Consider the following 57,114-nt stretch of genomic DNA (forward strand, 5'->3'; position numbering starts at 1 on the left):
GCGGCGAGGTCGAGTGGATTCCACCGGAGCTTCTCGACACCGGACAGGCTCGCGTGAACACCTACCACCGCCCCGAACGACTCCTGCGCCCACCCGAGGAGCCCGAAAACGACAGCGCCGCGGCTGAACCCGACACCCCCGGCGGACCCGGCGGACCCGCACCACCCGAAGACCACGCGGCCTGACGGCCGGCCGGCGGCTACCCGTACGCGGGGTAACGGTCCTCCCAGAGGGCGATTTGCTCGACGCGGTGACCGCGGACGGTTGCGCTCTCTGTGCCGAGCAGCATCGTCGTACCACCGACACCGTCGTAGCGGTCCCAGGGCTCTCCCCCACGGATGAACTCCAGCCAGCGCGCCTGCACGGCATTCGACATCCGGCGAGCCGCCTCGTCGGCACCGGCCAACGCGGGCGCGGCATCCAGGTTCCCGAACACCAGGGCCAGACACGAATCGTGGCAGGCCCCGAATCCCGGCCGCGGAGAACACCATTGCAGCTCGTAACGAAACACCGGATTACCACGCGAGGCGTGCGCGCGGACGAACTGCTCGGTGGGCGCCGCGAAGTGGTAGTCGGTGACCATCGCACTGGCGACATCGCGCAGCGTCTGCTGACCCGCGCGGTACGCAGTCACCACCGCGTCGGTGTCGCACGCGTCCCCGGCCAGTGCCCGCGCCCTGTCCCGCACGTACTGCTCGGTGAACACGCTCGCGTCCAGTGCCGCGTCAAAGATCCGCCACTCGTCACGTGTCGTCCCGGCGAGAACCGGGATTGCCGGCATCGCGTGCATCCGCGCAGCCACCAGCGGATGCTCGACGATGACGTTACCGTCGATACACGGGTGAAACGGTCCCTGCGGCGGCACATAGCCGGTGTCGATACGCCGTTGCGCGGCAAGGATTTCGTCAACCTCGGGTTCACCGCCACACCGCAGCGCCCCGAGTTGCGCGGCCACCGCGGACGCCGCCTCTCGCGACCGCACCCGCTCCAGGCCGCCGCTCTGCAGGATCGCCCGGTCAAAGAGGTCGCACCCGCCGGCGAGCAACGCCGCGATCGCGATCGCCCCCGACGACTGCCCCGCCACCGTGACCGCAGCGGGGTCACCACCGAACGCGGCGATCTCGTCACGCACCCACTGCAGGGCGTACTTCTGGTCGCGCAGTGCCAGATTCGTGGAGTCCGGTCCGTGCCAGTCGGGCGCATAGAGCGAACCCAGCACACCGAGCCGGAAGTTGACCGTCACCACCACGATGTCGTCGCGGCAGGCCAGCCGCGCACCGTCGAGCAGCGGCGCCGACCCGTGACCCTGCGCCTGCCCACCGCCGTGCAGGAACACCAGCACCGGCCGACGCGCATCGTCGGCCGCGGGCGTCCAGATGTTCAGCGTGAGGCAGTCCTCGCCCATCGTGAGACCCCGCTTGGCGAGCCGCTCGGCAGAGATGTCCTGCGGAGCGATCGGCCCGAACGCGATCGCCTCCCGCACACCGCTCCAGCTCGACACGGGTTGTGCTGGGCGCCAACGTCGGTCACCGGTCGGCGGCGCCGCGTACGGCACCCCCCGGAAGACGACGACGCCTTCACCGGCGTCGCCGCGCAGGACTCCGTACGACGTGTGCGCGAGCGCGGTCATGGCCGCTCGGTCAACGGGTACTGCCGCCCCATCTCACCGCTGAGCACCTGCGCCAGGAAATCGCGGCCCTTGAAGCTCACCACCTCGACGCGGAGCCCGCTGCGGGGATCGCGCAGGAAGGCGACGCCGGCGCCCGTGCGCTCCAGCTCCCAGCCCTCGCTCTGCAGTCGCGCGGTGTCGTCGCGCCAGCGCTGCGCGTAGTAGCCGACATGATGCATGCCCGGTTCGTCGAAGATCGAGTCGGGCGCGGCGACGACCTCGATCAGTTCCAGGTACGGCGGGCCGGACATCGAGAATGCGATACGGACCGGCTGATCGTCGACCGAGCCGTCCGGGCTGGTGAATCCGCTGCGCATCTCGAACGGAGACGCCCAGGTGATCTGCATGGAGCCCGCCAGAGCCGCCATGGCGGACAGCAAGTCCGGGACGATGTGGCCGACGTGGTAGGCGTTGTCGAACGCTGACGCGGAGAGCGTCTCGAGTTTCGGGTCCATATCAGATCCTGTATCTGCGGCGGATGGCGTCGAAGCGTTCGTGCAGTTGAGCGGCGCGCTCGTCGGACGTGACGCGCCGGGTTCCGGCCGGCAGCGCGGAGTCCAACTCGCTCGACCGAACGACCCGAGTGTTGACCTCGGGCACCTGTCGGCTCCCGATCACGCGCAACGTCAGGTAGCCCTCGCTGAATTGCTGCGTGTCGATCCAGTTGTGCACGCCCGGATCGTGATGCGCCAACACCATCCGCACCCGGCCGTCGGACTCGACCGCCGACCTGCTCGGCGTGTAGCTCACCGGGCGGTACAGGTAGTCCATGCTGTTCCAGAACGCGCCCATGTTGGTCAGCATCCAGAACTGCCCGCCGTCGGGGAAGTCGAAGATCAGCGCCTCGTCCGGTCCGAGTCGCCACGGCATCGTGACGATCAGCCTGCCGCGGCGGGCGTCACGCTGTTCGGCTGTACCGGCGAACCGCGCACCGGGGAACACATTCGGCTCGGGTTCGCCGAACAGTGAACCGATCTTCAGTTCGCGGTCCGGCCAGTCGGTCATCGCCCCGGTCAGGAAGTCACCGGCCCACCGCATCGACGTGACCAGATCCTGTGGTGTCGGCACCGGACGCGGATCGTCCATGTCGAGGCGTTCGATGCTGAACTGCGCCGACCGTTCCGTCCACGAATCGAAGCCCTGGCGCATGAACAACTTTCGTGAATCCGCCGTGGTTGGCAACCAGTTGGGGCCGCGCTCAGGACCCCCGATGTAGAGCACGAAGCTGCCGTCCGGTTCGGTGACCAGTTCGTCACTGGTGAGGTTCGCCTCCGGGGTGTCGCCGAACGGCTCGTGCAGGTTCGGATGATCGGCGCCGTAGTACACGTCCTCGGCGGGACGCGCGCCCTGGACGGTGAAGTTGATGAAACGCGCGGTGCCACGGTCACCGGTGATCCGGTAGGTGGACGCGCCGTCGATCCACGCCTGCAGATACACGAAATCGGCGTTGTCGCCGCCGAGTTTGCGGGCGGGGCCGCAGAACGGGTGAATCATCGGATAGCGGGTGTTCTTGGTCTCCAGCGCGAGATCGTAGGCCTGTCCGAGGTTCTGGGTGAGATAGCGGAACGCGTCGGCGCGCTGCAACGCGTTCGCCGGAGACGTGTCCTTGAACGCAAGGTCCCCGGCGGCCTTGAGCCGGTCGCAGAACTCGTGCCACGCTTCGCGCAGCGTCTGGTCGTCCGCGCAATCGCCGAAGGCCATCAGCGCCTCGTCTCGATGTCGACGCCGAACCGCTCTCGATAAGCAGAGAATTCGTCGTGGAGATCCTCCACGGGCACCGGTAGCACATCGGCGGTGTAGCTGAACTTGCCGTAGCGATCGCCCCGGTTCGTGGCGAGATAGTCCCGCATCGCGTTCTCCGCGGCGGCGGTGAAGGCAACGCCCGCGAAGTCGTAGAAACCACCGATCGTCGCGACCGGGTCGGCGACGAAGTCCCGGTAGCGGACGTGGTGGATGCGCGGGTCGTCGACGAGCAGGTCGGTCAGGTAGGCATGGAAATTGGCCCGCGACCCCTCGATGGTGTTCTTGGCGTATTGCGTCCAGTCCAGCGTCCCGGCGAGGCTTTCGTTGATCTGCCCGAATGCGACGATCTGCGATGCGAGCACCTGCACCGGGTCGCGATGCACCCACACGACGTGGGCGTCGGGGTAGGTGTCGAACAACGCCTGCAAACGCCGGCCGTGAAATCCTTTGAGCACCCACCGCTTCGGTGGACGGGCGTACTGGATGTGCTGCAGCATCATGCGGTGCAGGGCGTACTGCGCGGGAGGATCCTGCGGAAAGTTCTGGATAGTCATGGAAACTCGCCACCACGCGCTCGGGTTCATCGCGCGGAAGTCGAACGCCCAGGTGCGTTCACACTCGGGCAATCCGGCGCCGAGCAGATCGTTGTACGGGTGGCTGACGATCCACGGCGGGATGCGGTCGAGGATCTCGCGCCAGTCCGCGTCGGCCTGCGCCCGGCGCGGGTCGTCGGCGGCGGCCGGACCGGGTGGCGGTGACGGGTACATCACCTCCCAGAACCGCAGCGCACGGGAGTCGTGGTCCTCGGCGAGCAGCGCGTGCAACAGCGTCGTTCCCGACCGCGGCTCACCGGTGGCGAAAAGCGGTGCTGTGATCCGTTCTTCGGCGAGCGGGAGACTGGTGCGGTCGGCGAAGAAGTGCAGCCGGCTGGTCAACAGCGCGCGCACCGTGTCCGCGGCGGCCCGGACTCCGATGTCGTCGAGCCCGGCGCCGTTGATCCGGTCGACGACCAGCCGGACCCGGTCCGCGAGGGTGTCGTCGCCGAAATCGTTGAGCCCGGCCGATTCCCGCGCATCGGCGATCAGCACGTCGGCATCGAGAATTGTCATGCGGCACTTCCTGTCAGGTGCGACTCGACTTCGCGGACCTTGCGTGCCGAGTCAGCGGCGTAGGCCTGTCCCGCCATCCCGCTGTAGTCGAGCACCGAGACGACGCGGGCCCCGGCCTCGCCGAAGGCGTCGATCTGCGAGGCCACCTGCGCGGGCGTTCCGTGCGGGACGACGGACAGGATCGCGGCCGGGTCGACCTGGTCGAAGAGCCGCAGCAATCGGTCGCGGGTCAGCACGCGCGGGTCGATGTCCTGGATGCCGCGCCAGTGTTCACCCATCGGATGGCCGTGACCGGTGGCGGCCAAAGCGTCGGCGGTCAATTGCAGCACCAGCGATTTCACCAGCGGGCGTTGCAGGATCTCGCGCAGTTCGTCGGGTTCGCCGATCAGGCAGACCACCATCTTGGCCGGGGTGATCGCGTCCGGGTCGCGGCCGGCCCGCTCGGCCGACTCCCGGATGCAGCCCAGTTGATTCGCGTAGCTCTCCGGTCCTGCGCTACCCGTCGGCCACCACCCGTCGCCGAACTCGCCGACCAACCGCAGCATGCGGGGTCCGTTTGCGCCGATCCAGATCGGCGGCGCGCCGCTGCGGTGCAGATCGGTGTCCAACCGGGCGCGCTCCAGGGTGAAGAACTGTCCGGCGAAGTCGATCGGCCCGTCGGCGCTCCAGAGCAGCCGGATGAGCCGCAGCGCCTCGGCGAAGCGGCTCACCGTCCGCTGATCGTCGAAGCCGTACGGGGCCAGGTTCTCGCGTTCGCCGGCGCCCAGACCCAGGATGAAGCGACCGTCGGAGAGATGGCTCAGCGTCAGCGCCGACTGGGCCAGCATCACCGGGTGGCGGCGAACCGTGTCGAGGACGCTGGTGGCGAGCCGGACGCGAGTGGTGCGGGCCGCGACGGCACCGGCGAGCGCGACGGTGTCCAGGTAGCGATGCGGCGACGGTGAGGCCGCGGCGAGGTCGGTGAACTCGGGTGTCCAGATCGAGTCCGGCCAGAAGCTCACCAGATGGTCGGGCAGCCAAAGGGAGTGGTAGCGACCATCATCGACCGCAGCGAGCCCGGTGAGATCGAGGGGCAGGGTCGTCCGGAAGAACGAGGCCAGCGCCAAAGGCATGCAGCGGAAGCTACACCGGGGAGGCGGCTCCCGTCCTCAGATTGCTGAGCATCCGCTCAGCACTCCCGCGGCTACTCAGCCGAGCGGAAATACGGTTCCACCGTGCCGCTGAGCTTCATGACCATCGGGTTGCCGCGACGATCCTTCGCCGTGGGCACCTCGACCCGCACCCAGCCCTCGGCCACGTCGTACTCGACGACATTGGTCTTCTCAGAGCCGTTGAAGCGGATACCGACGTCGCGGACCAACACCTCTTCGTCATAGAACGGGCTGCGCGGATCGATGGAGAGGTGATTCGGGGGAACGTCGGCGACCTGGTCTTCAGACATGATGGCTTTCGCTAAATCCTTCGTCGTTCTCGGCGTGAATCGCTGTGAACCTACCCGGCGCGGCCCCGAGTTCCTGAACTGCTCGTTTCGTGGTGGAGCTAAGGGGATTCGAACCCCTGACCCCCACACTGCCAGTGTGGTGCGCTACCAACTGCGCCATAGCCCCTTGTCGTGCTCATCGAAATTACACCACGAGGGGTGGCCGCTCAAAATCGCTGGTCACGGGACTTCCCCGCCCGCCTCGGGGCCGAGAGGACGGGCCGGGGTGTGCTCGGCCGACGGCGTCGGGCGCGTCTCGGGCGCGAAGACCCACCACAGCGCCGCGATACCCAGGATCACGCCGCTGGTCAGGAACGCCCACCCGAACGACGTGTACTGCGCGATCAGCCCGACCAGCAGCGATCCGCCGATCGAGCCGAAGTCGGCCATCATCTGGAACGTCGCTACCGCGGTCCCGCCCCGCGACTTGTTGCCCACCACGTCGGCGACCGCGGCCTGCTGCGGCGACACGAAGATGCCCGTCGCCGCACCCGCCACCACCGCCGCGACCAGGAACACCGGCAGCGACGTGGTGAAGCCCACCAGCGCGGTCGACACCGCCGCCAGCGTCAGCCCGACGATCAGCAACAGCCGTCGGCCCAACCGGTCCGACAGGTACCCGCTCGGGATGACGACGGCGATGTTGCCCACCGCGAACGCCGTCAGCGCCAGCCCGGCCGCGCCCGGCCCCTGGCCCAGTACCTCCACGACGAACAGCGGGACCAGCGCGATCCGCAGCCCGAACGACGCCCAGCCCGTCGCGAAATTCGAGAACAGGGCCGCCTTGTAGGCGCGGTGCCGGAACACCGTGCGGAACGGCACCGGCGTCTGCACCTCGTCGTCGGGCTGGCCCACCACCGGCGAGTGCCGCAGGCTGACGAACACCACCGTCGCGGCGACCAGCAGCGCCGCCCCGTAGATCAGGAACGGCGCCGACAGCCCGAACCCGGCCGTCAGGCTGCCCAGGATCGGACCGCCCACCGAGCCGACCATGAACCCCGACGAGAACAACCCGGCCACCCGGCCGCGGGCGTCCGCCGGCGAGATCCGGATCATCAGACCAAGCGCCGACACCGTGAACATCGCCGACCCGACACCACCCAACGACCGGAAAAGCAGCAGCTGCCAATAGGTTTCGGCGAACGCGCACGCCCCCGTCGACACCGCGACGATGATCAGGCCGCTGGTGTAGACGCGCCGCTCCCCCATCCGCTGCACCAGAAATCCCGCGGGCGGCGCGCCGACCAGTCGCATCACCGCGAACGCGGTGATCACGAACGTCGCCGCCGCGATGCTCACCCCGAAGTGGCGGGCGTACTGCGGCAGCACCGGGGCCACCACGCCGTAGCCGAGCGCGACGACGAAGTTCGCGACCACCAGGACCCAGACTTCGCGCGGCAGCCGACCCTTCTCGCGTGACGGACAGTCGCCCTCTTTCGTGGAACTCAAGAAATGACCGCCGCCACCACTTCGCGGGCCGCGTCCTGGACCTCGGCGAGATGCTCGGGGCCACGGAAGGATTCGGCGTAGATCTTGTAGACGTCTTCGGTGCCCGACGGCCGCGCGGCGAACCACGCGTTCTCGGTCGTCACCTTCAGACCGCCCAATGGGGCCCCGTTGCCGGGCGCGGCTGTCAGCTTCGCGGTGATCGGCTCACCGGCCAGCTCGGTCGCGGTCACCTGTTCGGGCGAGAGCTTCGACAGCCGCGCCTTCTGCTCCCGGTTCGCCGGCGCATCGATGCGCGCATACGTCGGCGCGCCGTACTTCTCGGCCAGCTCCGCGTAGCGCTGCGACGGCGTCGACCCCGTCACCGCCAGGATCTCCGACGCGAGCAGCGCCAGGATGATGCCGTCCTTGTCGGTCGTCCACACCGAGCCGTCACGACGCAGGAACGACGCACCGGCGCTCTCCTCGCCACCGAACCCGATCGTGCCGCCGATCAGCCCGTCGACGAACCACTTGAAGCCCACCGGCACTTCGACCAGCTTGCGGTCCAGCCCGGCCACCACGCGGTCGATGATCGACGAACTCACCGCGGTCTTGCCGACCGCGGTCGAGCCCGCCCAGTCGGGCCGATGCGCGAACAGGTAGTCGATCGCGACCGCGAGGTAGTGGTTCGGGTTCATCAGGCCGCCGTCGGGGGTGACGATGCCGTGCCGGTCGGAGTCGGCGTCGTTGCCGGTGGCGATCTGATACTCGTCTCGGTTGCCGATGAGCGCAGCCATCGCGTTCGGCGAGCTGCAGTCCATCCGGATCTTGCCGTCGGTGTCGAGCGTCATGAACCGCCATGTGGCGTCCACCAGTGGGTTCACCACGGTCAGCTGCAGGTTGTGCCGCTCGGCGATCGCACCCCAGTAGTCGACGCTGGCGCCACCGAGCGGGTCGGCGCCGATCCGGATGCCCTCGGCGCTGATCGCGTGCAGGTCGACGACGTTGGGCAGATCGGCGACGTACGCGTCGAGATAGTCGTGGCGCTGCGCGATGCCCAGTGCCCGGGCCAGCGGCACCCGCCGGACGTCCTTGAGCCCGCCGCGCAGGATCTCGTTGGCCCGCTTGGCGATGACTCCGGTCGCGTCGGTGTCGGCCGGGCCGCCGTTGGGCGGGTTGTACTTGAACCCGCCGTCGCGGGGCGGATTGTGCGACGGGGTCACGACGATCCCGTCGGCCAGGTCGCTGTCGCGACCCTGGTTGAACGTCAGGATCGCATGGCTGACGGCCGGGGTCGGGGTGTAGCGGTCGGCCGAATCGATCATCGCGACAACGTCGTTGCCCGCCAGCACCTCCAGCGCCGACACCCACGCCGGCTCCGACAGCGCGTGCGTGTCGCGGCCGATGAACAGCGGACCCGTGTAGCCCTGAGCGGCCCGGTACTCGACGATGGCCTGCGTGGTGGCCAGGATGTGCGCCTCGTTGAACGCGGCGTCCAGGCTCGACCCGCGGTGCCCCGACGTGCCGAACGCCACCTGCTGATCGACGTTCTCGGGATCGGGTTGCACGGCGTAGTACGCCGTCACCACCGACGCGATGTCGATGAGGTCTTCGGGCTGTGCCGGCTGACCGGCTCGGGGATTCGCCGCCATGGCCTCGATTGTGCTCGCCCACATCCCCCACGGCACGCCCTGGGGTCGGCATACTTTCACAGCATGGCGCTCGACCGGCGGGAACTGGCCGCAGTCTTTGCCGGCGGCGCGATCGGCACCCTGGCGCGGGCCGGCTTCGAGGAAATCTCGGCCGCCGACCCGGGCCGCTGGCCGTGGCCGACGTTCACCGTCAACATCGTCGGCGCGTTCCTGCTCGGCGTGTTCGTCACCCGGCTGCTGGAGCGACTGCCGGTGTCGAGTTACCGGCGGCCGTTCCTGGGCACCGGCGTGTGCGGCGGGCTGACGACGTTCTCGACCATGCAGGTCGAGACCCTCAAGATGGTGGAGCACGGGCACTACGGTCTGGCCGCCGGCTACGTGGTGACCAGCATCCTGGTCGGGTTCAGCGCGGTCTATCTGGGCACGGTGCTGGTCCGGCGGGTCCGGGTGGGCCGGTCATGACCGACGTCCTGGTCTGGGCCGGGGTGTTCCTGGTCGGCGGGTTGGGTGCGGTGACCCGGTTGACGGTCGACAAGGCGGTGTCGCGGCGGAGCACAGGGGCGTTCCCGGTCGGGACGCTTGCGGTCAACATCAGCGGCGCGCTGCTGCTCGGCTTCCTGGCTGGGCTGGCGTTGCCCACGCATGTCGCGCTGCTCGCGGGAACCGCGTTCGTCGGGTCGTATACGACGTTTTCGACGTGGATGCTGGAGACCCACCGGCTCGCCGAGGAGCGCCAGTTCTGGCTAGCGGCGGCCAACATCGTCGTCAGCGTGGTGCTCGGTCTCGGCGCCGCGCTGCTCGGCCAGACGCTGGGGGCCCTGCTGTGAGCACGGTCCTGACGCTGACGACGTACTTCGCCGAGCGGCAGCGCAGCGGCGACCGGTTCCTGGCCGACGCGGTCCTCGACCTGATCGAACGGCGCCGGGTCGGCTCCAGCGTGATGCTGCGCGGCATCGCGAGTTTCGGGCCCACCCAGGTGATCCGCAGCGACCGGTCGCTGAGCCTGTCCGAGGATCCCCCGGTCACGATCACCGCCGTGGACACCGCCGACCGGATCACGGCGCTGGCCGACGAGGTCGCCACGTTGATCGGCCGCGGCGTCATCACGCTGCAGCGCGGATTCGCAGCACCGGCGGGTCTCGGCGGGGACGGCGCGGTCCGGGTGTCGCTGCAGCTGGCCCGGCGGCACCGCATCGCGGGCGTGCCCGGATACGTCGTGGTCTGCGAGATGATGCACCGGCACGGGTTCGCCGGAGCCGATGCCAATCTCGGGGTCGACGGCACGGTGGGCGACGAGCGCCGCCGCGCCCGCTTCTTCAGCCGCAACGCCGAGGTGCCGTTGTCGATCGTCGGGATCGGCACCGGCACGCAGGCCGCCGCCGTGATCGACGAGCTGGCGGCACTGCTGCCCGACGCGTCGTGGACGGCCGAACCTGTGGTCGTGTGCAAGGCCGGCGGTCGTACCGTCACCGACCCCGTCCTCGACGGCCCGTTCCACGCCCTGACCGTGCACACCTCGGAGTCGTCGCGCCACGACGGGCGCCCGATCCACCGCGCACTGATCCAGCGGCTCAAGGAGTCCGATCACGCCAGCGGGGCCACCGCGCTGCGCGGGATCTGGGGGTTCCGCGGCCCCGAGCGTCCGCACGGCGACCGGCTGGGACAGCTGGTGCGGCACGTCCCGGTCACCACGGTGATCGTCGGCACCGCGGCCAGCATCGCCGCGACCTATCCGATCGTCGACGAGCTGACCGCCGAGGAAGGATTGGTCACAGTCGGTGCGCTGGCGGGCATGCTCGAACGGCACTCCGGACAGGCGCACGGCAGCCTTGACCTCGGCGATGACCCATACCCCTGACAGGTGGGTGAGACTACCCCTGACAGGTGGGTGAGACTACCCCTGACAGGTGGGTGAGACAGGTGGGTGAGGGTAGCCTACCTTTAGCTGATCGAGTAACCTCTGCCGCCATGACCACATCCCCGGCACCGTCGGCGCCGACCCCCGACAGCATCAGCGCGGCGCTGGCCGACATCCTGCGCGAGGACCTCAACGTCGACATCAGCCGGGTGACCCGGGATTCGCGCCTGATCGACGACGTCGGCCTCGATTCGGTGGCGTTCGCGGTCGGCATGGTCGCGATCGAGGACAAGCTCGGAGTGGCCCTGTCCGAGGAGGATCTGCTCACCTGCGACACCGTCGGCGACCTGGAGGCGGCGATCCTGGCGAAGGTGCCCGCAGGACAGTGAGCGTGCTCGCGACCGCGTTGTCGGAGGCGATGACCGCGTCGACGTCCGACCTGGTGCTGCTCGACCGCTCCAGCGGAGAGTGGATCCGGCATCCGTGGCAGGAACTGCACACCCGCGCCGAGAACATCGCCGACCGGGTACTGAACACCGGCGACGGCGCCGTCGGCCTGGTCGGGGAACCGACCGCGGAGTTCGTCGCCGCGATCCACGGCACGTGGCTGGCCGGGCGCTCGCTGTCGATCCTGCCGAGCCCGGTCCGCGGTGCCGACGAGCGCCAGTGGGCGCATGCGACGGCCGAGCGGTTCGCGAACATCGGTGTGACGCAGGTCTTCTCCCACGGCGGCCCGCTGGAGCTGCTGCGCGACAACATGTTCGACGTCGCCGTCCACGACGTGGCGGCGGTTGGCCACGCGCACCGTTCCACCACGCTGCCGTTGGTTCCGACACCCGCGGGCACCCCGGCGGTACTGCAGGGTACGGCCGGATCGACCGGGACACCGCGCACCGCGCTGTTGTCCCCGGAGGCGGTGCGCAACAACGTCACCGCGCTGCTGCAGCACACCGGCACCGACCCCGCCGCCGACCGCGGCCTGACCTGGCTGCCGCTCTACCACGACATGGGTCTGACCTTCCTGCTGACCGGGTTCATCACCGGCGGTGAGATGTGGCTGGCGCCGACGGCGGCGTTCGCCGCATCGCCGTTCCGGTGGCTGACATGGTTGTCCCAGAGCCGCGCAAGTCTCACGGCCGCACCCAATTTCGCGTACTCGGTGATCGGGAAATATGCCCGCCGGGTACCCGAGGTCGATCTGAGCCACCTGCGGTTCGCGCTCAACGGTGGGGAGCCGATCGACTGCGACGGATTCGAGACGTTCCTGCGCGAGCTCGCCCGCTTCGGCCTGGATCCCGGTGTTGCCGCCCCGTCGTACGGACTGGCCGAATCGACCTGCGCGGTGACCTCGCCACGTCCCGGCACCGGCCTGCTCATCGACGAGATGGCCGATCCCACCACCGCTACCGTCCGACGCCACGCCGTGCTCGGCGATCCCATCCCGGGGATGGAGCTGCGCATCGTGGCCTCCGAGCACGCCGAGCAGTCCGGTGACCGCGAGATCGGCGAGATCCAGATCCGCGGGACCTCGATGATGTCGGGCTACCTCGGTGAGGCTCCGCTGGAGCCCGGACAGTGGTTCCCGACCGGCGATCTCGGATACCAGAGCGAGCGCGGCCTGGTGGTGTGCGGACGGATCAAGGAGTTGATCACCATCGCCGGACGCAACATCTTCCCCACCGAGGTCGAACGCGTCGCCGCACAGGTCCGCGGTGTCCGGGAGGGCGCCGTCGTCGCGGTCAGCAGCGAAAACGGTTCGGCGCGGCAAGGTCTCGTCATCGCCGCCGAGTTCCGCGGCCCCGACGAGGCGGGCGCGCGCAGCGAGGTCGTGCAACGGGTCGCGTCGCAGTGCGGTGTCGTTCCGGCCGACGTGGTGTTCCTGTCCCCCGGATCACTGCCGCGCACCAGTTCGGGCAAACTGCGGCGCCTGGACGTCAAACGAGATCTGGAGGCCACGCGGGTATGACCGCACCCACCGACGCACATACCGAGGACATCGCCGGCTACCGAGCTCTCCTGGACGACGTGTTCGACCAGACCGTGGTCGATTGGACCGCCGAAGCCGAAGCGTCCGAACGGTTTCCGCGCAAGCTGATCGAACACCTCGGGTCCCGCGGCGTCTTCCGCAGCAAGTGGGGACCCGCTGGCGGTCAGCATCCCGACGTCGCCAAACTCAACGAACTCGCGTTCCGTCTCGGCCACCTCGGATCGGCGGGCATCGGCGTCGGTGTCAGCCTGCACGACTCGGCGATCGCGGTCCTGCGCCGGTTCGGCAAATCCGAGCATCTCAAGACGATCTGCGAACAGGCGGTCGACGGTCAGGCGGTGCTGTGCATCGCCGCGTCCGAGGAGTCCGGCGGATCCGACCTGCAGATCGTCGAGACCGAAGTCCGTTCGGCGCGGGACGGTTTCGAGGTCCGCGGAGTGAAGAAGTTCGTATCGCTGTCCCCGATCGCCGACCACATCATGGTGGTGGCCCGCAGCGTCGACCACGACCCGTCCAGCAGGCACGGCAACGTGCTGGTGATCGCGGTGCCTACGTCACAGGTGCAGGTGCAGACCCCGTGGCGCAAGGTCGGCGCCGCGCCGCTGGACACCGCCGCCGTCCACATCGACACCTGGGTGCCCGCCGACCACCTGGTCGCGCGGGCGGGCACCGGGCTGGCCGCGATCTCGTGGGGACTCGCGCACGAACGCATGTCGGTGGCCGGTCAGGTCGCGTCGTCGTGCCAGCGCGCGCTCGGCATCACGCACGCGAGGATGGTGCAGCGCAAGCAGTTCGGCGCCACGTTGTTCGAGCATCAGGCGCTGCGGCTGCGGATGGCCGATCTGCAGGCCCGGGTGGATCTGCTCCGCCACGGCCTCAACGGCATCGCCGCACAGGGACGTCTGGATCTGCGTGCGGCGGCCGCGGTGAAGGTCACGGCCGCCCGGCTCGGCGAGGAGGTGCTGTCGGAGTGCATGCACATCTTCGGCGGCTCGGGGTATCTGGTCGACGAGACGCCGCTGGGCCGCTGGTGGCGTGACATGAAGCTGGCACGCGTCGGCGGCGGCACCGACGAGGTGCTGTGGGAGCTCGTCGCCGCGGCCATGAAGCCGGACTTCGACGGCTACGCAGAGATGGTCGGCGGCGCGGGGTCCTGACCCACAGTCACGCGGGTCGGTGCAGCGCGTACAGCGCCATCCGGCGGTTCGACATCTGGTGTTCGCCGAGGAACTCGCACCTGGCGTATTCACACAGGCGTCGGGCACCGGTGTTGCGGTGGTCCGGGTCGAACATGATGCGCAGGCACCGCGGTTCGATCTCGAACAGGCTGGCTGCCAACCGGGGCAACAGCAGCGGCCCGAACCCACGGTTGACGATGTCGAGATCGGCGATCGCGGCGTGTAACCCGAGATCCCACGGGTCGGCGTCGTAGCGCGGCGCGATCGAATCCTTCGCCGCGCGGTAGACCTCGACATAGCCGTGCGGCTCGCCCTTGAAAGTGCCGATCAACGGCCGGGAGTAGTTGCCCGCCAACTGCGCCCGCAGATAGCCGTGCCACCATTCGACCGGCCGGTCGTACTCCCACGCCTCGGCCAGGTGCGGGCGGTTCATCCATTCCGAGATCATCGCGGCGTCGACGTCGGGATCGACGAGCCGGATCGAGTACGGGTCGGCCAGCCGCGGGATCGGCGGCGCAGGCACCGCACGCACCTCGTCGCTGATCTCGGTGAGTTCCCTGGGCAGGATCGGCAGCACATCAGTCATCGTGAGCGCAGAGCCTACCGGAGTGTAGGTGAGCCTAACCTGCCAGCAGCAGCACGCCGGCCGTGACCAATGCGACCACCTTGACCAGCTCAAGCGCGACGTAGACGTAGTGCGCGCGCGACCTGGGCCCGTCCGCACCCGCGAGCACCTGATCTGAGCGGCGGGTCAACGCGGGACGGACGAACACGACCTGGCCGATCAGCATCGCCGCGGCCACGACAGCCGCGACCCACGTGCCCGGCGACGCGCCGCCGACGGCCAGCCCCGCGGCCACGACCACGGCCAGCACGGCCTCGCACGTGTTCAACGCGCGGAACACCAGCCGGCCGATCCCCAAACCGAGCTGCAACGTCACCCCGGGTGCGCGGAACTTCAGCGGCGCCTCCAGGAACGAGATCGCCAGCACCATCCCCAACCAGACCCACGTCGCCGCGACGGCGACCGCCAGAGCTGCCTGCATCAGCCGGAGCTTAGGTGACATCGTGGGTCCATGGACATGGACCGGGTGGCCGAACTGCGGCGCTGGGAGGACTCCGGTGCGGTGTGGCGGGTGGTCGGGCGCACCGCGACGACGCTGACCGTGGCGCTGGTGACCTGCGACGGCGGCGAGGAGGTCGGCCGGTTCACCAGCAACGACCCGACACTGCTCGCGTTCGTCGGGGAACGTGCCTCCAACCTGGACTGACTCCGCCGAAACGGCGTGCGCGCGACGGCGGCGGGGCTACCGTACGGGTCGGGAGGGACGCACGGAAGGACAGGCCCTTGGCAACCAGGCCCGCACCACCGGCCGGCCCGGTGTCCACACACGCCCGCTTCATCGGACGCGTCGGCGCACTCGCCGTCGGACTGGGCATCGGGGCGGCGATCGCGCAGAACTGCGCCGTCGCCGCGGCGGAGGACAGCCCCGGTGCCGCTGCGTCGACCTCCTCGGCGCCGTCTTCCTCGTCGTCCTCGTCGGCCTCCTCGGCGGAGATCGGTCCGCGCAAACCGCAGCGCGCGGCCGTCGACGCGGCGCGGACAGCGCGCTCCGGGCGAGCCGGCGACACCGCCGAGTCCGCGGCCCGTCCGGCCACCCGCGGGTCCGGTTCGACCCGGGGTCGGGTCGACAGGGAGATCGACGCCGAGGCGCCCGACGGTGACGAGGCGATCCCCGAGAAGGACCTGCCCGCCGAGCAACCCGAGGTTCCCGTGACCGCGGCGGCCGAGTCCACGACCCCGGCCACACCGGCGAAACCGCCGCCGACCCAGGACACACCGGCCCCGTCGACCAGCCCGCTGGCCACCCCTGAACAGCTCGAGGCCGAGCGGATCGCGGCCGCGACGGTCCAGACCTGGCCGGTGCGGCTGATGAAACTGGTGCTGCGCGCCGGCTGGCTGGCCACCGCGCAGCGCGAGTACAGCGAGATCGGCGGGGTGGACGCCGAGAACCGGGCGCAGCTGAAGCGCGCGGTCGACGAGTACGCCCTCGGTGCCGCGTTCCAGCAGCAGCTGCTCAACCCGATGCAGCCGACGGTCGTCACACAGGTCGCCCCGCCGCACACCTGGGGCGGACAGCACGTCGCGGGGTCACGGATCCTCTACGACAACCCCGACACCGTCTACCGGTTCATGGGCGTGAACATGACCTCCACCTACGTGATCCGCGGCCGGTTCACCGCCGAGATGCCCGCCGACACCAACTTCAGCGTGCTGACCGGGCTGTCCGGGATCACCGCCGACAACCTCAGCGGTCGCGACCTCGTCGTCGACGAGGACGGCTCGTTCACCATCACCGTCAGCGGCCAGCCGCCCGCCCCGGGGCAGCGCAACCATCTGCAGCTGACCGCGGACACCACGCTGATCGCGGTGCGCAACACGCTGTCGGACTGGACCACCCAGCCCCCGATGACGTTGTCCATCGAACGGCTGTCGGGCCCGCGCAACAGCTTGTTCAGCCAGCTCGGCGGCTTCGCGATCCCCGGCCTGGGGCCCGCGGTCACCAAGAGCCCGCTATTGACGGCGCTGGTGTCGGCGCTGCCACCGATGACGCGCACCCCGATCCTGCTGCGCGGCGCGTTCACCGCCGTGGTGATGGCGCTCGGTCTCGGCATGGAATCCAAGTACATCAAGGTCGCGACCACCGACCCGGACACCGGCGAGCGGACCGCGCCGAACACGTTGCGCCCGCCGACCCGGAACGCCGAGTTCCTCGCAACCCAACTGCAGAGCGCCGGGTATTTCGACCTCGCCGACGACGAAGCGCTCGTCGTCACCGTCACACCGGGCAACGCGCGGTACTTCGTCGTGCCGGTGACGAACCTGTGGACCATCACCGACAACTACTGGGACGCCCAGACCAGCCTCAACAATGCCCAGGCCGTGGCCAATCCGGACGGCAGCTTCACGTTCGTGCTGTCGCCGACCGATCCGGGCGTGCGCAACTGGGTGTCGACGGGCGGCCTGAACCGGGGCACCGTGTCGATCCGGTTCCAGGATCTGGATCTGAGCTCGCCGGTGACACCGACCGTGACGGCGCAACGGGTGACGCTCGACGAGCTGGCCGCGGTGCTGCCGCCGACGACGCCGTACGTCACCGAGGAGCAGCGTCAGGAACTCCTCGCGATCCGGAAAGCGGGCTTCGGGCAGCGCTTCCCGGTTTGATCAGTGCTTCTTGCCGAACGGCAGGATGTGCACGATGCCGGCCACGATCGAGCCGACCACCAAGCCGATCACCGCTGAGGCGGCGGTGTTGACCAGCCAGGCCAGGATCGCCCCGGCCCCGGCCACGTGGTGGACCAGCTCCTCGGCGTGGTGCACCAGCGAATACGGTCCGTGCCAGCCCAGTTCGTCGGTGCCGACCAGCAGGATGTGCCCGCCGACCCACAGCATCGCGACGGTGCCGATCACCGACAGCGCGGAGAGCAGCTTCGGCATACCGGCCACCAGGCCGCGGCCGATCTTGGCGACGAAAGCCGACGACCGCTGGGCCAGCCTCAGCCCGATGTCGTCCATCTTGACGATCGCCGCGACGACGCCGTAGACCGCGGCGGTGATCACGAGCGCGACGATCAACAGGATGATCAGCCGCGGTATGAACGGCTGGTTGGCCACCTCGTTGAGGGCGATGACCATGATCTCGGCGGACAGGATGAAGTCGGTGCGGATCGCGCCGGTCACCATGAACTTCTCGGCGTCCTGACCCGCGGCGGCCGGTGCCGCGTGGGCGTCGTGGCCGCCCTTGGAGAACATCCCGAACACCTTCTCGGCGCCCTCGAAGCACAGATAGGTCGCGCCCAGCATCAGGATCGGGGTCAGCAACACCGGCAGGAACTGGCTCAGCAGCAGCGCCGCGGGCAGGATGAAGATGATCTTGTTGCGCAGCGAGCCGATCGCGATCCGCTTGATGATCGGCAGTTCCCGCTCGGCCGCCAGCCCGTGCACGTACTGCGGGGTCACCGCAGTGTCGTCGATGACCACCCCGGCTGCCTTCGCGGTGGCCCTGCCGGTCGCCGCGCCGATATCGTCGATCGACGCGGCAGCCAGGCGCGCCAGCATGGCGACGTCGTCGAGAAGCGCGAAGAGGCCCCCACTCATCGGGGACTCGCGTCGGCGGTCATGCCCGAAGGGTACAACGACATACCGGGGCGATACCGCGTCCCAGCCGGGTTGCGGCCGCGACGTTTGGGCATCCGGGCCGCGGGTAAAAGCCGAGGGTTCCTCGACAGTCAGGTTGATCAATGAACTCTCCTATGAGAAGAACCCTCATCGCCTCGAGCGGGGCGGCCCTGCTGGTGCTCGCGGTCGGCTGCGGCGGCAGTGGCGGCGACGAATCCACTACGACATCCACCACGACGACATCCACCACGACGTCGGAAACGAGCGAGACCACCACCAGCGTCGTCACCACGACGATGACGCCGACGGGCGAACCCATGCCGACGGGCGAGCCCGCTCCCGGTGAGGCCCCCGGTGGCGGCGGGATGATCCCCGGCGGTCCCACCGGCAGCGGCGGACCCGAAGGCGGCGGCGGCATGATCCCCGGCGGACCCACCGGCAGCGGCGGACCCGAAGGCGGCGGCGGCATGATCCCCGGCGGACCCACCGGCAGCGGCGGACCCGAAGGCGGCAGCGGCATGATCCCGGGTGGGCCGACCATCAACATTCCGGCGCCCTGACCGGCGTGAGCGAAAACGTCGCTCCGGCCGTCCTTTTCGACATCGACGGCACCCTGGTCGACTCCAATTACCTGCACGTGTACGCGTGGCTGCGCGCATTCGACGAGGAGAAGCTGCCCGTCGAAAGCTGGCGGGTGCACCGGTGCATCGGGATGGACGGCAGCACGCTGGTGCGCAGCCTCGCCGAAGACGCCGGTGAGGACGTGCTGGACCGCCTCAAGGATGCCCACAGCCGGTTCTACAAGGAGACGACGTCGCTGCTGGCCCCGTTGCCCGGCGCCCGCGACCTGCTGCGGCGGGTCGCGGGGGCGGGGCTTCAGGTGGTGCTGGCGACGTCGGCCCCCGAGGACGAATTGGCCATCCTGCGTGAGGTTCTCGACTGCGATGACGTCGTGGCGGCGATGACGTCGTCGTCCGACGTGGACACCGCGAAGCCCCGACCGGACATCGTCCACGTCGCGCTGGAACGTGCCGGGGTGAGCGCCGCGGACGCGGTGTTCGTCGGCGACGCGGTGTGGGATTGCGAGGCCTCGGCGCGGGCCTCGCTGCCGTCGATCGGGCTGCTCAGCGGCGGTGTGTCGCGGGGCGAACTGCGGGAGGCCGGTGCGTCGGACGTCTTCGAGAACGCCGCTGACCTGTTGGCGAACCTGGATTCGACGCTGATCGGCGATCTGGCCGCGCGGCTCACGAACCGGACGTAGCCACCGGCCGGATGCGGGCCAACCTGCGCTGCGACGCCGCGCTGCGCACCCGCTGCGGCCACCAGAACCAGCGGCCGAGCAGCGCCGCCACCGCCGGGGTCATGAACGAGCGCACGATCAGCGTGTCGAACAGCAGACCCATCGCCAGCGTCGTGCCGACCTGCGCCATCACCTTCAGGTCACTGAACGCGAAAGACGCCATGGTGAACGCGAATACGAGTCCGGCCGACGTCACCACCGAGCCGGTGCCCGCCATCGCGCGGATGATGCCGGTCTTCAGCCCGCCGTCCAGTTCCTCCTTGAACCGCGACACGAGCAGCAGGTTGTAGTCCGAGCCGACAGCCAGCAGCAGGATCACCGCCATCGGCAGCACCATCCAGTGCAGCGGCAGACCGATGATGTGCTGCCACACCAACACCGACAATCCGAACGACGCGCCCAGCGACAGCACGACGGTGCCGACGATCACCGCGGCCGCCACCACACTGCGGGTGATGATCAGCATGATGATGAAAATCAGTGTGGCCGCGGCGATCGCGGCGATCAGCAGGTCGTAGAACGCGCCGTCGCTCATGTCCTTGTAGGTCGCGGCGGTGCCGGCCAGATACACGCGCGACCCCTCCAGCGGAGTGCCCTTGATGGCCTCCTTGGCGGCGGTCTTGATCGGCTTGACCCGCGAAATCCCCTCCACGGTCGCCGGATCGCCCTCGTGGGCGATGATGAAGCGCACCGACTTGCCGTCCGGGGAGATGAAGTTCTCGATGCCGCGCTTGAAGTCCTCGTTGTCGAAGGCCTCCGGCGGAAGGTAGAACGAGTCGTCGTTCATCGAGTCGTCGAACGCCTCGCCCATCGCGTCGGAGTCCTCGGACTGCGACGCCATCTGGTCCTGCATCCCCCGCTGGCTCTGGTACATCGTCAGCATCATCGACTGCATGTTGCGCATGGTCTCGATCTGACTGGGCAGCAGTTCGATCAGCTGCGGCATCAACGCGTCGAGACGTTCCAGATCCGGGATGAGTTCGGTGATGTCCTCGGTCAGCGGGTTGATGCCGTCGAGCGTGTCGAAGACCGACCGGACCGTCGCACACACCGGAATGTTGTAACAGTGCGGCTCCCAATAGAAGTAGTTGCGCACCGGGCGGATGAAGTCGTCCAGGTTGGCGAGGTAGTCGCGCACCTCGGTGATGTCGACGGCGGTCTTCTTGGTCTTGAGGACCATGTCGTGGGTGGTGGCCGACATCTGGGTCATCACGCTCTGCATCTTCGTCATCGTCTCGACGTTGGTCTGCATCGCGTCGGCCTGGATCAGCATGTCGGCCATCCGGTCCTGCATGTACTTCTCGTTGAGCCGTTGCGTGGTCCCCCGCATGCTCATCTGGAACGGGATCGTCGTGTGCTTGATCGGTTTACCGTCGGGCCGGGTGATCGTCTGCACCCGCGCGACCCCCGGCACCCGGAAGATCGCCTTCGCGATCTTGTCGATGACCAGGAAGTCGGCGGGGTTGCGCAGGTCGTGGTCGCTTTCGACCATCAGCAGCTCGGGATTCATCCGGGCACTGCCGAAATGCTCGTCGGCGACGGCGTAGCCGATGTTGGCCGGGGTGTCCGTGGGCAGGTAGTCGCGGGCGTCGTAGTTGGTCTTGTACCCCGGCAGCGTGACCAGGCCGACCAGTGCGAGCGCCAGCGTCGCGACCAGCACCGGGCCCGGCCAGCGCACCACCGACACGCCGATCCTGCGCCAGCCGCGCGAACTGATGCTGCGCTTGGGGTCGAAAAGCCCGAAGCGGCTGCCGATCACGATCACCGCGGGGGCCAGGGTCAGCGCCGCGAGCACCGCGACGAGCACGCCGACTGCGCACGGCACGCCCATCGTCTGGAAGTACGGCAACCGGGTGAAACTCAGGCACAGCATCGCACCGGCGATGGTCAGCCCGGAGCCGAGCACGACATGGGCGGTGCCCCGGAACATGGTGTAATACGCGGTCTCCCGGTCCTCGCCGGCTCCGCGCGCCTCCTGGTAGCGACCGATCGCGAAGATCGCGTAGTCGGTGCCCGCGGCGATCACCACCAGCGTCAGCAGGCTGGTCGCGAACGTCGACAGCCCGATGATCTCGGCGTTGGCCAGGAACGCGACGATGCCGCGCGAGGCGCCGAGCTCGGCGAACACCATGAACAGGATCAGCACCATGGTGACCACCGACCGGAACACGATCAGCAGCATCAGCGCGATCACCCCGATCGTGATCAGCGTGACCCGCAGGACGCTCTTGTCGCCGGCGTTGTGCTGATCGGCGATCAGCGGCGCACCCCCGGTGACGAACGCCTTGATCCCGGGCGGCGCCGGGGTCGCGTCGACGATCTCGCGCACCGCGGCCACGGCGTCGTTGGCACGCGGCTCGCCCTGGTTGCCCTGCAGGTACACCTGGACGTAGGCGGCCTTGCCGTCGGTGCTCTGGGCGCCGGACGCGGTCAGCGGGTCACCCCAGAAATCCGCGACATGCTGCACGTGGGCGGTGTCGGCTTCGAGCTTGTCGATCAGCTCGTCGTAGTAGCGGTGCGCGGCGTCACCGAGCGGCTGGTCGCCTTCGAGCACCACCATCGCGCTGCTGTCGGAGTCGAACTCCTCGAAATTCGCCCCTACGCGCGCCATCGACATCATCGACGGGGCGTCCTTGGGACTCATCCCGACGGTGCGGTCTTCGCCGACCTTCTCCAGCGACGGCACCGCGACATTGGTGACGACGGTCAGCAACACCCAGGCCAGCACGATGGGCACCGCCAGGATGCGGATCATCCTGGCGATACCGGACCGCCCCGCTGCTGTCATTCCCCGCCCCCGACATCGGCCCGTCAGAAGCCGCGGGCGTGACACTTCACGCGACACTTGTAGTGTCGCGTGTCATACATCTAGTCCGTCAAACCTTTCGCTGTCAATGCGGGTCTGACAGCTTTTTCACAGGCTGTGGTGCGCGATGAGGTTGCGTTTGTCGAGCTTGCCGACGGCGGTGCGGGGTAGCTCGGCTGCGAACGCCAGCGACCGCGGACATTTGTAGTGTGCAAGCCGGCCCCGCAGCCAATCCATCAGTTCGTCGGCGAACGCATCGGTGGCCTCGGCCGGGTCGAGCGCCTGCACCACGGCCTTCACGGCCTGCCCCATCGTGGCATCGGGGATGCCGAACACCGCGGCGTCGAGGACCCGAGGGTGGCTGATCAGGAGGTCCTCGGCTTCCTGCGGGTAGATGTTCACCCCGCCGCTGATGATCACGTGGTGGCGGCGGTCGGTCAGGTACAGATAGCCGTCGTCGTCGAGGTAGCCGACGTCGCCGACGCCGACCCAGCCGCGGTCGTTGTGCGCGGCGGCGGTCTTGACGGGGTCGTTGAGATAGGAGAACGATCCCGCGCCCTCGAAGTAGATGTCGCCGGGAGTCCCCGGCGGAAGTTCGCGGCCGTCGTCTCCGACGACGTGCGCGATGCCGGCCAGCGGACGGCCGACCGACCCGGGATGGGCCAGCCATTCGTCGGCGCGGATGAACGTGACCCCGACCCCTTCGGACGAACCGTAGAACTCATCGACGATCGGACCCCACCAGTCGATCATCCGTCGCTTGATCTCCGGTGGGCACGGCGCGGCGGCGTGCACCACGCGCCGCAGGCTGGACACGTCGTAGCTTTCGCGCACCGCGGCGGGCATCTTGAGCATCCGCACGAACATGGTGGGGACGAACTGGCCGTGGGTGACCCGGTGGTTCTGGATCGCCTCGAGTGCGACCACCGGATCGAACTTGTCCAGCATCACCACGGTCGCGCCGAGCGCCTGCGCCGACATCGACCAGAACGATGGCGCCGTGTGGTACAGCGGCGCCGGGCTCAGATACACCGCGCGGTCATCGACTCCGATCGCACCGAGCAGCGGTGCCAGCATCACGGCGGCCTCGCGCGGGGAACAGGCCGGCAGCGGCCTGCGGATTCCCTTCGGTTTACCCGTTGTTCCCGACGAGTACTGCAGCAGGTCGCCTTCGCGCTCGTCGGGCAGCGGCGTGTCCGGGCGGCCCGCCACGCAGTCCGGGTAGCGCTGCCACCCGTCGGCGTCAGTGTCGGCGATCAGCCGCAGTGCCGGCAGGCCGCGACGCAGGTGCGGTTCGAGCGCGACGCAGACGTCGCGCAGCGTCCGCGACGCGACGATGGCCTTGGCGCCGCAGTCGTCGACGATGTGGGCCGCCTCGGCCGGGGTCAGGTGGGTGTTGATGGTCGCGTAGTAGAGCCCGGCCCGGCGCGCTGCCCACAGCACGGCGTGGGTGTGCTCGGAGTTGTCCATCAGCACCGCCACCACGTCGCCTTCGCGCAGTCCGGCGGCCCGGAAGTGGTGCGCCAGCCGGTTGGCCGCAGATTCCAGCTCCGCGAACGTGATCCGGGTCCCGGACGGGTACATGATCAGCGCCGGCCGCTCCGCGTCGGCCCACTGTCGGATCTCCACGGTTACGCCGGCGGCGGGCAGGGTGGATTCGGATCGATGCCGCACATGCCGTGGTGGACGTAGCTGGGCACCGTCTCGGCGGGCTGGACGTCGGCGTGCATGTTGACGAAGTTGAAGCCCAGCATGAACACCATCATGATCAGGTTGAACACCGCCGTCAGCGCCAGGATGCGGATCATCGGAAGCCATCTGGTCGGCCGCAGCGTCTCGATGCCCTTGTCGGTGATCATCAGACCGTCGTTGTCCCGGAAGCAATAGATGCCGATCGACAACACGGTCACCACACCGCCGAAGAAAATCCCTTCGTAGAGCGGGAACTGATGCAGGGTGCCGGGGAAGATCGACCAGTCTTCGTTGACCCGCAGGTAGTGCCACGCGCCGATCCGGTGGAAGAACTGTTCGAGCGTGATGCACAGGAATGTGAACAGCCCGATCATGAACACGATGACGCCGGCCCTGTTGATCCGCGGAAATCGTTTGCGCACCGTCTCGATGAGCTTGTCGATGCCCATGATCGCCAGCGGGGTGAGCACGATGTAGCTGGCCAGGAAGTAGATGATCGGCTGCGGGTTCTCCGGACCCTTCTCCACCCAGCCGGGGATGAACTCACCCCACGTACCCATGTTGAAAAAGCCGCCGTTGTAACCGAACACCGGTCGTACCGCGTTGACCCCGACGTCTTGCCAGGCCGCAAGTAGCCACGCGAACACGAACACCCCGAGCGTCGGGAATTGCCGCTCGCGGCGCATCGTGCGGATGATGAACCAGAACAGGCCCGCCCCCAGCACCAGGCAACCGATCTCCCAGAACCGGATCCAGGCCATGGTGGAGCCTGGGATCTCGTCGGGGCCGTTCGGCGGCGGCGCGAAGCTGTCGGAGAATATCCAGCGTAGGTACACGTAGGCCTGGAAGACCACGAACACCGCGCCGAGTCGGGCGAGCCAGACGATCGGCGGGGAATCCTTGGCGCCCGTCCAGAGCCGGTCGAAGTCCTCCGACTCGGCTCTGGTGCTCTGGTCTGCGGTCACAACAGGGCTCCCATCTGTCCGAAGAGTTCGGCGATCTGCGTGCCGTAGTGGTGGCGGCGGCGCGGGCTCACCAGAAAACCTGGTGGAGACGCGAATCCGAGGCCGGGCAGGCGGCGGCGCGCAGCCAGCATGTCCCGCGCCTGATCGAGGTCACCGCAGACGGCCATCGCGTGCAGCATCTCGTCGGTGACGTGGTCGCCGAGGTTGCGTGGGTTGCCGCCGCGAAACTCAGCGCGGATCGCGGCGACCTCGTCGTGCCAGCCGTGAAGATCGACGAGCGCGTCGTAGGTTTTGACGGTCAGATAGAAACCGATCTGGCGCTTGGCCTCCTCGACCGCGCGCCGCGGGTTCTCGTTGTCGATCGCGGTGATCACCCAGCCCCAGCGCAGCAGGCCGGCCGGGTCGCGCCCTGCCCGCTCGGCGCCGATCCGCAGCTGCGGGTCGACGACCTCGTCCCACCATCGGTCGGTGAACAGGCCGTGGCCCAGGATGCCGTCGGCCACGGCGCCGACGGTGCGGATCATGTGGACGTTGAACGCGCCCAACAGGATCGGTACGTCGATGGGGCCCATCACCGGGGCACGGATGTCGGCGTCGATCGAGTAGAAGTCGCCGGAGAAGCTGATCTTCTGGTAGTCCTGTGCGTCGAGGAAGGCCCTGATGCAGATGACCAACTCAGCCATCCGTCGTGCCGGATGGGAAGAGTCCACGCCGAACCAGTCGCGGTTCATCCTCGCGGTGCCCGCGCCGAGGCCGAGGAAGATCCGCCCGGGCGCGATTTTGTTCAGGTGGCGCACCGCCGCGGCATGCACGAACGGGGACCGGGCGAACGCGTAGGCGATTCCCGGCCCGGACCGGGCTCTGGTGGTGGCGTGCGCCATCTCGGAGGCCGTCACGTACGCACCGGCGTCGGCGAACTCGCCGGCACAGAACGCCACGGCGCCGGCATCCTCGCAGCGATGCGCGAGTTCGGCTCCGGGCCAGGGCATTCCCCAACGCATTGCGGTCAGAACTTCAGCGTGGCGCCGGCGTCGACTTTGAGCTGGACCCCGGTGACATAGCGGGATTCGTCGGACGCCAGGTAGGTGACGGCGTGCGAGATGTCGTCGGGCTCGACGTACGGAATCGGCATCCCCTGCATCATCGGGAAGACCAGAAGCGCGTCGTCGAGTGCGGGATGCTCCAGGTCCGGGCGGAACATCTTGTACATCGCCTCGTTGTGCAGCATGTCGGTGTTGACGTTGGTGGGGTGGATGACGTTCGCGCGGATCGACTGTGGAGCCAGTTGCCCGGCCAGTGCCATCGTGTAGCGGTCGATGAAATGTTTGGCGAGGTTGTATCCGGCGCCGCCTGCGCCCTGCGGACCCATGGCGCCTCCCGGGCCGGCCTTCTCGGCCAGCAGACCGGCCACCGAACCCACGGTGATGATCGACGCGCCAGCCGAAAGGTATTGCAGTGCAGCGTGGACGGTGTTGATCACGCCGACGAAGTCCACGTCGAACGCGTTGACGAACGCACCGATCGGCAGATCGTTGCCGAGCGGGCAGATGCCGGCGTTGGCGACCACCACATCGAGCCCGCCCAACTCGTCGACCGCGGACGCAAGCGCTGCCTCGACGGCGGCACGGTCACGGACGTCGACCGCGGCCGACGCCACGCGGTGCCCGGACTTCTCGACCTCGCGGCAGGCCTCGCCCAGATCGTGCCTGCGCGCCAGCGGATAACCGTTGTGTTCGATGTCGCCGCAGACGTCGAACAGGATGATGTCGGCGCCCTCCTCGGCGAGCCGCACCGCGTGCCTGCGGCCCTGGCCGCGGGCTCCCCCGGTGACCAGAACCACTTTGCCCTCTACCCGGCCCATGCCTGTTCCTTTCGTCGCCTGCCTCGTCAGTGGTGTGCGCCGAGCCGTTCCCGCAGAACATGTTTCTGCACCTTGCCGCTGGCAGTGCGCGGCAGCTCGGGAACGATCACGATCCGTTCGGGGGTCTTCTGCCGGGCCAGCCCGGCAGACGCGAAATGCTCTGCGGCGTCGGCGAGCTCGAAGTGCTGACCGCCGTTGAGGACGACGAACGCGCAGACCCGTTCACCGTAGGTCTCGTCGGAGGCGCCGACCGCCGCCGCCTCCGCGATCGCCGGGTGGGTGCTGAGCACGTCCTCGACTTCTTTGGACGAGATGTTCTCGCCGCCACGCACGATGATGTCCTTCTTGCGGTCGGTGATGGTCAGGTAGCCGGCGGTGTCGAGGCACCCGACGTCCCCGGTCCGGAACCAGCCGTCGGCCAGCGCAGCACGGGTGTGCCCGGGGTCGGTGTAGCCGTCGAACAGCTCCGGCCCTCGGGTCCAGATCTCGCCCGGGACGCCGGGTTCGACGTCACGGCCGTCGTCGTCGACGATGCGGACCTCGGTTCCCGGGGTGATGCGGCCGTCGGTGTCGGCACGCTTGTCCAGCGGATCCTCGGGCCGACCCGAGCTGATCGTGGGATGTTCGGAGGACCCGTAGCAGCGGAAGGCCCCGATGCCGAACCTCTCGGCTCTGCGGATCAGCGCGCCGGCCACACCGGCTGCCCCGGTCGTGTACTCGGTCAGACACGACAGGTCCAGCCCGTCCCGTTCGGCGACGTCGAGAATCCCGCCGAGGTGGATCGGCGCACCCGCCGAGGCCCCGACCCCGTGGCTGGCGATGAGCCGGGCAGCCTGTTCGGGGTTCCACGCGTCCATCGTGACCGTGGTGCCGGCACGGCAGAACATCCGCAGGATTCCGAGGGTGCCCGCGATATGGCCGGACGGGAACACCGACAGCATCGGCATCTCGGACCGGTGCCCGCGCATCTCGTCCATCGACGCCATCTCGCCGAGCAGCCCGGCGTGGCTGTGCTGCACCCCTTTCGGCTGCGCGGTGGTGCCCGACGTGTACACCAGCAGGCAGCGGTCCCGCGCAGTTGTCGCGGCGGGTGCGAATCCGGGTGCGGTGGAGTCGGCGAGCTCGCCGTAGGACACCGTGCCCGGCAGTGAGACACCGGTCAGGACCACGGTGTCCAGGCCGGGCACGTCGGCCAGTGCGGCCAGGGTTGGGCCGACATCGCGGTTCCGGATACTGCGCGCCAGGATGATCGCCTTCGCCCCGGACTGGCCGGCGATGAACGTGACCTCGGCGGGCCCGTAGATCGGCACGATCGGCAATACCACCGCACCGCACAACCAGATCGCCGCGTGCGCGGTGAAACACTCCCTCCGGTTCGGCAGCTGCACCGCGACCACGTCGCCGGCGCCTACGCCCAGGGCCCGCAGACCCGCTGCGACACGACAGCTTTCGTCGAACAACTCACCGATCGTCGTCGACTCCGGCGCGGTGTCGCTGTTGATCACCACCCGGGTACCCGGGGCGGTGCGGACCGCCTCGGTGATCTCGTCGCAGACGGTGCCGGTCAGCATGTCAGCAGCACACATCCGGCGATCGGACCGCCACCCGCCGACACCACCGCGACCTCGGGACGGGTGGGCAGCGCGGTCGGACCCGCGAGTCCGCGCAGCTGCCGGCATGCCTCGTGCAGCACCCAGTAGCCGTGCATGCGGCCCGCGGACAGCTGGCCTCCGTAGGTGTTCAGCGGCAGCTCGCCGTCGAGCGCGATGCGGTGTCCGCCCTCGACGAACGGACCGGACTCGCCCTCACCGCAGAAGCCCAGCGCCTCCAGCCAGGACAGCGTCAGGAAGCTGAAACCGTCGTACAGTTCGGCCACATCGACATCGGCGGGGGTCAGTGTGGTCTTCGACCACATGTCGGCCGCCGCGTCGGCGGCGGCCATGGTCGGATAGTCGGGGCGCCGGGTCCAGCCGCCCGCACCGGAGGCACCGCCGTACGCCTCGACGGTGACGGCGCCGTGCGGGGCATCGGCACGGTGCCCCGCGGCCGACACCACGATCGCGATGGATCCGTCGACCGGGACGTCGCAGTCGAGCAGCCCGAACGGCGACGAGACCGGCCTGGCCCCGAGATAGTCGTCCATGGTGATCGGATCCCGGTACACCGCAAGAGGATTGCGGCCGGCATTGCGGCGGGCGGTGAGCGCCAGCCACCCGAGCTGCTCCTTGGTGGTGCCGTAGCGGTCCATGTGCCTGCGGCAGTGCATCGCCAGCCAGTTCGCCGCGGAGTACGCGTGCGCGGCGAGCAGGTGCCCGATCTCGGGATCGGACATCACGCTCGGGCCGCCCTTCGATGCCGGCGACGGGCTGTCGGGCTTGGAGTCGATGGTTCCGCCGATCATCTGCACGGTGCGGTAGACCAGCACATGACGAGCGCGGCCATCGAGCACCGCCTCGCAGGCCAGGGCGACCGGTTCCAGAAGCCCACGAGGTCCGAAGGGTGCTGCGCGGTCGGTGACCGCGGCGATACCGAGGTGCGCGGCAGCGTCGGACGGCGGCACGTCGCCGAGCGAGATCACATCATCGATGTCCGCCGGCGTGAGGCCGGCGTCGGCGATCGCGGCGGCCGCGGCCTGCTCGGTCAACTCGATGGCCGGAACACCGGTGCGCCGGCCGATCCGGGAGATACCGGTGCCCGAGATCACCGCCCTGGCGTCGCCTGCCACTACGTTCGCCTTCCGCTCATCAAATCGCTTAATGAGTGTACTATTACACGGTGACGCAGACACCGATTTCCGGCATTCCGCCCAGGATCCTTCCCGAGATCGACGACACGGCACGGCAGTACTGGACGGCAGGCGCCGACGGCCAGTTGCGGATCGCGTTCTGCGCGGCCTGCGCTCGTCATGTTCATCCGCCCCGGCCCCGATGTCCGGACTGCGCAGGCATCCTCGAGTTCCGCGTGGTGTCCGGCGACGCGACGTTGTTCACCTACACCGTCGCGTATCAGCAGTTCAATCCCTCTGTACCAACGCCTTTCGTGATCGCGCTGGTTGAGCTGGCCGAGCAGCCGGGGCTGCGGCTGGTCACCAACATCGTCGATTGCGACCCCGAGGCGCTGGTCTGCGGCATGGCGCTGCGGGTGCGCTTCGAGGAGCAGCGGCGCGGCGACACAACGGTGTTCGTGCCGGTGTTCGCGCCGCCACTCACCTGAGCAACGGGTCACGCGGCAGGCCGAGGATGCGTTCGGCGATCTGATTGCGGGTCACCTCCGAGGTACCGCCGGCGATCGTCATCCCGCGGGAACCGAGCACCAGCAGGCCCGCCACCTTCGCCGGCGGGGCGAGCAGCGCGACGTCGGCGCCGAGAAGTTCGGCCGACAGCGCGGCCCGATTCACCACGTGCTCGGCGATCAGGAGTTTCGTGACGTTGCCCTCCGGACCGGGTTCCCCGCCCGCCACGCTGCGCGCGGCGCGCCGCAGGTTCAGCAGCCGCAGCGCGTGCTCGTCGGCGAGGAACCTGCCCGCCCGCTCGGGCGCGCCGGCGATCCGGTCCCCGAAGCGCTGGGTCAGGTCGACGATCGCGCTCACGGCGCCCCGGCCGGCCGACACCCCGCCGCCGCCGATGCTGACGCGCTCGTTGCCGAGCGTGGCGCGGGCGACTTTCCAGCCGTTGTTCGGCGTGCCGACCACATCCTGATCGGGGACGAACACGTCGGTCAGGAACACCTCGTTGAACTCCGAGGCCCCGGTGATCTGCCGCAGCGGCCGGACCTCGACTCCCGGTGCGGACATGTCGATGATGACCGTGGTGATGCCCGCGTGCTTGGACGCGCCCGGATCGGTTCGTACGGTGGCCAGTCCGAGCTGGCAGTGCGCCGCGCCGCTGGTCCACACCTTCTGCCCGGTGATCGTCCAGCCGCCGTCGACGCGGATCGCCTTGGTCGCCACCGCCGCGGCGTCCGAGCCCGCGCCGGGTTCGGAGAACAGCTGGCACCACACCTGGTCGCCGCGCAGTGCGGGCTCGACGAACCGCTCGATCTGGTCCGCGGTGCCGTGCTGGATCAGGGTCAGCACCACCCAGCTGGTGATCCCCAGGTCCACCCGCTTGACCCCGGCGGCGGCCATCTCCTGTTCGATCACCAGCTGTTCGACCGCATCGGCGGCCCTTCCCCACGGCTTCAGCCAGTGCGGCATCAGATATCCGGTGCCGATCATCCTGTCTCGCAACGCCTTCGGATCGAGGTCCGCCCAAGTCGCGATCTCGGCGCGGATATCCGCGCGAAGCGCCTCGGCCTCCGGGGGCAGGTCGATCGAGTTCCGTCGCACCACCCCGTCGGCGGTGAGCCCGAAGACGTCGGCCGGCGCCTGCCTGCCGCCGAACAGGCCGCGCAGCGTCAGTGCCCGGCGTAGATGCAGGTGTGCGTCGTGTTCCCAGGTGAACCCGATGCCGCCGTGCACCTGGATGTTCAGTTCCGCGTTGTGCACGTACGCGTCGAAGGCGAGGCTCGCCGCACACGACGCCATCAGCCGGAACTGGTCCTCGTCGTCGGCGGCCGCCCGTGCGGCGTCCCACACCGTCGCGGTGGCCGACTCCACAGCGACCAGCATGTTGGCCAAATGGTGTTTGATCGCCTGGAACGTGCCGATGGTGCGGCCGAACTGCTCCCGCACCTTCGCGTAGCCGACGGCGGCCTCCAGGCAGTCCTGCGCTCCGCCAACGGCTTCCGCGGCGGCGATCGCACGGGCGTAGGCCAGTGCCAGTGCCGCCGCGCCGGGTAGCAGGTCGTCGTCGGCGATCGCGACACCGTCGAGGGTGATCCGTCCCGACGGGCGGCTCGGGTCCAGGTTGGGCGGTACGTCGATGGTGACCCCGGGGGTCGACGGCGTGACGACGACGACGTCCTCACCGACGGTCAGCACCAGCAGGTCGGCCGATCCGGCGCCGAGCACCACCCCGGCCGCGCCGGTGAAGCGCTGCCCCTCAGCGGCGATGTCGCCCGCGGTCCCGACGGCGGCCGTCACGGATCCGTCGGCGAGCGACGGAAGCCAGCGCTGCCGCTGTGCATCGTTGCCCGTGGCGGTGATCACCGCCGAGGCGATGACCGTCGGCAGGAACGGACCGGGCGCGACCGTGCGCCCGAGTTCCTCGACCACCACCAGTAATTCGGGTAGCCCGCACCCCGATCCGCCGAACTCTTCGGGCACGTGCAGACCCAGCCAGCCCAGTTCGGCGGTCTCGGCCCAGAACGGCGGCCGTGCGTCACCGTCACCGTCGAGCAGGCCGCGGGTGGCCGCGCGCGCGGCACGGGCGGCGAGGAAGGAACGGACGACTCCGGCTAGTTCGCGGTGGTCGTCACTGATGGCGATTCCCAACGGTCTCGGCCTCCTTCTTCGGCGGGATGGGTCAGGGGTGGCCAGGTGCGCCGGGCCAGTGCACCCGATGCGGTCCGGGTCAGGTAGTCGTCGCGTTTGATGCCGCGCCACACGACCGCGACGTAGTCCGCCTCGGAGATGGCGCCGCGACCGGCCGCCTCGGCGAGCGCGGCCCTGCCCTGAGGCACCGACGCCGGTGTCGCGCCGAGCAGCGCCGCGATCTCGGCGATCTCGTCCGCGTCGACGATCGCGCCGGCACGGTCCACCTCGGCGAGGTATTTCACCAGCCGCGCAGCACCTTTGACGTAGCGCTGGGCCAGCGCATCGGAGGTTCGGTCGACCGACGCCGACAGCGCCGCGGCCGTCGCGTCGTAGACATGGGAGTACTGCGAGGCGGTGTCGTCGACGGGCAGGTCGACGTGCACCTGCGGGATGCCCACGACGTGCGCGAGCGCCTCCACCAGCAACCGGCGGTGCAGCATGCCGTAGATCAGGCTGTTGCCCGCGTCCGGGGAGCGCGGCGGCACCGAAGCCCTGGTATCGATGCTGCCCGGGCTCATCGACGCGAGCCTGGTCTCGGCGAACAGCCGGTAGTACCAGACCCGGTCCTCGTCGATCGGGTGACCGGACAGCTGTGCGTACTCGGCCAACCGCGCCGGAAAGTCGGTGAAGGTGTCCTGCACCGTGCGTAGCGACAGCCATGCGATGTCGTCCATCGGATCGCCGAAATGCGCGAGCTCCCAGTCGACGATCGCGGTGACCTCGCCGTCGGCGTACATGAAGTTGCCCGGCCCGGTATCCCCCTGCACCATCACCGCGGGCCCACCGTAGTCGGGTATGTTGCGCTCCAGCCAGTCGATGCAGAACGTCAGCAGCGGAGCGGGTTTCGGGTGGGCGGCGACACGGCCGCGCATCGCGGCGATCTCGTCACGGACGTGCCCGGCGACCGGACCAGCGGCCCCCAGGCTCGGGATCGTCAGGTCCGCGGCGTCGATGCGGTGCAGCGCAGCAAGTTTCGCGATGAAGTCTCGGGCGGTGCGGACCTGCTCGTCGGGGTCCTTGATGAGCCGGAACCAGGTCTCGCCGCCGACACGTTCGAGTAGCACAGCCTGCCGCTTCGGATGGGCGGCGATCACCTTCGGCACGGTCACCCCGTGCCGATGCAGTTCGGCCATGATCTCGGCTTCGACCTGCAAGGGGTGAAACGCACTGTGCGGGTCCGGCTCTCGCGGGTCATAGCGCAGGAACAGCTCACGGCTTCCAGCGCCGGTGTGCGCGTCGACGAACCAGGCCTGCCTGCTGGCCCCGCCGGAGACCTGGATCAGGGTGAGATCATCGGCGCCGGTGACGTCCGCGATCCACTGCCGGACCTCGCCGGTGACCTCGGGACGCTCGCTCATGTCAGTTCGCCTTCTTCGCGGCTCACGTCTCTTCGCGTCTTCGACGCGGTTGCCATCCACGCCCTGACCGCACGCCGGTGTTCCTCGGTCAGGCTGCAGCGCACCATCCGCTCGCTCTCCGGCACAAGCGCCTCCGCCAACGGAAGTCGTTGCGCATCCACGACATTGGCTTTGGTCCCGGCGAACGCATAGGTCGGACCCGCCGCGATCACGCGTGCCCAGTCCATCGCCGCGGCGGCGAGGTCGGCGTCGTCGACGACCCGGTTGACGACCCCGAGGCCCAGCGCGGTGTCGGCGTCGACAGGTTTGTCGGCGATCAGCAGCTCAAGGGCCTTCGCCGGTCCGACCAGCCTGGTCAGCAACCACGCACCGCCGAAGTCGCCGGAGAACGCCAGCGCGGCCCAGCCCGGGATCAACCGCGCGGAACGCGCCGCGATACGCAGGTCGGCAGCCAGCGCGATGCTCATGCCTGCGCCGACGGCCGCCCCCGGCAGCGCGGCCACCGTGATCTTCGGCATGGTGTGCAGCAGCGTCACGATGCGTGCGTTCTCCGCCAGAAGTCCGGCACGGTGCCGGATCTGGGCTTCGCGGTCGCCGTCAGGCAGTCCCCGCGCGGATCCGCCGTCGCGCACGTCACCACCGGCACAGAACGCGGTGCCGGCGCCGGTGAGCATCACACACCCGACGTCGTCGTCGGTCGCGAACCGCTCCAGTAGCCGCGGCAGTACCTCGTACATCTCCGGATGCAGCGCGTTGCGCCGCTGCGGCCTGTTCAGGGTCAGCACCGCGACACCGTCGGTGACCGCTGCCAGCACGGTGTCGGTGCCGGTGTCCAATTGCACGGACTCGGCCCGCATCACCGATTCGTACCGCGGGCCAGTTCGTTGTGCCGGGCCATCATCGCGACGGATTTGCGGCGCAGTTCCTCGTCGGGTTGGGGTAGCACGACCATGCCGAGCTCACGGCTGGGCAGCGCGACGGTCGCGGTGGCCGGCGCGGTGACCTCACCGCGTTGGCTGGTGGCGCGGAACTCGACGTCGACGACGCCGTTGCCCTTCTCGACGCGCTTGCCGACGACCTCGCCGGTGATGAACTGTGTGTCGCCGATGTAGTTGAACTTGCGCATCTCGTCGTGCTGGCGCACCAGCCAGCCGTCGTCACCCATCCAGTCGGTGAGGTAGTGCGTCAGCCAGCATTCCCGCATGATGCCGTAGTCGTAGGCCATCGGATTGCCGATCGACTGGGACCATTCGTTCTCCCAGTGCAGCCGCTGCGCGACGTCCGGGATGCCCGCGGCGTTCTTGATGTAGAACTTGGGCACCCGCTGCCGGTTCTTGTAACCGACCCGGGCACCGCCGATCCCGTACGGCCCGAAGCCGTAACCGCCGGCGTGGAAGCTGATCATGTCGGTCAGCGTCAGCGGGCCCTTGACCATCTTCGGCAGCGCGTCCCCGACCGCGACGTCCTCCCACCACCGCGGTTCGGCGCCGCGCGGCCCTTCGGCGGCGTAGATCTCGTCGATTTCGGCGATCTGCTCGTCGGTGTAGCTGGCCGGTGTGAGATCCATGTACTTGCCGCGTTCCCGCGACTTCTTGCGTTCGGTGGAGATCAGGATCGTTCGCTCGATCGCGACGATCTCGGCACGCTGGTTCACCCGCACCGCGCGCCGCACCCGGATCACCGAGCGCCCGGCGTACTCGCTGGTCTTGACCTCCGTGGACTCCATGCCGCCGAATCCGTACAGCACGTCGCCGGGGCGCACCGGCTGGTACCACTCGGTGTCCTGGCCCGACACGAACAGATGGATGCCGGAGAACAGGCCCCTGGTGGCCTTGCGGATGTCCTCGGGGATCGGGTCGCCGAGCATCTTGCGCGACAGTGAGCTGTGGATCATCGGCGGCGCGATCGGGCCGCCCCACCGGGTGCCTGCCGCGTAATCGGGGTCCACGTAGAGCGGATTGTCGTCGCCGTAGCCGATCGCGAACTGGCGGATGGTGTCGACGCTGCACTCACGGTGGTGCTCGTCGATGCTGATCGGCGCATCGATGCCCAGCAGCAGCTTGGACCGCTCGATGTCCTCGTCTTTGATCGCGTGGTCGAAGTCGTGGGTCTGGTCGGTCTGTGTCATCGTCGCAACTTCCCTGTCGTCAGTACATCCGGGTCGGCAGTCTGGTAAGCCCGCGCAGCGAGATGGTGGGCTTGTAGCGCAGGGACTCCCTGGGTGCGGCCAGCTCCCAGTTCGGGAACCGCTCCAGCAGCGTCTGCAGGGCGATCCGGCCCTCCAGGCGGGCCAGCTGGTGGCCCAGGCAATAGTGGATGCCGAATGCGAACGCCAAGTGCCGGTTCGGTTTCCGGGTCAGATCCAGTGCGTCGGGATCGTCGAAGACGGCCTCGTCGCGGTTGGCCGAGGTGATCGAGCCGAGCAGCTGCGAGCCGCGCGGGATCGGGACGCCGCGGATCTCCAGGTCTTCGAGGGCGAAGCGGGCCGCCCCGTCGGCGACCGGGGAGGTGAACCGCAGCAGCTCCTCGATCGCGGTGGATTCCAGCAGCTCCGGTCGCGCCCGCAGCAGATCGAGCTGGTCGGGGTGCTCGATCAGCGTGAGCACGCTGCTACCGATCAGGTTCGCGGTGGTGTCGTGACCGGCAAGCAGCAGCAGGAACACCATCGACACCAGCTCGCGGTGGCTGAGCCGGTCACCGCCGTCGTTGGCGCGAACCAACTCGGAGATCAGGCCTTCGTCGGGATGCAGCCGGCTGTCCTCGATCAGTTCCTCGAACAGCTTGCCGAGTTTGCGCGCGGTCAGGTACTGGCGGGCCATGTTGTTCTGCTGGTTGCCCATCCGCTCGACCAGCACGTGGAACGTGTCCCGGTCGGAGTCGGCGACCCCGAGCATGGTCGCGATCACGGTCAGCGGGAGCTTCACGGCGTAGGCGTGCACCAGGTCGGCCTCGCCGGTGGCGGCGAGTTCGTCGGCGAGTTGCTCGGCGATCTTGGTGATGTCGGCGGCCATCGTCGAGACGAGCTTCGGGGTGAACGCCTTGTGCACCAGCGTGCGCAGCCGTTTGTGGTCCGGATCGTCCTTGAACACCATGGTCTGGGCGAGCATCCGCAGGCTCGGCGGCAGGAGCAGGATGAACTTGCCCGCCGGCGAATGCTTCACGACATCGGTGGAGAACCTGTCGTCGCTGTGAATGAACATCACGTCGTCGTGGCGGGTGAGCAGATAGCCACCATTGCCCTGGAGCAGGCCTTTGGCCGTCGCCCACGACACCGGTTGGTCGGCCCGCAACTCGGCGAATCGCGCGTACGGATCGTCGAGCATCTGCCTGGTGCCGAGGTTCGTCCGCTGCAGCGCCTCAATGGCTTTGGACATCGCGGCTCCCATCGATCCTCACGCCCGGTTCACGCCCCGGAGCGTGTCGGTCGAGACGGCACATGTCGACTTCCTCTTTAGTCCATTCCAAGTCCGCTTTATTAGTACACTGATTTCTATGATTCTCGCTAGCACTTCGGGAAACCTCGCCGGAAATCTCGACACGGACGACGGCGGGGCAGTCCGCCTGCAGGACATCGCGTTCGGAGTCGACGACCGGCACGTCGCGACCATCACGCTGAACCGCCCGGACGCATTGAACGCGATCTCGGGCCGGATGGCGGCCGAACTGGCGTGGGCGTGGCAGACCGTCCGGGACACCGACGAGATCCACGTCGCGGTGCTGCGCGCTGCCGGGGACCGCGCGTTCTGCACCGGGGTCGACGTCAAGGGCGACGGAAGCTGGTTCTTCCGGCCGAACGTGTGGAACACCTTCGATCCGGGCATGGTCGTCTCCCCCAAGGTGCACCACCGCTGCTGGAAGCCCGTGGTCACCGCGGTGCACGGGTTGGCCGCCGGCGGCGCCCAGTACCTGCTCAACGAGTCCGACATCATCATCTGCTCCGACGACGCGGCGTTCTTCGATCCGCACGCGAACGCATCGATCGTGTCGGCGCTGGAGCCGATCGGGATGCTGCACCGCGGCGTACCCCTGGGCGAGGTGCTGCGGTGGGCGCTGATGGGTACCGAAGAGCGCATCTCGGCGCAGACCGCGCTGCGCATCGGGCTGGTGTCCGAGGTCGTCGAGCGCGAACAGTTGTGGGACCGTGCACAGGCGATCGCCGAATCGATCGCCGAACGCAACACCGTGGCCATCCAGGGCACGATCCGCGCGATATGGGAGTCTTTGGACATGACCCGGTCCACTGCGCTGCAGAACGGGATGGCCTACACCCACATCGGCAATCCGCCGCTGGCGGAGCGACGCAGCACACCGCGCCGCAACGGCCCGCCGGTCTACCGGTGACGCGGTGAACCCAGAGGCCATCGCGCCACGCGTCGATTCGCGCCGAGCCAAACTCGCAGGCCGCGCCGCCGAGCAGATCATCGCCGACGTGATCGAACTGGGCTGGCCGGTCGGGCAGGTGCTCGGTTCCGAGAGCGAGCTGCTGGCCCGCTACGGCGTCAGCCGCGCGGTGCTGCGCGAAGCGATCCGCCTCGTCGAGCATCAGCGGGTGGCCCGGATGCGCCGCGGCACCGGCGGGGGGCTGGTCATCGACGAACCCGACGTCGATGCGGTGATCGGCCCGGCCGTGATCTACCTGCTGAGGGTCGGGGCCACACTCGACGAGATCTTCGACACCAGGATCGTGCTCGAGGAACTGGTCGCCGAGGTCGCCTCGCAGCGGGTCGGCGAGACCGGGATCGCCGCCATCCGCGAGACCCTGGCGCGCGAATCGGCGGGCACCATCTCCAACTTCCGGCTACTGCACATCCAGCTCGCCGAACTGACCGCCAATCCGATCCTGGAGCTGTTCGTCGAAACCTTCACCCGTGTCGCGAATTTCCACTTCAACGACGCGGCCGCGCTGCCGAAGGAGTTCGACCGGGAGGTCGGCCGCGCCCATGACAGCATCGCCAAGGCGATCATGACCAACAACGCCGGTCTGGCGCGCGAACGCATGCGACGGCACCTGCGCGCCGAAGCGGAGTTCATCTCCCGCCAGCCCGCGACGGTCCAGCATCTCGATCCCGCGGTCGCCCTGGCGGGAACATTGGACGACAAACGCGGGGAAGCCCTTGCCCGCCAGATCTTCACCGAGATCGTGCGGTCCGGCGCCGAACCCGGCAGCTTCGTCGGCTCGGAGGCGACGTTGATGTCGAAGTACCGGGCCAGCCGCGCCGTCGTCCGGGAGGCCACCAGAATCCTGGAGTACCACCAGATCGCGGTCACCCGCCGCGGACCGGGCGGCGGACTGTTCGTCACCGAACCCGACATCTCGGCGCTCGTCGACATCATCGTGATCTACCTGCGTCGTCGCGGCGTTACCCCCGCCCACCTCGGTGAGCTGCGGACCGGACTGGAGCTCGCGGTCGTCGAGCGCGCCGCTGCCCGGTTGCGCGCGGGCGAGCACGACGCCGCCGCCGTCGAACAGGCGCTGCGGGCCGAGACCGAAGAGGGCATGGCGCTGGCGTTCGGGCACGGCACCGACTTCCACTCCGTGCTCGCCGGGCTCACCGACAACCGGGCACTGCAGCTCGTGCACAGTGTCACGATGCGGGTGGGCTGGCAGTTCTTCACCGAGGTCGCCGCCGACGACCCGCAGGTCGCGGCGTTCTCGGAGGGGCTGACGGCCACGGTCGGCCCCGCGCACGAAGGAATCGCCGACGCGCTGCTGGCCGGGGACACCGAGCTCGCGGTGATGCGGATGCGGGCGCACATGGCCGCGACCGGCCCCTGACCGTCTGCGCCGGACGGCACTGGGCTTTTCCGCGCCGACAATTGAGGATACTGTTCTATCTCATTCGACGACGCGCAGGAGAGCAGATGCAGCATCCGTGGGACCGCCGCCTCGGGGTGTGGTGGATCGCCGAAGACCATCCCGACGCCCCGGCGATCGTGGCGTCGCCCGACGGACGCACCCTGACGTTCGGCGAGCTGGCCGCGGCCGCGCACCGGGTCGCGAATGCGTTGCGCAGTCGCGGCTTACAGGACGGGGACGTGGTGGCCTACGCGCTGCCCAACGGCGTCGACACGGTGATCTGGCAGCTGGCCACCACCGAGATCGGGCTGCGCCATCTGACACTGAACACCGCGCTGTCGACCGACGAGTTCGCCGCGATCCTCGACCACTCCGGCGCTGTCACGCTGGTCAGCCACGCCGACTACCTGGACCGGTTTCCGTCGCCGCCGGCGGGTGCCGCACTGCGGATCGCCGTGGGACCGTGCACATCCCTGCCACCGGGCTTCGTCACCGAAGACGAGTTCCTCGCGGGGTCTGCGTCGACACCGCCGCCGCACCGCAGCCAGGGCGACGCGATACGGTACTCGTCGGGCACCACCGGCAAACCGAAGGGCATCGTCCGTCCGCTCGACGGCCGCGACCCGTCGGTGGCCGCCAACGCACTCGCGATCTTCGGGCGCGCCTTCGACTTTCGCCCGTTCGACGGTGCCCACCTGGTCTCGACCGGGATGCATCACGCCGGCTGTCAGACCTTCTATCTCGGGGCACTGCACGTCGGGCAGCCGCTGGCGATCCTCGGCAAGTTCGACGCCGAGCAGACACTGGCCGCGATCGAACGCCACCGCGTGACGACGGCCTACATGGTGCCGACGCAGTTCGTGCGCATGCTGAAACTGCCCGCGGCCGTGCGGGAGCGCTACGACGTGTCCACCCTGCATTCGGTGGTGCACTCGGCAGCGCCGTGCCCGATGCAGGTCAAGAAGGAGATGCTGGCGTGGTGGGGCCCGGTGATCTGGGAGACCTACGGCGGCACCGAGGGTGCGGCCACCATCGCCAAACCGCATCGCTGGCTGGAGAAACCGGGCACCGTGGGCCGCCCGGTGCGCGGGGTGCGGGTGAAGATCCTCGATGACGACGGCGTGGAGGTGCCCGCGGGCACGGTCGGCAACGTCTACATCGAGCGCACCGACGGCCAGCGGTTCGAGTACCGCGACGACGCCGAACTCACCGCGTCGGTACACCGCGGCGCCGCGTTCACCATCGGCGACGTCGGCTATCTCGACGACGACGGTTATCTGTTCATCTGCGACCGCGCCAAGGACATGATCATCAGCGGTGGGGTCAACATCTACCCCGCCGAGGTCGAGGGCGTGCTCTCCAGCCACCCGGCGATCGCCGACGCGGCCGTCATCGGCATCCCCGACCCCGAGTGGGGTGAGCAGGTCAAGGCGGTGGTCGAACTCGTCGACGGCGCGACCCCGTCGGACGAGCTGGCCGACGAGATCGTCGCGTACTGCCGCGAGCGGCTGGCCGGGTTCAAGTGCCCCCGCTCGGTGGACTTCGACGCCGCCCTCCCCCGCACCGAGACCGGTAAGCTGCTCAAACGCGATATCCGCCAGTCCTATTGGACGGAGGCCGGCCGCAACGTGTGAGGGGTGTTGCCTCGGCCCCGCGAGCGCGCGTGTCTGAACGGCAACACGCCGCTACCCGTGTGCACCCAACGCACGCTCGCGGTCCGCGACCGTCAGCGCGGCGCCATCCGCAACGCGCCGTCGAGGCGGATCGTCTCACCGTTGACGTACCGGTTCTCGATCAGGCTGACCGCCATATGGGCGTAGTCGGCGGCATCCCCGAGGCGGCTCGGGTGCGGGATGGAAGCCGCCAGACCCTCACGGATGTCGTCGCGCAGCCGGGCCAGCATCGCGGTGTCGAACGTACCGGGCGCGATGGTGTTGACCCGGATCTGGTACGACGCGAGATCGCGGGCGGCCACCAGGGTGATCCCGTGCACGCCGGCCTTGGACGCGGTGTAGGCGGTCTGCCCGATCTGGCCGTCGAACGCCGCAACCGAGGCTGTCATCACGACCGCGCCTCGGTCGCCGTCGCGCAGTTCGTTTTCGGCCATCCGCGCCGCGGCCAACCGCAGCACGTTGTATGTACCGATCAGGTTGACCCGCAACACTTCCGCGAAGCTGTCCGGATCGGCCGGACGCCGGTCCTTGTCCAGGATGCGCAGCCGGTCTCCCCCGCGGCCGGCACAGTGCACCACCGCGCGCAGCGGTCCGCGTTCGACGGCGGCGTCGAGCGCGGCTTCGAACGATTCGGTGTCGGTCACGTCCGCGCCGACGAACGTTGCGGCCGAGCCGAGTTCGTCGGCCACCCGGGCGCCGTCGGAGCTCGGCAGGTCGACGAGCACCACCGACGCACCCTTGTCCACCAGCAGTTCCGCGGTGGCCCGTCCCAACCCCGACGACGCGCCCGTCACCAGTGTGGAGATTCCGTCGATGTTCATGGCCGCCTTTCCGTTGGTTGTCCCGGATCCGTACCTTACGGCGGCCCTCGGCGGCGGCGAGCGCGCGGTCTTGCCCGGCCCGACACGGAGTGTCGCCGGGCAGACGCGCGCGCTCGGCAGGCAGGTCCCGGGACGATCGGCGCAACTATCAGCTAAATAAGTAGCCTTTACGTTAGGATCGCGTCATGGCAGGCCCGGTCACCGCGGACACCCCGTTCACGCCGCGGGACGACTGCTTCCACCCCGGCCCACCCGACGACCAGTACTGGACCGAGACCACCTGGTGGTCGTTCAACATCCCCGAACGCGGAATCGGCTGCTGGCTGCACGCTGCTTTCCACACCAACCGCGGCACCGCGACATGGCGGGTGTACGTCTGGGATCCCCGCGGCGCACGGCCCGGCGAACTGCGCTACCACCGGATGGAAACCGAGGTGCCCTTCGACGCGAGCACCGCCGACCTGCGTGACATCACCGCACCGGGGGGCGGGTTCAGCGTCCGAATGCTCAGGCCGCTACGTGACTACCGGATCGAATACGCCGACCCCGATGCCGATTTCGCGATCGAACTGGACTTCCGAGGTGTGCACGACCCGCGCCGCTACACCCCCGGCGAACCACCGTTCATGGAACACACCCACCTCGACCAGTTGGGCCATGTGACCGGAACCCTCACGCTGGCCGGGGAACGCCTCGCGATCGACTGCTACTCGATCCGCGACCGGTCATGGGCGCCGCGCGGCGCGCCTCGTCCGGCAGGCACCCGCCCCGCGAACACCACGGACGCATCCCGGGTGCGCCATCCCGGCGGCCCGAAGTGGCGCCAGATCGAGCGTGAACGCGGCCGCGGGCGCATTCAGTACATCTTCGGCCACGCCGACGCCGACACCGGATTCCTGGCCTTCGCCCGGGTGGCCGACGGCGACGCCGACGGCTGGTCACCGCTGAACCACGGCTGGCTTCTGCGCGACGGGCGATTCGAGCGCCTGAACAAATCAGCCAGCGTGATGAAGAACTTCCGCGACCCCGCCACCGGCTGGAGCGCGCAGATGGAAGTGCATCTGACCGACCTGACCGGACGGACGATGACCGCCGAGGGCTATTCGGTCAGCCACATCAGCGAACACGACGGCGGCAGCACGGCTTTGATGCGGTGGGAGTTCGCCGACCGCATCGGTTGGGGTGAGGACCAGGACATCTGGCACCCCGGACATTTCGCCCGGATGCGGGACGCCCTGCAGGCGCTGCGGTGAGTACCACAGATCAGGAGGCACTGTGACCGGACCATTCGACGGAGTTCGGGTCATCGAGGTCGCCTCGTGGACGTTCGTCCCGGGCGCCGGCGCGATCATGGCCGACCTGGGTGCCGACGTCATCAAGGTCGAACCTCCCACCGGCGACCCGCAGCGGGCGCTGCGCAACGCGCTCAACGCCGACGACAACGCACCCAATCCGTTCCTGCACGTACCGAATCGCGGTAAGCGCAGCATCACCCTGGACCTGCAATCCCCGGACGGGGTCGCGACCCTGATGCAGCTCGTCACGTCCGCCGACGTGTTCCTGACCAGTTACCTGCCGAAGGTGCGGGCCAAACTCGGCATCGACGTCGAGGATGTGCGCGCCCACAACCCGTCGGTGATCTACGTCCGCGGCAGCGGTTGGGGCAGTGCGGGTGCGATGACCGACGTGGGCGGCTTCGACTCCGCGGCCGCGTGGTCGGCAGCGGGCATCCTGCACAAGCTGACCCCGCCCGGCGCCGTCGCCCCGGCCGCGCAGCCGGCCGCGTTCTTCGATCTGCAGGGCTCCAGCGCGATCGCCGGCGCGGTCGGGATGGCGTTGTTCCGGCGTGAACGCACCGGCGAGGGCAGCGTCGTCGACGTCTCCCTGCTCAACACCGGCATGTGGGTGATGGGCCCCGATCTGGCCGCGACCGCGGCGGGCAGCGGTGAGCTGCCGCGGATGGACCGCTCAGACGCACCGAACCCGATCGTCAACACCTACCGCACCTCCGACGACCGGTGGCTGAATCTGGTGTGCCTGCAGGCGGATCGGTTCTGGGCCGAGCTGTGTGAGCTGATCGGGCGCCCCGAGCTCGCCGAGGACGCCCGCTTCGCGGATTCGCTGTCCCGCTACGTCAACCGGGAGACCTGCATCGCCGAGCTCGACGCGGCGTTCGGTTCCCGCCCGCTCGACTACTGGCGCCGGGTGCTGTCCGGCTTCTCCGGGGTGTGGTCGGCTGCCGCGACGTTCGACGAGGTGCTCGCCAGCGAGCAAGCCGCCGACAACGGCTATCTGCCGACCGTCACCGGCGCGGACGGCCGCGACTTCCGGCTGGTGGCACCGCCGTACCAGTTCGACGGAGCGCCGGGGGTGCCTGCCGGACCGGCACCGGAGCTCGGTCAGCACACCGAGGAGGTGCTGCTCGAGAGCGGCCTGAGTTGGGACAGGATCAGCGAATTGCGCGACGGCGGCGCCCTGGGATGACCCCCGCCTCAGACGAACAGGTCGATCACCGACTCGGTGCCGAGCCGGCCCCACAGCATGCTGCGGCCGGCCCAGTCCATGTGCGCCTCCCACAGTTCGCGCGCCTCGACGGCTTTACCGTCCTCGACCAGTGCGGTGAATTTGGTGAAGGCCCGCAGGGTGCGCCTGAACTGTTTGACGATGCCGTCGGGGTCGGTGGACGACGCCACCGCGCGGGCCATGTGCCGCGTCACCACGTCGCGCAGCACGGCGCCCACGAGCGCAACGGTGTTGTTTCCGCCGCGCTCCAGGATCAGGTCGTGGAACCGGAACACGGCGGTCGACCATTCGTCGAAGTCGGCGTTCGCGGCGCCGGAGTTCACCAACTCGGCCAGTTCGGCCAGCGCGGCCTTGAGGGCCGCGATGTCGTCGGCGGTCGCGCGGCGGGTCAGCATTTCGGCCGCCGCGGGCTCGAACACCTTGCGCGCCTCGTACACGTCGGCGAGGGTGGTGCCCGACATCTGCAACAGCAAACCGAAACTGCGTGCGGCAACCGATGTTTCGGGAGCCGCCACCAGCACACCGCCGCGCGATCCGCGGCGCACCACGATCAGCGACTCGCTCTCCAGGATGCGGAACGCCTCACGCAGTGTGGGTCGCGACACCCCGAACTGCTTGACGAGCTCCTGCTCGGTGGGCAGCGCATCGCCCTTCTTGAGCACCCCGCGAACGATCTTCGCGCGCAGTTGGTCGGCGATCAGCTCGGCGGTCTTGGGTGCCCGCACCAGCTTGCCGGCACTCCCGCGGCGATTGATCGCGTCCATCTGACCACCCGTCGTCGTCCCGCAGGCCGCGCCCGACGGCGCGAAAGACCTAACTCATCTTACTCATTGAGAGCACACAGGAGGATTCGATGACGTCGACACCGCTGGCAACGCGAGGCCTCTACATCGACGGCGCCTGGACCGAAGGGCAGGGCACGACCACCGTCCCGGTGCTCAACCCGGCGACCGAGGACGTCATCGCCGAGGTACCCGAGGCCACCCCGGCCGACATCGACGCGGCGGTGGGGGCGGCCCGGCGGGCGTTCGACGACGGACCGTGGCCGACGATGAAACCCGCTGAGCGGGCGAAGATCCTCGGCGCGATGGCCGACGAATTGACCCGCAGGCGGGCCGAACTGGTCGAGCTGAACATCGCCGAAGCGGGCTCGACCCGGATGCTCGCCGATTTCCTGCAGGTGGGCACCCCGATCGACCATTTCGTCGACATGGTGGAGCGGGTGCTGCCGCAGTTCCCGTTCCAGGCGCCGGTGCCACCGATCATCGGCCAGGGCATCGGGCAGGGCATCGTGTCCCGCGAGCCGTACGGAGTCGCCGCGCTGATCACCGCATTCAACTTCCCATTCCTGCTGAACCTCGCAAAGCTCGCACCGGCACTGGCCGCGGGCTGCACCGCGGTGCTGAAGTCCTCGCCGTACACCCCGCTGGAGGCGCTGGTGCTCGGCGAGATCGCCGAGGCGGCAGGGCTGCCGCCGGGCACCTTGAACATCGTCACCGGAGACGTCGCGGCCGGCGAGCGGCTCACCCGCCACCCCGGGGTGGACCTGATCAGTTTCACCGGCTCGGATGCGGTCGGGTGCAAGGTGTACGCACAGGGTGCGGAGTCGATGAAGAAGGTGGTCCTCGAGCTCGGCGGCAAATCGGCCAACATCATCCTCGACGACGCGAACCTCGACGCAGTGCTGGAAGGCGTTCTGGCGGGCATCATCACACATGCCGGACAAGGTTGCGCATTGCTCACGCGCATTCTGGTGCACGAGTCCCTGCACGACGATCTCGTCGCCCGCATCGTCGGCACGCTCGGCTTCATCAGTGTCGGCGATCCGTCGGATCCCGCCACGATGATGGGCCCGCTGATCCGCGATGTGCAGCGCCGGCGGGTGGAGTCGTTGATCGCCACGGGTGTCGAGGAAGGCGCGCAGATCGCGTTCGGCGGGAAGCGGCCCGCCCACCTCGACCGCGGATTCTTCCTGGAGCCGACGCTGTTCGTCGGTGTCGACAACTCGATGCGGATCGCGCAGGAGGAGTTCTTCGGACCGGTCGGAGTGGTGATCCCGTTCCGCGACGACGACGACGCGGTCCGGATCGCCAACGACAGCCGCTACGGTCTCGGCGGCGGCGTCTGGTCGGCAGATCCGCAGCGCGCCGCGGGTGTGGCGCACCGGCTTCGCACCGGGATGGTGGTGATCAACGGCGGCGGAGGCGGGTTGAACCCTGCCGCTCCGTTCGGCGGCTACAAGTTCAGCGGCATCGGCCGGGAGTTCGGTGAGTACGGTCTCTCGGAGTATCTGCAGCACAAGGCATTGCAGTGGCCCGTGAAATAGCGTGCCTGGGTGCCGTCGCCGCGGTGCTGGTGTCGGTGGCTGGTGCCGCGCCGGGGCACGCAGATCCGGCGCCCGTGCGCCCGCCGGGCTCGCCGGGCTCGCCGCAGTACATCGACCACGTGGTGTGGGAACAGCACGGTGAGCGTTCCACGCTGCGGATCTACCCGACCCCGTGGGGCTGGTCGGCGTCGGGGGTGTTCACCAACGGTGCGCAGAGTTACGACGCATGGGCCGAGTTGCTCCAGCACGCACCGGAGGCGAACACGCTGAGCATGCAGAAGCAGTTCCTCTGCTACTGGCAGCTGTCCACGTTCACCAACCCGGGCAAGGTCGGTACCTGGAACCTGGAGCCGTGGCGCACCGTGGTTCCCAACACCATGATGCTCAACGCCGGCTGCAACCCTGGCGGCGCGGAGGACGTCCCTCTCGGTACCTGACGTCTACCTGACGGTTCACTCGGCGATCGGCAGGAACACCGGTGCGATCAGGTCGCGCACGGCCGCCCACGGCACGGTGACCGAACGCCGCTCACGACCGAATTGCCCTTCGGGGAAATGTAGTTCGATGCCCTCGGCGGTCGGGATCCAGTGCTTGAAGTTGACCCCGATCGGTGCCATCGCGTGGGTGTACTCAACCCAGCCGCCGACCGGCGGGTCCGGGTAAGCCGCGGGCAGCAGCTGTTTGGTCATCTCGGACAGCCGCGCCAGCCCCGCGGTGCGGTCGACGAACAGGTTGTCCCACACGATCTGGATTCCGCTTCGCGAGTCGAAGACCCGGGTCGCGACGGTGTCGTAGGGCATGTTGGGCAGGTTCACCGCGTCGTAGTGCCCGACGAACAACGCCGCGATCGTGATGGGCCGGAACAGCAATCGGCCCTGAGTTCTGAAGGTCCACGGGGAGGTCTTGCTGGCGCTGGCGGCGTGCAGCCACACCTGCCCGTTCGCCTCGTCGTCGAGGATCCGGTTCACGGCGACGGTGACGTGCGGGTCTCCACCGGCAAGCTTCTCGTAGTCAACGGTCCACTCCCCCAGCGCCCCGTGCGGGCTCACACCGCTGAGGCGGGCGGGCACGACCGTGTACTCGACACCGTTCGTCGTGGCCGGGGCGGCCTGCGCGGCGGGCACGGCCAACCCGGTCAGGGCCAACCCGGTCAGAGCCACGGCGAGCACCGCCGCAGTCAACGTATACCGAAGCATCTCAGAGTATTTCGACGTCACCGGCCAGCCATCTCCCGTCGATCCTCTGCATCGTAATGACGATGCGGTTGCGGTCCAGCCGCGGCTGCGGGTTCGACGCGTTGGTCACCGTCTGGTCCACGAACAGCATCACCTCGACTGTGTCTACGGTGGCTGACCTGACGCCCGCCGCGATCACCGTGCCGTCGGCTTTCGCGTCATTGTCGACCAGGGCTTGCCGTAGATGGGAACTGGACTGGCTGTACATGTCCTTGAACTCCCCGGTCGCGCCGTCGAGCACGGCAGCGAAGTTCGCATCCAAAGTGGCCGCGTCGACGCGGGTCAGGATCACCGCATACTGCTGCGCGGCGGCCATCGCCTGCTGCTCGGCGTCGGCCACCGACCGCTGGCCGCGGACCTCCCACCCCAGCAGTCCGGCCGTGGTCACGGCGGCGATCGCCACCGCGCTCAGCGCCACGACGAGCCACGGCCTGCCACGCCGGCCCACCCTGTCGACGTCGGTCATCGCGTCCCTCCTTTGCAGGTCACGGTCCGCTCGGCGGCGGCGGCAACGGCAGTACGGGACCCGCGTACGGCCGCGGAATCGTATACGGACCCAACGGTGTCGGGTCCGCGCGCTGCAGCGGATTCACACCGGGCGGCGGTCCCGCGGTGTCATCCCCGGGCGGCCTCGGCGCGTTGCGGGCCCCTCGCACCAGATACTTCGGGTCCGGGTTCGGGCAGTAGGTGTACAGGTACGGTTCCGGGAAGTCGGCGACCGTCGGGGGCGCGTGGGGCAGGTTGTAGTCGCACGAATACCGTTGGTAGAGGCTGACCGCGCCCCACACGCCGCCGTCGCGGAAGGTCGACCCCACCGCGTCCAGTGCCGAACCGCGGCCGGTGCTGGGGAAGAAGAACTCCTGCAGCGCGGGCATCCGCTCGTAGCCCACCTGGGAGACGGTGGTCAGGTTGCCCAGCAACGCGACCATGGTTTCGGAGTTGTCCGCGATGAGGTTGTCGATACCGGCCATCGCGTCGGGCCCGCGGTCGAGCATCGTGCGATACCCGCCGTCCATGCGCTGGACACCGGTCAGCACCGTGGACAGGTTCTCCGAGGTGGCCGCCAGCCCTGGACTGACGTCGCGCACGGTCGACAGTACGAACCTGCTGTTGTTGAGCAGCCGCACCGTCTGCGGCAGTACCGAGTCCAGCGTCGACACCAGGAACGCACCGCCGTCGAGGATCGCGGCGAGCTTCTGCGCGCCCTGAGGACCGACCTTGAGTTCGTCGAGCACCGCAGACAGTTCGGCCGGGTCGACCTGGCTCAGCGTCCCGTCCAAATTGCCCAGCAGTCGTGCCAGCGTAACCGGTGTCTGCGTTCTGGCGCTTGCGATTTCGTCGCCATCGGCGAGATAAGGTCCGGCGGCGGTATCGGACCGGAAATCGAGGTACTGCTCACCGGCCGGAGACAGTGCCGACACCCGCGCGGTGCTGTCGGTGGGAACCTCCGCGCCGGGGTGCAGTTCCGCGACCGCGACGGTGCCGCCGTCGGTGAGCTCGACGGAGCGCACGCGCCCGATCGGTACCCCGCGCAGTGTGACGTCCTGCCCGGTGAGCAGCCCGCCGGTTTCGGCGAGGTGCACGCGGACCACGCTGGCGGACCGCGTCGGGTCGACCCGCAGCGTGCCGAAGATCAGGTAGGTCACCCCGAGCACGAGCATCAGCGCCAGCGCGCAGGCCGACAGCCCGAGTCGATGGCTGCGCAGCGCGCGAACGGCGTCGACCAGCGGCCGGGCGAGGGTGTGTGCCGGGGAGGTCATCATCGACCGCCCGGGATGTTCGACGGCGGGGGCGCCGGCGCGGGGGTCAGCGCATCGGGCCTGGGCCCGATCAGCTCCGGAGGGGGCACCAGCCCCGGCGGCGGTGTGGGGGCGCCCCAGAACTTGTCCCGCACCTTGAGCATCACGTAGCTGATGCTGCCGACCATGTTGCGGAAGTCCTCGCGGGTCGGAGCATGACTGCCGGGATCGGCTGGGTGATACGGGTCGGCGAACGCACCGACGGCGAGATCGGCGAGGTCGATGTTCACGTGCGCCGCAGTAGCATTGGTCACCTTCAACATCGGCCCGAAGATCGTGTTGAAGTTGGCCAGTGACGCGCCCGGCGCATTCGCGGCGGCATCGAGCGCCGCAGACAACCGGTTGAGGTCGCCGACCATACTGCGCGACTGCTCTCCCCGGACCGACGGGAACTTGGCCAGCTGCAGGGTGATCCGGTTGATCTGGGCGATGAGGTCGACGATGCGGTCGGTGTTGTCGGCGAGCGTGCCCAGCGCCGGGTTCGCGGCGGCGACCGCGTCGTCGATCGACTGCTGCCGCGCGGCGATGGTCGCGGCCAGCTCGTCGGTCTGGGTCAGCGCCTCTTTCACCGCGGCCGAGCGCGCCGACAGGTCCTGGATCAACCGGGTGGACTCGTCGACCAAGTGATCGAGATCCTCACCCTTACCGTCGAGCGCCCTGCCCATTCCGTTCACCACCTTGGTCAGGTTGCGGACGGCGCCGCCGTTGACCAACAGCGCCGCCGTCGACAGCAATTCCTCGACCGTGGTCGCGGATGCGGTGACATCCAGGGTTATCGCGTCACCGGGTTTCATCACCGCACCGCTGGGCGTCGCGGGAGGGACCAGTGAGACGAAGACGTCGCCCAGTGGGGTGGCCGAACGCAGTTCGGCCTTCGTGCCCACGGGGATCGCCACCGCCGCGTCGATGTCGAGGGTGACGACGGCGGTGTAGTTCTCCGCCGTCATCGACGCGACCTCGCCGACATCGGCTCCGGACAGCCGCACCTTGGCCTTGGCGGGCAGGTTCAACGCGTTGGCGAACGTCGCGCGGATCGAGTACGTCTGCTCGCCGACCGACGGTGCGGGCAGCGGAATCCGGTCCAGCCCCACCGAACACCCGGTCGCCAGCCAGCACACACACGCTGTGAGGGCGAGGATTGTTGCGCGACGCAGCCCACCTGTCCGCCCCGTCACGGGCCCAGCCCCGCTAATCCCTCGAGCATGCTGGTGAGCCCGAAATCGGGTCCGAAGTCAGCGACGGTACCGGTGGTGCAGCCGAGTTGGCGCATGCCGAGCAGGTTGCACAGCTCCTTGGTCATCTGCCCGTCCATCTCGACCTTGTCGAGGGTCGGGTGAGCACGGATCGCATCCTTCTCGTGGTCGATCATGTTGTAGACGTTGTCCATCAGCAGCGGCATCAGGTTGAACACCTCCGCCATCTCGCGGCGGTAGTCGGCGACCGCCTTCGTCACGGTCTCGGTGTTGCCGGCGAAGGATGCGAGCGTTTCACGGTTTGCCTCGAGCAGATCGGTGGTCTCGGTGAGGATCTGGTTGAGTTGCGCGCCGGTACTTCCGCTGCCGAGCCGCTCGGCGGCCAGCACCGCGCTGAGCTGACGCAGCGCGGCGCCGAACTGCCGTATCGTCTCGTCGTTCTCGGCGGCCGCGGCGGTCAGCCGGTCCAGATTCGTCACGATCGCGGTGATCGCATCCCCGGTCGGTGCGCCGCGCGCCTGGCCCATCTTCAGCGCGGTGGACAGCTCCCCGAGCGCGGAACGGATCTCGGGACCGTTGCCTCCGGTCGTCGCCGCGCTGACCGCCAGCAGGTCGGCGACCGGGCCACCGCCGCGGCCGTCGCCCTGCAGTTCCACGGCGAGTTTGTCGATCATCGCCAGCACCCGGTCGAATTCGACCGGCGTGCGGGTGCGCGCCAGACCGAGGTGGTCGTTGTTCTCCAGCGCGGGTCCGCCGGTGTAGGGCGGGGTGAACTCGACGTGGCGGTCGGTCAGGATCGACGTCGACACCGTGACGGCCTGCGCGTCGGCGGGGATCTGAACCCCCGCCTCGACCGTCATCGTGACCTCGACGTACGCCCCGTTGGGAACGATCTTCTCGACCCTGCCGACCGGCATGCCCAGCACCGACACCGCGTTGCCCTCGTAGAGCCCGTTGGCATTGTCGAACTGGGCGATGATGGTCATGTCGGCAGCGGCCGGCCCGCCGATCGGAGCGCCGGAGCAGCCGCAGGCCCCCACCGCCATCGCGAGTACCGCGACCCCTTTCACGACGCGGGCGCTCATCGGCAGTCCTCGAAGTATGTGGGCAGGTTGAACTGCTCGGCGCGGCCGCTGATCGCGCACATGTAGCTGTCGATCATCGTCCCGCCGGACGAGGTGAAGTCGAACTCGTTGCCGTTTCCGGTGGCGTTGGTGAAGTTGCGCAGTGGCACCGGCATCATCTGCAACGTGCTGCGCAGCAGCGCGTCGTTGTCCCCGACTGCCGACAGCATCCGGTCCAGGTTGGTCAACAGGTCGTCGATCTGCGCGCGATCGTCGACGAGGATCGGCCGCAGTTGATCGACCAGCGCGGTGGTGGCGTCGATCATCCGCACGATCAGTTGCCGCCGCGCGGCGAGTTCGCCGAGCACGTCGTGGCCGCGGGTGATCAGCAGGCCGAGGCTGCTCTGCTGGCGGCCCAGCAGTTCCGTGACCTTCTTGCTGGCGGTGAGCATGTCCGAGATCTGGTCGCGCCGAGCGGTTATCACCGCGGAGACGTCCTCGATGTTGCCCAGAGCGCGCGGCAGGATCTCCGGCGCGCCGCGCAACTGATCCGCCATGGTGGTCATGGACTCGGCGATCTTGCGGGCGTCCACCGCCTCGAAGGTGGTGGTCGCGTCCTGCAGGGCGGTCTGTAGATCGTACGGGACCTCGGTGTGTGCCAACGGGATCCGGCGGTCGTCGAGCTCACCACCGCCCGCGGGCTGCACGTCGACGTACCGCGCCCCGAGCAGCGTGGTGAGTTTGATCGCGGCCCTGGTGTCCTCCCCGAGTCGCACCGCGTTGTCGATGTCCATGGTCACCACGACCCGGTCACCGTCGAGGCGCATCGTCCGCACTGCACCCACCCGCACCCCGGCGACGGTGACCTGGTCCCCCGGCGACAGACCGGCCGCCTGGAGGAAATCGGCGCGGTAGGTGGTGCGCCCGACACCTAGTTTCCCGAGCCCGAGCGCCGTGGCGAGAACGACGGCGATCACCAGCACTGTCAGCACCCCGAGACGCAGTTTGCCGTGCGGTTCTGCCGGATTCACGGCCCTGACCAGTTTGTCCATCGCCGGCCTCACCGACACTTCGGGCTGTTGCGAGGCACCCCGCCGGGGGTGCCGTTGGACAGGATCGCGTACAGCAGGCTGTCGATGCGGGGAAACTGGGTCACGGTGATGTTGCACGCGTAGATGTCGAGGTAGGAACCCGTCTGGCTCATCCGGGACAGCCCTTTGAGCGCAAGCGGCATGTTGAACCCCAGGTAGGCGAAACCCTGCTTGTTCTCGACGAAGTGCCGGGCGAATCCCGGTTCGCGGCGCATCCACTCGTCGAGGTCCGGTTGCACATCGGTGACAACGTTCGCCAAACGCTCGCCGACGATGGACACCTGGTCCATCGAGTCGATGAACTCGGCACGCCGCGCGGCGAATCCGTCGAAGACCGCCGTCGACGACGCAATAGTCGCCTCCAGGTCGTGGTCGCGTTCGGCCAGCGATTCCAGCACCGAGTTCAGGTTGGTCAGTACCCCGTCGAGGATCCGGTCGGTTCCGGAGTAGGACTCCACCAATCGGGTGGTTTCCGAGATCAACGTGGTGACCGCCCCGGCGTCGCCCTGCATGGCCCTGACCACGGCGGTGGTCAGGTTGTCCACCTGATGCGGGTCCAGCAGTGCGAACAGCGGTTCGAAACCGTTGAGCAGGCTGGAGATGTCGAAGGACGGCTCGGTGCGCTCGACGGGGATGACCGCACCGGCGGGCAGCACCGACGGGTCACCGAAGTCTTCCAGCGAAAGCCCGAGATAGCGCTGGCCGATGATGTTCTGGTAAACGATCGAGGCCTTGGTGTCGCCGTAGAGGACCTGTCCGGCGTCCACCTGGAAGCCGACGGTGGCCTGCGCGCCGTCGGCGCCACCCAGCCCGATGGCGTCGACCCGGCCGACCCGTACCCCGGCCATCCGGACCTCGTCACCGACTTTGAGTCCCGTGACGTCGGTGAACACCGCACTGTACGAGTGGGTCTCACCGTGCATGTTGCGTTGCAAGGTGACGAAAACGGTCCAGATCAGCGCGACGCACACCGCGACGAACACGCACAGCACGGCCAGCGCCCGACGATGACTCATCATGGTCGCTGCCCCGTTTCCGCCGGAAGCAGCGGCCCGGAACCCGGGTCTGGGACGACCTGAACAGTGTTACCCCGCGCGACCGGACCGAGAAGCAGCTCGGACGCGGCGTTGGTGCCGGGGCCGAGGATTTCGGCCAGTTGTGCGCGCTCCTGCGGGCTTCCGACCGAACCCACGTTGCCGCCTGCCATCTGCGGGGCGAGGGGAAAGTTGCGCGGGTGCAGCGACTGCGGCAGGGCCGGCGGGTCGGCCGAGATCGGCGCGGTGTGGCAGCTCGGCCCCTCCAGGTCGCCGTAGCGGGGGCAGTCGGCCCGGGTATACATCCGGTTCGGGGTGAAGACCAGCATGAACTTTCCGGTGCCGATGTTCTTCTGCTCGTCCCACACGTGGTCGAAGAAGCGGTTGGTGACCGTGTTGAGCCGGGTCACGATGGACGCGAAATCCTTTCCGCCGTCGGCTATCACCCCCAGCACCGGGGACATCTGCGTGGTGATGACGATCAGCCGTTCGGTGTTGTTCTCGAACGCGGTCCCCATCTGCGATGTCGTGGACAGACCCGCGGACAGGAATTCCGCCAGCTGCGACCGGGTCTCGGCGAGAGTGCGCATCGGCACGACGGCGTGGTGGACGGCGTCGAGCAGATCCGGTGCCGAGGTCTGCAGTCCGTCCAGCGCGTCGGACAGGATACGTAGCGCCGGTTCGTCGTCGGGATCGGTGTCACCGCCGGCCATGTACCTGTTGAGTTCGTCGACGATGCGTTTCGCGCCGCCACCGGCGGCGGACAGTTCCTCCCCGCGCCCCTCGGTGGCTTCCGCGACGGTGGCCAGGATGCCGATGCTGTCGGCCGAGCCCGGCTTGCCCGCCGCACCGAGGATATCGCGCAGCTTGGTCAGGGCGGTCTGGAACTGCACGGTGGCCAGGCTCTCGTCCTGGGCGATACGGGCACCGGGCCGCAGCGCGGGCGCCGGACCGTTGTCGACGAGCTGGATCGAGGACACCGCGAACACATTGCTCGGCACCACCCGGGCGGTGACGGTCCCCGGAATCCGTTGGGCGAAAGCCGGTTCGATGGTGAGTTCGATGGTGTGGGGTTCGGCGCCTGTTGCCGGGCTGACCTCGGCGACGGTGCCGACGAGCGCACCCCGGAACTTGACGTCCGAACCCTTCGGCAGGCCGTCGCCGACGTTGCTCAGCAGCGCGACGACCTCGACGTGACGGGAGAACGCCCCCTCGGATTTCGCGATCGCGAGCCCGGCGGCGAGTACGGCCACAGCCAGCACCGCGATGCCGCGCAGCAGCAGTCGCCCGTCGGAGACGGCGCGGGTGGCGGATTCGAACGGCTGCATCTCAGCCACCGAGCCTTGCGCCGGAACCGATGCCCCACAGCCCGATCGTCAGGAAAAGATTGGCGATGATCATCACCGAGATGCTGGCGCGCATCGCGCGGCCCGCGGCCACGCCGACACCCTGCGGACCACCGCTGGCGAAATACCCGTAGTAGCACTGGATCGTCGAGGTGATGATCACGAACACCACGGCCTTGACCACCGAGTACGCGATGTCCGATCCGGACAACACGAGGCGGAAGTAGTGTTCGAACGATCCCGCCGACAAGCCGCCTGCGAGGGTGACGATGGTCTGCACGGCGACATAGTTGACGACCAGGCACAGCACATAGAGCGGCACGATCGCGACCGCCGAGGCCAGCAGCCGCGTGGTGACCAGATACGGAAGCGGCCGGATGGCAAGCGATTCCATCGCATCGATCTCTTCGGAGATGCGCATCGAACCCAGTTGTGCGGTGAACCGGCACCCGGCCTGAGCGGCGAACGCGAGCGCCGCCATGATCGGTGCGAGCTCCCTGGTGGACACCGTCGAGGACAACAGGCCGGCGGCCGGCTCCATGCCGAGCAGGTGCAGCGCCTGATACCCCTCGATGCCGACGATCGCGCCCGCGGTGGCGCCGAGCAGGATGATTACCCACGCGGTGCCGCCCCCGACCACCACCGAGCCGTTGCCCCAGGTGACGTCCGACAGGATGGTCAGGAAGGCCTTGCGGTAGCGGGTCAGGGTCACCGGGATCCCGGCCACCGCCCTGGTGAAGAACGTCGCCATGTGGCCCAGGCGGATTCCGACGTCGGCCACCGAGCGGCCGGCCACCACGACCGGGCGCACCCCGCGCGGATAGTACGGCGCGGCCATCTACAGCGCCGCCTTCGGGAACAGCAGCACATACATCTGGGTGAACACCACGTTGGTGATCATCAGCAGCACGATGGACGCGACCACGGTCGCGTTCACGGAGTTGGCCACCCCGGCCGGTCCGCCCTGGGTGGTCAGGCCCTTGTCGCAGGCCACGATCACCACGATCGCGGCGAACACGACAGCCTTGATCAGCGTCAGCACCAGATCGCCGACGGTCGCAAACGACGCGAAGGTGCTGACGAAGCTGCCCGGTGCGCCGTCCTGGGCGAACGTGTTGAACAGGTAGCCGGCCAGGAATCCGATGAAGCACACCAGCCCGGTCAGCGAGACGCCGACGACGACGGCGGCGGCCAGCCGCGGTACCACCAGCCGCCGGATCGCCGAGATGCCCATCACCTCAAGGGCATCCACCTCGTCGCGGATGGTGCGCGAACCCAGGTCTGCGCAGATCGCCGACCCGACCGCCGAGGCCATCAGCAGCGCGGCCACCAGCGGTGCGCCCTGCCGGATCACGGCCATTCCGCTGGCCGCCCCCGCCAGTGAGGTGGCGCCGACCTGACCGGCGAGCAGCGCGAACTGGATCTGCAGCGTGACCCCGATCGGGATCGCCACGCACATCGTCGGCAGCATGGCCGTCGAGGCCATGAAAGCGGCCTGCTGGACGAACTCGCGGAACGGGAAGCGTCCCG

54 protein-coding genes and 1 tRNA gene (2 of these 55 cut by a window edge) are annotated in these 57,114 nt (G+C 68.7%); 19 read left to right on the forward strand and 36 right to left on the reverse strand.

The features are described 5' to 3' along the window. Positions 1-185: the 3' end of an HNH endonuclease signature motif containing protein gene (locus NTM_RS26190; protein ID WP_163769035.1), read on the forward strand. The gene continues 1,282 nt to the left of window position 1, outside the view; the window shows 185 of its 1,467 coding nt (coding positions 1,283-1,467); its start codon lies beyond the left edge, outside the window; its stop codon occupies positions 183-185. 14 nt (positions 186-199) lie between these two features. Here NTM_RS26190 and NTM_RS26195 read toward each other — a convergent pair whose 3' ends face one another. The 9 genes from NTM_RS26195 to pgm form a co-directional block, all read right to left on the reverse strand. After that, positions 200-1,630, reverse strand: coding sequence for a carboxylesterase/lipase family protein (locus NTM_RS26195; RefSeq protein WP_163769037.1), 1,431 nt, complete (start codon positions 1,628-1,630; stop codon positions 200-202). Next, positions 1,627-2,124, reverse strand: coding sequence for a VOC family protein (locus NTM_RS26200; protein ID WP_163769039.1), 498 nt, complete (start codon positions 2,122-2,124; stop codon positions 1,627-1,629). Before NTM_RS26200 ends, NTM_RS26195 begins: the two co-directional genes overlap by 4 nt. A gap of 1 nt (position 2,125) precedes the next feature. Next, positions 2,126-3,370, reverse strand: a complete 1,245-nt coding sequence (locus tag NTM_RS26205) for a DUF1214 domain-containing protein (RefSeq protein WP_163769041.1) — start codon at positions 3,368-3,370, stop codon at positions 2,126-2,128. After that, positions 3,370-4,521, reverse strand: a complete 1,152-nt coding sequence (locus NTM_RS26210; protein WP_163769043.1) for a sulfotransferase family protein — start codon at positions 4,519-4,521, stop codon at positions 3,370-3,372. Before NTM_RS26210 ends, NTM_RS26205 begins: the two co-directional genes overlap by 1 nt. After that, a complete protein-coding gene (locus NTM_RS26215; protein ID WP_163769045.1) occupies positions 4,518-5,633 on the reverse strand; it encodes an LLM class flavin-dependent oxidoreductase in 1,116 nt (371 codons plus the stop codon). The genes NTM_RS26210 and NTM_RS26215 overlap by 4 nt, the downstream gene beginning before the upstream one ends. A gap of 71 nt (positions 5,634-5,704) precedes the next feature. Then, a complete protein-coding gene (locus tag NTM_RS26220) occupies positions 5,705-5,962 on the reverse strand; it encodes a DUF3297 family protein (protein WP_083141364.1) in 258 nt (85 codons plus the stop codon). 90 nt (positions 5,963-6,052) lie between these two features. Further along, positions 6,053-6,128 (reverse strand) — tRNA-Ala (locus NTM_RS26225). Positions 6,129-6,181: 53 nt separating this feature from the next. Beyond that, positions 6,182-7,450 carry an MFS transporter gene (locus NTM_RS26230; protein WP_163769046.1) on the reverse strand — a complete coding sequence of 423 codons (1,269 nt, stop codon included), beginning with the start codon at positions 7,448-7,450 and terminating at the stop codon, positions 6,182-6,184. Beyond that, a complete protein-coding gene (pgm, locus tag NTM_RS26235) occupies positions 7,447-9,081 on the reverse strand; it encodes a phosphoglucomutase (alpha-D-glucose-1,6-bisphosphate-dependent) (protein ID WP_163769049.1) in 1,635 nt (544 codons plus the stop codon). Before pgm ends, NTM_RS26230 begins: the two co-directional genes overlap by 4 nt. 63 nt (positions 9,082-9,144) lie before the next feature. Here pgm and crcB (NTM_RS26240) point away from each other — a divergent pair, with 63 nt between their 5' ends. The 6 genes from crcB (NTM_RS26240) (at position 9,145) to mbtN (ending at position 14,083) form a co-directional block, all read left to right on the forward strand. Next, on the forward strand, positions 9,145-9,543 hold the full coding sequence (gene crcB, locus NTM_RS26240; RefSeq protein ID WP_163769051.1) for a fluoride efflux transporter CrcB: 399 nt from the start codon (positions 9,145-9,147) through the stop codon (positions 9,541-9,543). Then, positions 9,540-9,908 carry a fluoride efflux transporter CrcB gene (gene crcB / locus NTM_RS26245; protein WP_104863747.1) on the forward strand — a complete coding sequence of 123 codons (369 nt, stop codon included), beginning with the start codon at positions 9,540-9,542 and terminating at the stop codon, positions 9,906-9,908. Before crcB (NTM_RS26240) ends, crcB (NTM_RS26245) begins: the two co-directional genes overlap by 4 nt. Next, complete coding sequence (locus tag NTM_RS26250; RefSeq protein ID WP_163769052.1) at positions 9,905-10,939, forward strand: DUF190 domain-containing protein; 1,035 nt, start codon at positions 9,905-9,907, stop codon at positions 10,937-10,939. The genes crcB (NTM_RS26245) and NTM_RS26250 overlap by 4 nt, the downstream gene beginning before the upstream one ends. 110 nt (positions 10,940-11,049) lie before the next feature. After that, positions 11,050-11,328, forward strand: coding sequence for a mycobactin biosynthesis acyl carrier protein MbtL (gene mbtL, locus NTM_RS26255; RefSeq protein WP_163769054.1), 279 nt, complete (start codon positions 11,050-11,052; stop codon positions 11,326-11,328). Then, positions 11,325-12,905 carry a long-chain-fatty acid--ACP ligase MbtM gene (gene mbtM / locus NTM_RS26260; RefSeq protein WP_163769056.1) on the forward strand — a complete coding sequence of 527 codons (1,581 nt, stop codon included), beginning with the start codon at positions 11,325-11,327 and terminating at the stop codon, positions 12,903-12,905. Before mbtL ends, mbtM begins: the two co-directional genes overlap by 4 nt. After that, positions 12,902-14,083 carry a mycobactin biosynthesis acyl-ACP dehydrogenase MbtN gene (gene mbtN / locus NTM_RS26265; protein WP_104863743.1) on the forward strand — a complete coding sequence of 394 codons (1,182 nt, stop codon included), beginning with the start codon at positions 12,902-12,904 and terminating at the stop codon, positions 14,081-14,083. The genes mbtM and mbtN overlap by 4 nt, the downstream gene beginning before the upstream one ends. A gap of 7 nt (positions 14,084-14,090) precedes the next feature. Here the strand turns inward: mbtN and NTM_RS26270 are convergent, their stop codons facing one another. Then, complete coding sequence (locus tag NTM_RS26270) at positions 14,091-14,690, reverse strand: GNAT family N-acetyltransferase (RefSeq protein ID WP_104863742.1); 600 nt, start codon at positions 14,688-14,690, stop codon at positions 14,091-14,093. A 34-nt stretch (positions 14,691-14,724) separates the two neighbouring features. Then, positions 14,725-15,150 carry a hypothetical protein gene (locus tag NTM_RS26275; RefSeq protein ID WP_104863741.1) on the reverse strand — a complete coding sequence of 142 codons (426 nt, stop codon included), beginning with the start codon at positions 15,148-15,150 and terminating at the stop codon, positions 14,725-14,727. A gap of 30 nt (positions 15,151-15,180) precedes the next feature. On the opposite strand from NTM_RS26275, the gene NTM_RS26280 reads away from it, so the two are divergent. Beyond that, on the forward strand, positions 15,181-15,375 hold the full coding sequence (locus NTM_RS26280; protein WP_104863740.1) for a hypothetical protein: 195 nt from the start codon (positions 15,181-15,183) through the stop codon (positions 15,373-15,375). A gap of 77 nt (positions 15,376-15,452) precedes the next feature. Further along, positions 15,453-17,330, forward strand: coding sequence for a DUF1214 domain-containing protein (locus tag NTM_RS26285; protein ID WP_232079846.1), 1,878 nt, complete (start codon positions 15,453-15,455; stop codon positions 17,328-17,330). On the opposite strand, the gene NTM_RS26290 is transcribed toward NTM_RS26285, so the two are convergent. Beyond that, on the reverse strand, positions 17,331-18,263 hold the full coding sequence (locus NTM_RS26290; RefSeq protein ID WP_104863738.1) for a DUF808 domain-containing protein: 933 nt from the start codon (positions 18,261-18,263) through the stop codon (positions 17,331-17,333). Positions 18,264-18,406: 143 nt separating this feature from the next. On the opposite strand from NTM_RS26290, the gene NTM_RS26295 reads away from it, so the two are divergent. Continuing rightward, positions 18,407-18,844 (forward strand): hypothetical protein, encoded by a 438-nt coding sequence (locus NTM_RS26295; RefSeq protein WP_163769058.1) that lies wholly within the window; start codon positions 18,407-18,409, stop codon positions 18,842-18,844. A 5-nt stretch (positions 18,845-18,849) separates the two neighbouring features. Beyond that, positions 18,850-19,545, forward strand: a complete 696-nt coding sequence (locus NTM_RS26300; protein ID WP_104863737.1) for an HAD family hydrolase — start codon at positions 18,850-18,852, stop codon at positions 19,543-19,545. On the opposite strand, the gene NTM_RS26305 is transcribed toward NTM_RS26300, so the two are convergent. The 7 genes from NTM_RS26305 to NTM_RS26335 all read right to left on the reverse strand — a co-directional run bounded on the left by NTM_RS26305 (position 19,529) and on the right by NTM_RS26335 (position 29,633). Beyond that, on the reverse strand, positions 19,529-22,372 hold the full coding sequence (locus NTM_RS26305; RefSeq protein ID WP_163769060.1) for an MMPL/RND family transporter: 2,844 nt from the start codon (positions 22,370-22,372) through the stop codon (positions 19,529-19,531). The genes NTM_RS26300 and NTM_RS26305 overlap by 17 nt on opposite strands. A 126-nt stretch (positions 22,373-22,498) precedes the next feature. Then, positions 22,499-24,019: a fatty-acid--CoA ligase FadD4 gene (fadD4, locus tag NTM_RS26310; protein ID WP_163769062.1), complete on the reverse strand. Its 1,521-nt coding sequence runs from the start codon at positions 24,017-24,019 to the stop codon at positions 22,499-22,501. A 2-nt stretch (positions 24,020-24,021) separates the two neighbouring features. Next, complete coding sequence (locus NTM_RS26315) at positions 24,022-25,047, reverse strand: spirocyclase AveC family protein (RefSeq protein ID WP_163769065.1); 1,026 nt, start codon at positions 25,045-25,047, stop codon at positions 24,022-24,024. After that, a complete protein-coding gene (locus NTM_RS26320; RefSeq protein ID WP_104863734.1) occupies positions 25,044-26,048 on the reverse strand; it encodes an LLM class flavin-dependent oxidoreductase in 1,005 nt (334 codons plus the stop codon). The genes NTM_RS26315 and NTM_RS26320 overlap by 4 nt, the downstream gene beginning before the upstream one ends. Positions 26,049-26,053: 5 nt before the next feature. Next, complete coding sequence (locus NTM_RS26325) at positions 26,054-26,908, reverse strand: mycofactocin-coupled SDR family oxidoreductase (RefSeq protein ID WP_163769067.1); 855 nt, start codon at positions 26,906-26,908, stop codon at positions 26,054-26,056. A gap of 26 nt (positions 26,909-26,934) precedes the next feature. Beyond that, on the reverse strand, positions 26,935-28,494 hold the full coding sequence (locus tag NTM_RS26330) for a class I adenylate-forming enzyme family protein (protein ID WP_232079847.1): 1,560 nt from the start codon (positions 28,492-28,494) through the stop codon (positions 26,935-26,937). After that, positions 28,473-29,633: a thiolase family protein gene (locus tag NTM_RS26335; RefSeq protein WP_163769068.1), complete on the reverse strand. Its 1,161-nt coding sequence runs from the start codon at positions 29,631-29,633 to the stop codon at positions 28,473-28,475. Before NTM_RS26335 ends, NTM_RS26330 begins: the two co-directional genes overlap by 22 nt. Positions 29,634-29,683: 50 nt before the next feature. Here NTM_RS26335 and NTM_RS26340 point away from each other — a divergent pair, with 50 nt between their 5' ends. Continuing rightward, positions 29,684-30,121, forward strand: a complete 438-nt coding sequence (locus NTM_RS26340) for a Zn-ribbon domain-containing OB-fold protein (RefSeq protein WP_435405111.1) — start codon at positions 29,684-29,686, stop codon at positions 30,119-30,121. Here NTM_RS26340 and NTM_RS26345 read toward each other — a convergent pair. The 5 genes from NTM_RS26345 to NTM_RS26365 are packed head-to-tail and all read right to left on the reverse strand — an operon-like array spanning position 30,114 to position 37,056. Continuing rightward, entirely contained in the window at positions 30,114-32,282 is a 2,169-nt protein-coding gene (locus NTM_RS26345; protein WP_163769071.1) for an acyl-CoA dehydrogenase family protein, read from the reverse strand. The genes NTM_RS26340 and NTM_RS26345 overlap by 8 nt on opposite strands. Beyond that, positions 32,246-33,682, reverse strand: coding sequence for a phosphotransferase family protein (locus NTM_RS26350; RefSeq protein WP_163769072.1), 1,437 nt, complete (start codon positions 33,680-33,682; stop codon positions 32,246-32,248). Before NTM_RS26350 ends, NTM_RS26345 begins: the two co-directional genes overlap by 37 nt. Continuing rightward, positions 33,679-34,539 carry an enoyl-CoA hydratase-related protein gene (locus tag NTM_RS26355; RefSeq protein ID WP_163769073.1) on the reverse strand — a complete coding sequence of 287 codons (861 nt, stop codon included), beginning with the start codon at positions 34,537-34,539 and terminating at the stop codon, positions 33,679-33,681. Before NTM_RS26355 ends, NTM_RS26350 begins: the two co-directional genes overlap by 4 nt. Then, the gene (locus NTM_RS26360) at positions 34,539-35,810 is read right to left on the reverse strand and encodes an FAS1-like dehydratase domain-containing protein (RefSeq protein WP_104863726.1); all 1,272 of its coding nucleotides are present in this window, start codon (positions 35,808-35,810) and stop codon (positions 34,539-34,541) included. The genes NTM_RS26355 and NTM_RS26360 overlap by 1 nt, the downstream gene beginning before the upstream one ends. Positions 35,811-35,829: 19 nt before the next feature. Beyond that, positions 35,830-37,056: a cytochrome P450 family protein gene (locus tag NTM_RS26365; protein WP_104863725.1), complete on the reverse strand. Its 1,227-nt coding sequence runs from the start codon at positions 37,054-37,056 to the stop codon at positions 35,830-35,832. A 118-nt stretch (positions 37,057-37,174) separates the two neighbouring features. On the opposite strand from NTM_RS26365, the gene NTM_RS26370 reads away from it, so the two are divergent. From NTM_RS26370 to NTM_RS26380, 3 genes are all read left to right on the forward strand, one after another. Next, positions 37,175-38,023, forward strand: a complete 849-nt coding sequence (locus NTM_RS26370; protein WP_163769074.1) for an enoyl-CoA hydratase/isomerase family protein — start codon at positions 37,175-37,177, stop codon at positions 38,021-38,023. 4 nt (positions 38,024-38,027) lie between these two features. Next, a complete protein-coding gene (locus NTM_RS26375) occupies positions 38,028-39,458 on the forward strand; it encodes a FadR/GntR family transcriptional regulator (protein ID WP_104863723.1) in 1,431 nt (476 codons plus the stop codon). Between the two features lie 86 nt (positions 39,459-39,544). Further along, on the forward strand, positions 39,545-41,113 hold the full coding sequence (locus NTM_RS26380; RefSeq protein ID WP_163769075.1) for an AMP-binding protein: 1,569 nt from the start codon (positions 39,545-39,547) through the stop codon (positions 41,111-41,113). A 92-nt stretch (positions 41,114-41,205) separates the two neighbouring features. Here NTM_RS26380 and NTM_RS26385 read toward each other — a convergent pair whose 3' ends face one another. Next, positions 41,206-41,973: an SDR family NAD(P)-dependent oxidoreductase gene (locus NTM_RS26385; RefSeq protein ID WP_163769076.1), complete on the reverse strand. Its 768-nt coding sequence runs from the start codon at positions 41,971-41,973 to the stop codon at positions 41,206-41,208. Between the two features lie 185 nt (positions 41,974-42,158). Between NTM_RS26385 and NTM_RS26390 the strand changes: the two genes are divergently transcribed. Both NTM_RS26390 and NTM_RS26395 read left to right on the forward strand, forming a co-directional pair. Continuing rightward, on the forward strand, positions 42,159-43,226 hold the full coding sequence (locus tag NTM_RS26390) for a DUF7064 domain-containing protein (RefSeq protein WP_163769077.1): 1,068 nt from the start codon (positions 42,159-42,161) through the stop codon (positions 43,224-43,226). Positions 43,227-43,248: 22 nt separating this feature from the next. Next, a complete protein-coding gene (locus tag NTM_RS26395; protein ID WP_163769078.1) occupies positions 43,249-44,457 on the forward strand; it encodes a CaiB/BaiF CoA transferase family protein in 1,209 nt (402 codons plus the stop codon). Between the two features lie 8 nt (positions 44,458-44,465). On the opposite strand, the gene NTM_RS26400 is transcribed toward NTM_RS26395, so the two are convergent. Next, positions 44,466-45,260 carry a FadR/GntR family transcriptional regulator gene (locus NTM_RS26400; RefSeq protein WP_163769079.1) on the reverse strand — a complete coding sequence of 265 codons (795 nt, stop codon included), beginning with the start codon at positions 45,258-45,260 and terminating at the stop codon, positions 44,466-44,468. Positions 45,261-45,349: 89 nt separating this feature from the next. On the opposite strand from NTM_RS26400, the gene NTM_RS26405 reads away from it, so the two are divergent. Both NTM_RS26405 and NTM_RS26410 read left to right on the forward strand, forming a co-directional pair. Then, positions 45,350-46,822, forward strand: a complete 1,473-nt coding sequence (locus NTM_RS26405; protein ID WP_104863717.1) for an aldehyde dehydrogenase family protein — start codon at positions 45,350-45,352, stop codon at positions 46,820-46,822. Further along, positions 46,807-47,259, forward strand: coding sequence for a DUF2599 domain-containing protein (locus tag NTM_RS26410; RefSeq protein ID WP_163769080.1), 453 nt, complete (start codon positions 46,807-46,809; stop codon positions 47,257-47,259). The genes NTM_RS26405 and NTM_RS26410 overlap by 16 nt, the downstream gene beginning before the upstream one ends. Before the next feature lie 15 nt (positions 47,260-47,274). On the opposite strand, the gene NTM_RS26415 is transcribed toward NTM_RS26410, so the two are convergent. The 10 genes in view from NTM_RS26415 to NTM_RS26460 are tightly spaced (at most 28 nt apart) and all read right to left on the reverse strand, a layout consistent with a single transcriptional unit that may run on beyond the window. Then, entirely contained in the window at positions 47,275-47,991 is a 717-nt protein-coding gene (locus NTM_RS26415) for an RsiV family protein (RefSeq protein WP_232079848.1), read from the reverse strand. Between the two features lie 28 nt (positions 47,992-48,019). Further along, positions 48,020-48,523 (reverse strand): Rv1363c family protein, encoded by a 504-nt coding sequence (locus NTM_RS26420; protein WP_179964009.1) that lies wholly within the window; start codon positions 48,521-48,523, stop codon positions 48,020-48,022. A 19-nt stretch (positions 48,524-48,542) separates the two neighbouring features. Then, positions 48,543-49,817, reverse strand: coding sequence for an MlaD family protein (locus NTM_RS26425; RefSeq protein WP_163769081.1), 1,275 nt, complete (start codon positions 49,815-49,817; stop codon positions 48,543-48,545). Next, the gene (locus NTM_RS26430) at positions 49,817-51,031 is read right to left on the reverse strand and encodes an MCE family protein (RefSeq protein WP_337781400.1); all 1,215 of its coding nucleotides are present in this window, start codon (positions 51,029-51,031) and stop codon (positions 49,817-49,819) included. Before NTM_RS26430 ends, NTM_RS26425 begins: the two co-directional genes overlap by 1 nt. Next, positions 51,028-52,134 (reverse strand): MCE family protein, encoded by a 1,107-nt coding sequence (locus NTM_RS26435; protein ID WP_163769082.1) that lies wholly within the window; start codon positions 52,132-52,134, stop codon positions 51,028-51,030. Before NTM_RS26435 ends, NTM_RS26430 begins: the two co-directional genes overlap by 4 nt. After that, positions 52,131-53,165 (reverse strand): MCE family protein, encoded by a 1,035-nt coding sequence (locus tag NTM_RS26440; protein ID WP_104863712.1) that lies wholly within the window; start codon positions 53,163-53,165, stop codon positions 52,131-52,133. The genes NTM_RS26435 and NTM_RS26440 overlap by 4 nt, the downstream gene beginning before the upstream one ends. A gap of 8 nt (positions 53,166-53,173) precedes the next feature. Next, complete coding sequence (locus NTM_RS26445) at positions 53,174-54,223, reverse strand: MlaD family protein (protein WP_337781401.1); 1,050 nt, start codon at positions 54,221-54,223, stop codon at positions 53,174-53,176. Further along, a complete protein-coding gene (locus tag NTM_RS26450) occupies positions 54,220-55,566 on the reverse strand; it encodes an MlaD family protein (RefSeq protein WP_104863710.1) in 1,347 nt (448 codons plus the stop codon). Before NTM_RS26450 ends, NTM_RS26445 begins: the two co-directional genes overlap by 4 nt. Position 55,567: 1 nt before the next feature. After that, the gene (locus NTM_RS26455; RefSeq protein ID WP_104863709.1) at positions 55,568-56,422 is read right to left on the reverse strand and encodes an ABC transporter permease; all 855 of its coding nucleotides are present in this window, start codon (positions 56,420-56,422) and stop codon (positions 55,568-55,570) included. Next, positions 56,423-57,114: the 3' portion of an MlaE family ABC transporter permease gene (locus NTM_RS26460; protein ID WP_104863708.1), read on the reverse strand. It continues 175 nt past the right edge of the window; only the last 692 of its 867 coding nucleotides appear in the window; its start codon lies off the right edge, out of view; its stop codon occupies positions 56,423-56,425.

The sequence above is a fragment of the Mycolicibacterium parafortuitum genome, assembly GCF_010725485.1.
Lineage (GTDB): Bacteria > Actinomycetota > Actinomycetes > Mycobacteriales > Mycobacteriaceae > Mycobacterium.

Bases quoted from the DNA above. Each gene is read 5' to 3' on its own strand.
- NTM_RS26385 (WP_163769076.1), bottom strand. From the start codon at position 41,973: ATGAACATCGACGGAATCTCCACACTGGTGACGGGCGCGTCGTCGGGG.
- NTM_RS26275 (WP_104863741.1), bottom strand. From the start codon at position 15,150: ATGCAGGCAGCTCTGGCGGTCGCCGTCGCGGCGACGTGGGTCTGGTTG.
- NTM_RS26280 (WP_104863740.1), top strand. From the start codon at position 15,181: ATGGACATGGACCGGGTGGCCGAACTGCGGCGCTGGGAGGACTCCGGT.
- mbtN (WP_104863743.1), top strand. From the start codon at position 12,902: ATGACCGCACCCACCGACGCACATACCGAGGACATCGCCGGCTACCGA.
- NTM_RS26370 (WP_163769074.1), top strand. From the start codon at position 37,175: ATGATTCTCGCTAGCACTTCGGGAAACCTCGCCGGAAATCTCGACACG.
- pgm (WP_163769049.1), bottom strand. From the start codon at position 9,081: ATGGCGGCGAATCCCCGAGCCGGTCAGCCGGCACAGCCCGAAGACCTC.
- NTM_RS26350 (WP_163769072.1), bottom strand. From the start codon at position 33,682: ATGAGCGAGCGTCCCGAGGTCACCGGCGAGGTCCGGCAGTGGATCGCG.
- NTM_RS26205 (WP_163769041.1), bottom strand. From the start codon at position 3,370: ATGGCCTTCGGCGATTGCGCGGACGACCAGACGCTGCGCGAAGCGTGG.
- NTM_RS26330 (WP_232079847.1), bottom strand. From the start codon at position 28,494: ATGTGTGCTGCTGACATGCTGACCGGCACCGTCTGCGACGAGATCACC.
- NTM_RS26435 (WP_163769082.1), bottom strand. From the start codon at position 52,134: ATGAGCGCCCGCGTCGTGAAAGGGGTCGCGGTACTCGCGATGGCGGTG.
- NTM_RS26360 (WP_104863726.1), bottom strand. From the start codon at position 35,810: ATGACACAGACCGACCAGACCCACGACTTCGACCACGCGATCAAAGAC.
- crcB (WP_104863747.1), top strand. From the start codon at position 9,540: ATGACCGACGTCCTGGTCTGGGCCGGGGTGTTCCTGGTCGGCGGGTTG.
- crcB (WP_163769051.1), top strand. From the start codon at position 9,145: ATGGCGCTCGACCGGCGGGAACTGGCCGCAGTCTTTGCCGGCGGCGCG.
- NTM_RS26320 (WP_104863734.1), bottom strand. From the start codon at position 26,048: ATGCGTTGGGGAATGCCCTGGCCCGGAGCCGAACTCGCGCATCGCTGC.
- NTM_RS26450 (WP_104863710.1), bottom strand. From the start codon at position 55,566: ATGCAGCCGTTCGAATCCGCCACCCGCGCCGTCTCCGACGGGCGACTG.
- NTM_RS26355 (WP_163769073.1), bottom strand. From the start codon at position 34,539: ATGCGGGCCGAGTCCGTGCAATTGGACACCGGCACCGACACCGTGCTG.
- NTM_RS26195 (WP_163769037.1), bottom strand. From the start codon at position 1,630: ATGACCGCGCTCGCGCACACGTCGTACGGAGTCCTGCGCGGCGACGCC.
- NTM_RS26210 (WP_163769043.1), bottom strand. From the start codon at position 4,521: ATGACAATTCTCGATGCCGACGTGCTGATCGCCGATGCGCGGGAATCG.
- NTM_RS26295 (WP_163769058.1), top strand. From the start codon at position 18,407: ATGAACTCTCCTATGAGAAGAACCCTCATCGCCTCGAGCGGGGCGGCC.
- NTM_RS26420 (WP_179964009.1), bottom strand. From the start codon at position 48,523: ATGACCGACGTCGACAGGGTGGGCCGGCGTGGCAGGCCGTGGCTCGTC.
- NTM_RS26200 (WP_163769039.1), bottom strand. From the start codon at position 2,124: ATGGACCCGAAACTCGAGACGCTCTCCGCGTCAGCGTTCGACAACGCC.
- NTM_RS26390 (WP_163769077.1), top strand. From the start codon at position 42,159: ATGGCAGGCCCGGTCACCGCGGACACCCCGTTCACGCCGCGGGACGAC.
- NTM_RS26380 (WP_163769075.1), top strand. From the start codon at position 39,545: ATGCAGCATCCGTGGGACCGCCGCCTCGGGGTGTGGTGGATCGCCGAA.
- NTM_RS26425 (WP_163769081.1), bottom strand. From the start codon at position 49,817: ATGACCTCCCCGGCACACACCCTCGCCCGGCCGCTGGTCGACGCCGTT.
- mbtL (WP_163769054.1), top strand. From the start codon at position 11,050: ATGACCACATCCCCGGCACCGTCGGCGCCGACCCCCGACAGCATCAGC.
- NTM_RS26270 (WP_104863742.1), bottom strand. From the start codon at position 14,690: ATGACTGATGTGCTGCCGATCCTGCCCAGGGAACTCACCGAGATCAGC.
- NTM_RS26405 (WP_104863717.1), top strand. From the start codon at position 45,350: ATGACGTCGACACCGCTGGCAACGCGAGGCCTCTACATCGACGGCGCC.
- NTM_RS26290 (WP_104863738.1), bottom strand. From the start codon at position 18,263: ATGAGTGGGGGCCTCTTCGCGCTTCTCGACGACGTCGCCATGCTGGCG.
- NTM_RS26365 (WP_104863725.1), bottom strand. From the start codon at position 37,056: ATGTCCAAAGCCATTGAGGCGCTGCAGCGGACGAACCTCGGCACCAGG.
- NTM_RS26305 (WP_163769060.1), bottom strand. From the start codon at position 22,372: ATGACAGCAGCGGGGCGGTCCGGTATCGCCAGGATGATCCGCATCCTG.
- NTM_RS26400 (WP_163769079.1), bottom strand. From the start codon at position 45,260: ATGGACGCGATCAATCGCCGCGGGAGTGCCGGCAAGCTGGTGCGGGCA.
- NTM_RS26220 (WP_083141364.1), bottom strand. From the start codon at position 5,962: ATGTCTGAAGACCAGGTCGCCGACGTTCCCCCGAATCACCTCTCCATC.
- NTM_RS26325 (WP_163769067.1), bottom strand. From the start codon at position 26,908: ATGGGCCGGGTAGAGGGCAAAGTGGTTCTGGTCACCGGGGGAGCCCGC.
- NTM_RS26215 (WP_163769045.1), bottom strand. From the start codon at position 5,633: ATGCCTTTGGCGCTGGCCTCGTTCTTCCGGACGACCCTGCCCCTCGAT.
- NTM_RS26440 (WP_104863712.1), bottom strand. From the start codon at position 53,165: ATGGACAAACTGGTCAGGGCCGTGAATCCGGCAGAACCGCACGGCAAA.
- NTM_RS26445 (WP_337781401.1), bottom strand. From the start codon at position 54,223: ATGATGAGTCATCGTCGGGCGCTGGCCGTGCTGTGCGTGTTCGTCGCG.
- NTM_RS26455 (WP_104863709.1), bottom strand. From the start codon at position 56,422: ATGGCCGCGCCGTACTATCCGCGCGGGGTGCGCCCGGTCGTGGTGGCC.